The following is a 43873-nucleotide window of genomic DNA, read 5'->3' as shown; positions in this document are numbered from 1 at the left end:
TGCGTAATTGAGCCGTCAGCGCCGAACGCCCTGCTGAATCCGCACTCTCACCGAGGTGAGACGAGCTGCGGCGTCGGGTATTTCAGCAGCCTGCTAAGCTACACGTGCCAACAATGTAGCGTACGCGCGCAAACCCTTGGCACACGGAGCATGCTATTAGTTCCGGCGTCCGCCTGCAGGACACAGCCTAACTCTGACATGATTCAGCATGGCGCTGAACATTTCTGCTTGACCATGGACCGAACCATGCAAAGCGTTGAGCGCTCTCACCCGATTAGCGCACCACGACTTCAACGCGCCGATTGCGGGGTTCGTTCACGCCATTCGCGGTGGGCACGAGCAGGTTGGTTTCGCCGTGCGAGCTGATCTCCACGGACAAGGCGTTGGTGAGGTAGGGCTTGAGAATGCGCGCGACGTGGTCCGCCCGCCCCTGAGCCAGTTGAACATTGCGCCGCGCCTCGCCGGCTGTGTCCGTGTGGCCGGTGATCGAGACGTCGGGTGCCTGCCGGCGCTGCAGCTCTTCTTGCACCTGTTGAAGCAGGGATTCCGAGCCTTTTGTGATCTTGGAGTCGCTGGTGTCGAAATGGAAGATGAAGGTGCGAGGTAGCAGCGGCTGCGCGTCTATGGCCGCCTGCGCGTCCCGGCGCAGCACGACAGGATCGACCAAGTAAGGCGTAAGTGGCCCGTGCAGCAACGTTGCCTGTTGCGCCTGACGAAGTTCCACAGTTCCTTGGGCGCTGGTGTAAAGCACACGGCCAACGCTGCCATCTGCCTCTTCAAGCAGAACCAAGTAAGAAGACGGTCTGGGTGGCGCTGGTGGCGGTGCCGAGCACCCGCCCAGCACGATGCAACACGCGCACGATGCCCAGAACAGGCGAGGTCTTTCCGACGGCCTCATTCCTGCACAACCACGACGAACCGAGTGCCCCGTACGCCAATGATGCCACTTGGCGTTTTGATCTCGACTGCCTGCGGGTTCAACTTGGCGATCGTGCCGGAGAGGTAGTGCAGAGTACCCTGGGCGATGCGAACGCCAAGCTTCAGCAGCCCTTGCGTCGGCTCGAACGCGTAGTCTTCCAGCGTGAAGGTCGTTGCGGGTCCGAAAGACAAAACGGTGTTGTCCTTCATGACCGCCCCAAGGCTCCCATCACCGCCTGTGCGAATCACATCACCGGCGCTAAGCGCCATGCCAGGCATGGCCGCGGCGGTGCTTGTTCCGGACGTCACGGTCGCCTGCCCCATCACGTTCTTGATGTAGCCAGCAGGCGCGGCCTGGGCTGCGCCTGCCATCACTGCAGCCAAAACGGAAAAGACCAGCCAACATCGCATGTTCACATTCTCCGCAAATGTCAGTAACCATTGGTTCGAAAAAAGAAGGATAGCGGCAATTTCGCGACCGCGGTGTACCGGCGCACTTGTCTGCCGGAATGTGCCAGTAAATCGATCAAAACTTCACAGCGAGCAGGCTATTTATGCAACCGTGCAACACATGCTGCGTGCTGGGGGGCGGCCAGCCAGGCAGGAGGCAACTTCCCAAGGGGGCTCTAAAGGCGTGAGGGTGATGCCCATCGAATTGCGCGCAGTGCACTTGGCTGACCAGGGCAGAGGTGCGCTGCTCGGTCAGCTGGCTACCTACGCGCAGGAATTCACTCGGCACGGCGACCAGCGCGGTCATAACGCAGGATGCAGGTCACGAACGCGACTCACGTCCTCGAGCAGCGAGGCGACGTGCAAGATGGTCGACTCCGCCAGCCAACTGCCCGCCAACTGCACGTTGATAGGCATGCCCTCTTTGCTCGTACCGAATCGCATCGAGATGCCTGGCAGTGCCGTGACGTTCAGGGGGACGGTCGCGCCCTGTAGGAAGGTCGCATCGACCTTCTGCCCGTCGATCACGAACTCGGTGACACCGTGCTTGTGGGTGGGAATCGGAAGGATGTGCGTAAGCAAGACGTCGAAGCTCTTGAAATACTCAGCGTAGCCGTCACGGATGCGCTCCGCACCGTGTTCGGCGTCGATGAAGGCCTTCATCGAGGTATCGGGCAGACTCAGCATGGTCTTGGCCATCTTGTAGATTTCGTCGTCATTGCGGCCGGCCGTGGCCTCCGCGAACGCAGCCTTCATTTCCATCACGTGGAGACGGTTGCCAGTGGGATCGTCGCCTGTGTTTCCCTCATTCGATGGATGCGCACCTGTACCGAAGCTGCCAAACTCACCCGTCCTGCCAGAGTGGGCGTGAATCATCCGGGTTGCCCTTGATTCAGAAGCCGACCAATGACGCCCGCCGCAAGCTCGCCCACCCTGCCATGCCAAGACTAACCCTTGAAATCGTGGGCCGAGGGACTCGCGCTCGAGACGACTCCGCAGGGCGCGTTGAATACGAACCCATGGTTTTGCCCGGGCTGCCCGGTCTCCGTTCTCCGCCCGTGCGCGGGCTGGAACGCGGGTGATCTACGATCGGCACAGCGCACCTGGAAACTTGCATGCTCGGCGAGGCTGACAATGTTCTACGGTGACGAACGCTCCCACCCCTGATAGAACCTACGAAATCCTCGCCGGCATCCTGGAGCTGCGCGGACCAGCGGCGGGGCTGGCCTATCTGAACGATGGCGTCCCCCATCGGTACACGGCGATTTATCGTTTGGACTGCGGAAACCTGCGCAGCGTCCATCTGCATGACAAGCGAGGGGAAATCATGCAGAGCTTTCTTGCGGAGGTGCCGCTCGGCGACAGCTTCTGCCAGTTCGTGCTGCGCGATGGGATTTCGCGCTGACGATTCCGCCTTGGACGCGCGCCTCGATGGTCATCCTTACTAGGGAAGGATGGTCAGCTATCACGGAGTTCCGTTGTTGCGCGACGACTGCGGGCTTTGGGGCACGATGTGCCATTTCGACACCAAGGACATGCCGCTGTCCGATGAGATGTTCGACCTCAAGCACCGCGCCGCGCGCTTGATGCCAAGATTCTTGACGATGGTGGTCTAGACGGCGCTGGCGGTCGCCTGCGAGTGTTCCTGCTATGCCTCGCACACAGCAATCCGAGCAGGTGCCGTCCGGTCAGTTCAGCAGCCGGATGGCCGCCCCAAGCGACTGCCGCTTTTTCCAGTAGCCCCGCCACGGGTCCTCCTGCTGAAAGCTCAGGTATTCGCGGGCCGTGGCGATCGTCCATTGCGCGCCGCCTTTGAGTTCGGGCAGTTGTTCCCAAGCCACTGGCATCGAGACGCCCAGGCCCGGCCGCGAGCGTGCCGAGAAGGCGCAGGCCGTCGTCTGCCCATGCCCGTTGCGCAGGTAGTCGATGAAGATCTTGCCGATGCGGTTGCTGCCGCCCATCACGGCGACGAACTTTGAAGGGATGACCTTGGCCATGTGGCGCACGACGGCTTGCGAGAACGCCTTGACGGCGGTGTAGTCCAGCCTGGGCGTCAGCGGGACGACCACGTGCAGGCCCTTCCCGCCGCTGGTCTTGAGCCAACTCTCCAGACCGAGCTCGGTCAGCAACGCGCGGGTCAGGATCGCCGCTTCCTGCAGCATCGGCCAGGTCACCCCGTCGCCGGGATCGAGGTCCAGAATAAACCGGTCAGGCTGGTCGATGCGCTTTGCGACGGAGTTCCAGGTGTGGAACTCGACCACGTTCATCTGCGCCGCCATGACCAGCGACTCTGCGGAGTCGACGGCCAGCAACGCCGCATGGCCTGGCCATAGCGCCGCGTCCAACTCCTGCATGCCAGGCATCTTGGTGTCCGGGTGCTTCTGATAAAACAGCTCTCCCGTGATGCCAGTCGGCGCACGCACCAGCGAAGCTGGCCGGTTCTTGAGATGGGGGAGCATCCACTCGGCGATGCTGCCGTAGTAGCGCACCAGGTCGATCTTGCGCAGCCCCGTGGAGGGGTCGATCACCCGCTCGGGATGGCTGATCTTGACCGTGCTGGTCGCGGTCTTGGCGGGGATTGATCGGGCGGGGGCAGCGCCCTGCGACGTCTTGGCACGCTCGCGCACGATGTGGCCCGCTGGCTTGTCGGTGCGGATGCCGCGGAATACGGCATGCCGCACGCGCCGGTCGGGCGTCCACTCCGCGAACGCGACTTCGACCACAGTGACCGGCTTTACCCAGCGCTCGGTGCCTGCCGCGCGCTTGGACCATCGGCCCGGCTTAGTGTCGGTCGGGTCGACAGCCGGCGTGGCGACTTCGATCTTCGTGAGCAGGTCGTGCAATTGACGGCCCGTGGACGCTCCCCACCCTGTGCCGACCGACCCAGCAAAACGGAACGCACCATCTTCGTGGTATCCAAGGAGCAGTCCACCGACCTCCTTGGCGTTGCCTGACCGGTTGGTGAAGCCGACCACCACAAACTCCTGGCGGTGCTGGCACTTGAGCTTCATCCAGGCTTCGGTGCGACCAGATGCATAGGGCGCGTCTGCGCGTTTGACCATGACGCCTTCCAGGCCCATCTGGCATGCGGCACTGAGCAGCGTGGCGGGCAGGGCGTCGAAGGATTGGCTGAAGCGCACAAGTTCGTTGTCGCGCGCGCTGAAGATCTGCTGCAGCAAGGCCCTGCGGTTGGCCAGCGGCACAGCGCGCAAGTCCATGCCGCCGGAGAAGGGCAGGTCGAATGCGAACATCACGATGTCGGCCGTGCGCGCGTTGTCGATGGCGTTCTGCAAGCGGTTAAAGTCCGGCACACCGGCGTCATTCAGCACCACGATCTCCGTGTCCAGCCACGCCCGGTCCAGGCCGAGCGTGCCGACCGCGTCGGCAAGCGGCTGGAGCTTGGCTGTCCAGTCGTGGCCATTGCGCGTGAACAGCCGCACGCCACCGCGGTCGATACGCGCCAGCAGGCGGTAGCCATCGAACTTGGTTTCGATGATCCAGTCGCCGGGAGGCACCGAGGAGACCAGCGTCGCCAGTTGCGGCGCCAGTTTGGCTGGCAAGGGCGCCTTGACGGCTCCCTCCAGCAAGGCGGCCGTGGCCGTTGGGACCGCGCGCCGAGGGCGCGCGGCCTCGCGAGGCTCGCGGTCTTCGATCAGGCCGAGGGGTCGGTCAACCACGCTGTCGGGCAAGGCCGTGATGACGTCGTACTCGGTACTGGGGCGCGCCCAGGCGTCGCCGCGCTTCTTGAACAGAAGCCACTGGTCCTGCTTCTTTTGGCCGGGTTTCGAGATGCGCACCAGTTCCCATAGACCGGCCAGCTTCTGGCCGTGCAGCTTGAACAGGATCTTCCCGTTGGCCAGTCCCTCGCGTGGATTGCCGACCGGCTCCCAGGTGCCGCGGTCCCAGATGAGCACAGTACCGCCGCCGTACTCCTTTTTGGGAATGGTGCCCTCGAACGTGTTGTAGCTGACTGGGTGGTCCTCCACATGGATCGCCATCTGCTGCACGGCAGGGTCGTAGGAGGGGCCCTTGGGCACGGCCCAGCTGAGCATCACGCCGTCCAGTTCCAGCCGGAAGTCGTAGTGAAGTCGAGATGCCCAGTGCTTCTGGATGACGAACTGCAATGGTCCGGCGGATGCAGCCCCTTTGGCGGCACGCTTGGCTGCGACGACGCCGGCAGGCTCAGCCGTCTTGCTGAAGTTGCGCTTGGCGTTGTAGCGGGACAGGGGGGCGTCGCTGGACTGCACAGCGGGTGCGACGCCAGCGGGCGCGGCGATCGAGGATCTACGGGCGCTGGCGGCTGGCCGCTTGCGCGGTGTCTTGGCCGGCTGGATCTCGGCCCATACGGGCGCGTGGTCGCTGGCGTTGTCATGCGCTCGCTCGTCGCGATCGACACCCGCATCGATCAACGCGAGCGGCTTGCTCACCAGGATGTGGTCGATGCGCAGACCAGCGTTGCGCTCCCAGCGTTTGCGCCGGTAGTCCCAGAAGGTGAACTGCTGCGCTTGCGGATGGGTGTGGGCCAGCGCATCAGTCCAGCCCTGCGCCAGGATGGCCGCGTACGCCTCGCGCGGCTCAGGCTGGAGCAGGGCGTTGTCGCGCCATGTGTCTGGCTTGTAGATGTCGGCATCCGTGGGCACGACGTTCCAGTCGCCGGCCAGTACCACAGGATTGCCGGACGCCCAGAGCTCCGCGGCCCGCACTCGCATGCGCTCGAACCAGCGCAGCTTGTAGTCGAACTTGGGGCCTGGCTGCGGATTGCCGTTGGGCAGGTAAAGGCAGGCGTACAGCACCCCATGGATGGCTGCCTCGATGTAGCGCGCTTCCTTGTCCTTTGGGTCGCCGGGCAGGGCCGTGATCACGGGAACCGGCTCGTGCCCCCGGCTGAGCAGAGCGACGCCATTCCATGCGCGCTGACCCGCCACGACCGACTGGTAACCGGCTTCTCGCAGCGCCTCGGCTGGAAATTGTGCGGTGGGTGTCTTCAGCTCTTGCAGGGCCACCACGTCGGGCTGGGTGCGCTCCAACCAATCAAGGAGCCGATCGAGCCGCTTGACGACGTTGTTGATGTTCCAGGTGGCAACCCGCACGACGTCAGCTGTTCTGACCCTTCAAGTGCGTCTCTACCGCCTTGGCATCATTGCCAACTGCCGCAACCGCCGACTTCAGTTGCTCTGGCGTCACGCCGAATTTCTTGGACCAGTCGCGCACTTCGTAGTCATCGCTGAGGCTGATGCGGGTGCGGTCCTGACCGCCGGTCTGGGTCTTGTCATCGGACATGGTGTGCTCCTGTGTGGGCTTCGATTGGGAATGGCGCGGATTGCCGCGCGGTCGTCACGCTGCCTTCTTCTGCGGTGCGGTCTTCTTGGCTGCGGCCTTCTTGGCCGGGGCCTTCTTCGCTGCCGCCTTGGCGGGCGCTTTGCTGTCGGACTTAGCCCCGCCCTTGAGGCTGCGTTGCAGCAGCGCCGTCAAGTCGATCACGTTTGCGCTCTCCGGTGCTTCCTCCTCCGGCTGGATCACGGTCTCGGTCTTGCCAGCCTTGACCTTTTTGTCCACGAGCTTCATGACCTGGTGCCGAAACTCATCCTTGAAATCCTCCGGGTCCCATTTGCCGGACATCTCCGAGATCAGTTGCTTGGCCATCTTGAGCTCGGCAGCGCTGATGCTCTTGCGGCCGGCCGCGGGCAGATCCAAGCTGTCCAATGTCTTGACCTCATCACCCCATCGCAGCAGGTTCAGAACCAGCGCGGCACCGGACGGAACCAGCACCGCAAGATGTTGCTTGGTTGCGATGACGACTTTGGCCAGCGCAATCTTGCCGGTGTCGGCAAGGGCCTCGCGGAGCAGGGCATAGACCTTGTCGGCCTTGTTGATCGGCGCGACGTAGTAGGGGCGTTCCAGAAAGATGAACGGCAGCTCCGCCGCATCGATGAAGCGCTCGATCTCGATCGTCTGCGTCGTCTTCGGGAACACCGCCTCGATCTCGTCGGGGCTGATGATGACGTACTTGCCGTCGTCGTACTGCACACCCTTGACGATGTTTTCCTTGGTGATTTCCTTGCCGGTTTTCTTGTTGATGCGCTTGTAGCCGACTGGGTCCATGCTCCGCTTGTCGAGCCAGTCAAAGTCGACGCCCTGTTCGGTGGCTGCAGTGTGCAGCCCCACGGGAATGTGGACGAGACCGAACGTGATGGCACCCTTCCAAAGAGTGCGACTGCCAGTGGCCATGCTGAACTTTCGAAGGCGCGGGAAGGCCGCGACGCGATAGTCCAGTGCCCTGCCAGCTCGGTCTGTAGGCCATTGCGGGCGCTGGGCGTAGGCGCCTGATCGGTACGGAGCAAAACGCACGCAGATCGGCTAGCCTAGGGCATGAGCAGCACCCTTCGACCCATCGCCGTGCACGTGGAAGAGCCCAAGCCGAAGCAGTTTCGGTGGGTGCTGCTTGAGCGGGCGGGCGCGAGGTGGTCCGACATCGAGAAGTCGAACAGGCCTGTCCGCTCGTACCAGCGGGCGATGGCCGATGGCCTGTTGGCCCTGCAGGCCATGGTGGACGATCTGGACGTGGGGCCGCGCCGGGCTGAACCCACCGAGGAGTCACACGTAACCACTGAAGTAGCACAGCCGGCAGCCCTTGCAGGGGCAAGCGCCCCGAAAAGGTACTTCGGGTTCGGGCCGGCACGTTGAATCGTGCCGTTGGGTCCTGCGGGGCGTTGCCTGGGACCACTTTCACTTTGCACGAGGCAGGCCTTGCAGAAGGCAAGAAGATCGTCGAGCTCCGTGGACTTGTCGAACACCCTGTGGGCACCAAGTTTTAAACATTGCTCCCGCGTGGGAGCCGTAGCGCAGTTCCACAGGACAGCGACAAGTTGCTGCGACGGGGCAAGCGAGGGCATTTGAGAACGCCTATGCCCGAGCCTCGCGATCATGGCCGAAAGACAGCTCGCTTATAGTTTGTTCGATGCATTCGACTGCAACCCGAGATGCGCTTTTGCGCTGCCGCGCCATCGTCTCTGACGCAGACGTGACTGACGAGCTGCGGGTGCTGGCGCGCAACCTCTTGGATCACCTGCTGGAAATGCACGACGCGCAGCGCATGCGGGTCCCTGTTCTCCTTCTTGCGCTGGACTCGTTGGAGCTCGTGCCAGGACTGGAAGATCAGGTTTCAGCGCTTCGCGCCGTCGCTCTACGCGAACATGCCGATTGATGCGTCTCTGGATTGCAGCCCGGCCTCTTCGAAGGCACTGATCGGCTGTCATCGGGACCCTGCTTTCCCTATGGCACAAGCCACTTGCGAGGTCATTTCCAATCGGTGCTGCAAAAGGTGGACAGTCGGTCCTGAGCTGAACGGCTTTGACGGCTTCGCCCATCGGAATTCGACCACGTCAGGACGGTCGACTCCTTGTCGCTCAGCGGAGTCGAGGCACACATCCTGAGCCGCCCTAGATGCTCATAGCCAACTGCGCGCGCTTGACGGGTAGGGCGTCATGTCCCAGACGTCGAGGCGGTCATGTCGCAGGGCCTTGCCGTTTGGCGTCAAGTCCAAAGCCATGCTCAAGCCTGCGGCCATGCGCTTTGCAGCATCGGACTTAGGCCCTGTCGCTCGTACCGGCTCCGCGGAACCAAGGTGATGGTGTTGCATGCGTCCATGTTGGCGTCACAGTTTTGCGCTCCCGTCGGTGCACTGAAGGCAACGTCAGAGCGCGCCGCATCGGAGCGGGGTTATCGCAACGCTACGATGACCACGAGGGGTTCGCCCGAAGGCCACTAGTATTCGTCCGGCCAAGTTATCTGTACGCCGGAGGCGTCAGCGTTCAGACCATGGGCTGCCAGCGGTAAGGCCGCAGATCCCTCATCGCCGAAGTCGGCAGTCGGCAGTCGTTCCAACGCCTCCTTTGGATACGATAGAGTTCCAGCCCGTTGAGCCGAGCCGTGCAGCAGGCTCATGATGACCGCAGTTCTCTTGCCCGCGCGTGCGGCCAATCGGTCGCCAGGCCGTGGCAGCATGTTCAATAAGAATGCGGCTTCCTGTGCCCCTTTTCCATGCATCTACTCGCGGGCGCTTAGCAACCCCGAGACTGTGGCCCCTCCTCTATAAAGCAGGCATCTGAGTGCCAGCGCGCACGCGGCGCAGCTCCGAGGAGAGGCACCGCACCCGCGCACGGTCAACAGCGACTGGCTCAACCGCATCCGGATGCGACGAAGCCTTGTTGCTGTCGGAGGGCGCTGTTCGCTGGTCACGTGTCTCGACGCGGTAAGAGTCGGCGCCACAAATCAACAGCGCTTCGGCAAGTCTCGCCCTCAACATCCAAACGTTCATCGTCGAACCTGCCATCCACTCGGACGCGTAGCGGCTCGTGTTGATCAGACCATCGGCGGTGGCGGCGATTCGGATTTGCTTCATGGTGGCATGAGGTTATCTACGAGGGCCGTGTTGAGAACGGCAATATTCACACACATGGTGGCGACACATGACCAGGTGAATGCCTCCAAAACTGTGAACCACGTCAAGCCTGCCGTCTGTGCTTGCGCTTCCGCAGTGCTGCCATCCCGGCGAAAGCCATGCCGAACAAGGCGATGGATGCCGGCTCAGGAACCTCGATCGCTTGACTCGTGATGACCAAGTTAAAGTTCACCGCTGTGTTCTTGAATTCCTCGGTCGTGAACCCAAAACAGCCTGCAGTGGCGCTGGCAGCTGCGCAGACATTGGGGCTCAGTGCGGTCAGCGTGGGCGCGGCGAAGAAGCTCACAAAGTACCGGAAGCCCTCGAACTCAAAGCTCTCGTTCAGCGCACCTGCCAACACAAAGATGTCATCACAACCGCGAACCGAAGTCGTCACGGCGCAAGTGCCTGGCTGGTTTGGCGTTTCCGCGAAGTTGATGGTGTAGCTGGTGGCGTATGAACCGTACGCTGCCCCCGAGCCGGTCGGACGCAGGCTCAACGTGGCATCGATTTGCGTGCTGCGCAGGGACACGCTGTTCGAGCCCAAGGCGCCGCTGTTGACGTGCGTGTAGGTATTCGCCAGCTGCGACGCCCCGTCCGTGGTCAGCGTGCCCGTGCTCGGCGTGCTCGAGATCTTCAGCGCGCTGCGGTTGACGTCGACGCTGCCTCCAACGACGCCCCACGAGATCTCCATCGGGCCGGCGAGGCCGTTGCTGCTTGCGCGACCACCGTTGAAATAGGTTTGTGCGGGATCAAAAGCGCTGTTGACGATGTAGTCCCACTGCGTCACGGGCGCAGCCGAAACGTTGGAAAGAGCCAATGCGACGGAAGCAGCGATCAGGACGCGGGAAAATTTGAATGGCATGCGAGGTTTTGAGATGTGCTAGCGGACAAGCGCTACCGACTTGATAAAGCATTGAGCACAGACCATGCCGTTACAAAAATGTTGCTATGAATCAATGCTGTTATGCGTTTCTTCCTGCGCCTGTTACCAAAACTGACAAACCGACCGACGCCAGACAACGCCTACGTCCGTAGGCGAAGAACTACCTGCAGCGTGTCGCTCGTTCGATGACCCGCGTGATGCGGGCTCCCGGCGGCAGCCGCTACGCGGAATGTTCAAGCTGAAGCGGATCCCGGAAAGGTAGCAGCGGGAACCACCACGACATGCGACACAAGGCCGGGGGACGACATGCAATGACGCACGTGGGGGGCCTTGCCGAGGCATGCCTGCACGCGAGCAGGGTGCCGGAAAGCAGGATGTTGGTGCTTTGCTAGCAGGCGTTCCCTATGGCCCGCATATGGACACACATGGTGTGCGTCCGTTCCAGTTCGGGACTGCGACACTGCCATCCGAGGCCAGACAAGTGCAGGTGTGGCGGACCGACCGGCCTGTATCGACGAGTGTCAACACTTTTCAATGCCTGAGAACTCTTGATCGATCGCGCCTTCAGCGCGTCATCCCGCGCGTCTGCGCGCTGCGCGCAGTAATTTTTCTTCTTCCTTGACCTTTGTGTCGGCCATCACGCGCAGCAGGGTGATGGCCCCCAACAGGACCAGTCTTGGGAGCGCCTCGGCACTTGCGGCCACCAAGCGCTGGCGCAGATCCGACGGCTGCAACAGCGTCGACGCGGTCGGGGTTTGCCCGGAGGACTGATCTGTGCCGACCGTGCTCTTGGTCGGGATCTCTGCCGGCTGCGCTGCGCGCTTGCTTTGCGCCGACCCGTGGCTCTGGGCGTAAACCTTGGTGAACTCTGCACCCAGCAAGAAAATCTGTGCGGCGTAGTAGACCCACGCCAGCAGGATCACCAAGGCGCCAGCGCCTGCGAAGGACTCGGACAAGCCACTTTTGCCCAGGTACATGCCGATGCCGAACTTGCCGGCCTCGAACAGCGCAGCAGTCACGACCGCACCAACCCAGACGTCGCGCCAGGCGACTTTGGCCGTAGGCATGAGCTTGAAAATCATCGCAAAGAGCAGCGTCATCACGGCGAGAGACACCACGGTGTTCAAGATTTGCAGTACGGCCTCCTGACCGGGCAACAAGCCGCCCAGGTAGCTCCCGAATGCCGCAAGACCGGCGCTGACGGCCAGCGACACCATCAGCAGGAAGGCCAACCCGAGGATCAAGCCCATGGAGAACAGACGGGCCCGCAGGATGCCCCACACCCCGCTGGGCTTCTGGGATTCGGGCACATGCCAGATCCGATCGAGGGCGCTCTGCAGTTCGGCGAACACGCTGGTGGCGCCGACGAGGAGAACGACCACGCTCAAGGCGCTGGCCCACCAGCCGTTGTCGCTGAGGCTGGCGCTCTCGATCATGCCTTCGATGGCCTGTGCCGTGTCCGGTCCCATCAAAGTGGAGAGCTGGCTGGAGATTTGGCCACGAACGGCCTCAGCGCCGAACGCGAACCCGGCGATGGCGATCACCAAGACCAGCAAGGGCGCCAGCGAGAACATCGTGTAGTACGAAATCGCCGCGCCCATGCTGGGCGCGAAATCGTCTGACCATGCGTTGACGGTCTTCTTGCAGACATCCAACCATTGCGACATCTTCATGGCGGCACTCCTCATCGAATGCGCCGATTGGGCATCGGGGAGCTCTGGGCGGGTCGAGGCCTACGGCGCAAGACCGTGTCAGCCACCACCTGCATGCACGACCATCGGTAGCCGAAAAGGTCAGCGGTGTGGGTGCTCGGTTGAGCGCACCGCGTTGGCGTGCAAGAGGAGAGTTGACCCAGCGTCCTGTCGGGCAGCACTACGCCGATATGTCAGGAGCGAGGCCCAAGCGTTGGCGGTCTTCCCAACGACGTTCGTTGGCGAAGTAGCGATCACAAGCTGCGCTGGTGGTCGGGCGGTTGCGCTAACCAACCGCGAACCGTACATGGCGGCCATTGGAACCCGCCACCACGCCGTTCATCGCGCCAGCGATGCATCGAAGGCCTCGGCAAGGGCGATGCTGTTCCCGTCGGGATCCTTGACCATCACCGTTCGGACGCGCTCGCTGTTGGTCCGGTTGCCGACATCCACGCCCATCTCCTCCAACGTGCGGACATGTGCGTCGATGTCGCTGACCGCGAGCGTGAAGGAGCAGTGGCCGGCGCGCTCTGCGCCCAGGTAGACCTGGAGTCCGCCGCCGCGAGGGAACGTCCATTCCTCGACTTCAGGCATCGGCCGATTGCCGCGTGCCCCAAGCAGCTTTGCGTACCAAGCTGCCGACTTGTCGAGGTCTTTGACCGCGACGCTCGCCCACGCGTTCTCGATTGCCATGCTGGTCTCCTTTGGGTGGAACAGGGGTCTTCGACATATTCATTGGGCGACCGCGGAATCCATCGCGGCGCCGTCGCTGCGTGGTCTGTTCACGTGTGCCTCTCTCGATCGAGAAGGCACTGAACAATGGGGCTGCGTGCTGCACGCGCAATGGCTGAAGCGCGGTCGCCATCATGGTGACACGTGGCAGCAGCTGTACTGCAGCTGCTCCTGGAAATCTGGACGTCCCCCCGGGGTCAGGTCGAACAGGTTCCAGAACGTGTCGAGGGTGCCGGTCGCGCGGTGGTCCTGGCCCGGCTCGGACGGTGCATCGACCATCTCCGAGCTCCAGGCCAAGCGCACCGTGCCATCGGCATGGCGCTGGAACGCCAGCATCATCGGCTTTTGCTGTCCGTCCTCGCCGATCGCGCCGTGGTCGGCCTTGAAGCGCGTGCCCATCGACGACACCAGTTCGAGATGACGCCAGCCGCGGTCTCGGGCGGTCTTCGCCAGGTTCTCCGGGGTTGTGTCGGCAGCGACGACGAAGCGCCCGCCAGCAGCAGCAAATGCCTTGGCAGCTGGATCAAGTTGATCCAGCAGCGTGGTGCACGAAGGGCAGGGCTGCTCATCACGCGGCAATGCGGACGTCTCACCCTCGGCGGCGACATCGCGCGTGTCCTGTCGATGGCGTGGGTACATGTAGCAGTAGATCAGCATTGCGTTGCTCTCGCCGAACAGCGTCGATAGCCGGACCGTCTCGCCGGACCCGGACCGCTGTAGTACGTAGTCTTCGGGCACCGGCGGCCCGGGCGGCAGGCGACGCCGCTCTTCGGCGACGGCTTCGGTCTGTCTGCGCAGCGCGATCTCGCTGTCGAGCAGGCGGTCGCGGGCCCTGCGGTATTCAGCGCTCTCGCGCGCGGCGGTGGCGGTGTTCATGGTGACTCCTTGGGGACGGCGTCAAGGCGCATGTCGGCAGAGGAATGCGCTTGCATTTCGGTCCGCTGGTCGGCTTCGGCCTGGCGATGGCCAGGCCGATCGAACATCGTGCGCTGCCAGACTGCGAGCGACGGATAGGCGTCCAGCAGGTCCAAGCGGACCGCCAGCTCCAGCACCGAGGCCATGAGCAAGTCGGCGACGGTGAAGTCGTCGCCCACAAACCAAGGTCGGTCACCGAGCGCGCGTGCCAGATCACCCAGGCGCTCGTGCGCCGCCGCGACGACAACGGGCCGTCTGCGTTGGCGGACGACGTCATCGTCTGTCAGGCACTCCACCTCGGCCACGGCAAAGAGCGATGGCTCGACCGTGTTCAATGCCGCGAACGACCATTGCAGCGCCTGCAGGCGCTCGGGCGTTCTGTCAGCCGCGATGCAGCGCTCGGCGCGCGATGCCACATAGATCACGATGGCTCCGCTCTCGAACAGGGGCGGCTGGCCATCCTCCTCCAGCACGGGCAGTTGGCCGAACGGCTGCTTGGCACGGTGCGCGGCCGACTTCAAGCCGGGCGCGTCGAGCAGCACGACACGGTAAGGCCAGCCGACCTCGTTCAGGATCCAGCGCACCCGCATGTCGCGCACCATGCCCTCCGGAAATGGTGGCGCCCACTTCATGCCCGTGACCGTGATCACCGCAGCCGCTCCGCCTTGCGTTGCAGCTTGTCGAGCGCACCGTTCCATCCCTGCTCGTGGCTCTCGCGTGCGGCATCGTCCTTCAGTCGTGCATGGACGAAAGTGAGCTCCGTGCGACCTGCGTCGATTGCCTTGAAGGTCGCCTCGACACGCGATGCCGGTCCTGCCTCGTTCTCCCATGACCAACTCATGGCCAGCCGATGCGGCGGGTCGAACACCTCGAAGGTTCCGGAACAGCCGTGCTCGGTGCCGTCCAGCATGCGGAAGCGCACGTGGAAGCGGCCGCCCAGACGGGCATCCACCTCGGCCAACGTCACCGGCCCGTCGTCCGGCCCCCACCATAGGGCGATCTTGTCGGGCTCGACGAAGGCGGCGAACACTGCATCCGGCGGCGCCTCGATGATCCGCACGATGGTCAGACTGGTCATGAAGACTCCTTCGTGGGTGGGGACAGCACAGGCGACCTTGCGGTCGGGATCGTTTCCGCGAGACGGTCCAGGCGGCTCGTCCAGAACTTCTCAGTGCGTTCCAGCCAAGCCATCGCTTCCGCCATGGCAGCTGGCGCCAAAGTGACCATGACGGTGCGACCGGTCTTCTTGCGGCACACCAGGTGCGCGCGCTCCAACACGCCGAGGTGCTTGAGCACGGTGGGCAGCGCGATCGGCAGTGGCGCCGCCAGTTCGCTCACGGTGAGCGACCGCGAGTGCGCCAGGTGCTGCAGCATCGCCCGCCGCGACGGGTCTCCCAATGCGCGGTAGGTGGTGTCGAGCGGATCCGCTTGCATTACTTTACTCTACGGTAAAGTATTCCGCACCGCAAGTGGAGGTCGGCTCCTATCATCACCCTTGGTAGGCATAGGGCGATGCGAGCCTGATTGCGTCAGGCTGTGCGCACAGGGGCGCCACGCTGCCGTGCGATTGCGAGGTCACTTCAGAACAGCGCCTTCTGGGACGTCGTCAACGCCGCGAAGCTGTCGCCCAGGGGCTGCAGGATGGCGTCCGCGATCGGCTGCAGCTGCTTGGTCAGGTAGTGCTCGTAGTCGATGCGGGATGCCTGGGCTTCCAGCGGTTCGGGTCCACTGCGGGTCATCACATACCGGATCCAGCCGCCATGCTGGTACAGCCGCGGGCGGCCCAAGCTGGCGTTGTGCTCATCGGCGAGCCGCGCCGCGCGGACCTGCGGTGGGACGTTGGTGTGGTAGGCGTCGAGCCGGTGCCGCAGCCGCTTGCGGTACACCAGCAAATCGTCCATCCGCCCCGCCAACGTCGATTGCGCGTAGTCGCGCACATAGTCCCGGTACGGTTCGCCGCGGAAGATGCGCGACAGCAGGGCGTCCTGGAACTGGCGCGCCAGCGGGGTCCAGTCGCTGCGGGCCATCTCCAGGCCGCGGAACACCATCGCCTCGCGGCCGGCGGCATCGACGCTCAGGCCCGCATAGCGCTTCTTGCTGCCCACGTCCGAGCCGCGGATGGTGGGCATGAAGAACTTGGCGTAGTGGGTGTCGAATTCGATCTCCAGGAAGTTCTCCAGGTCGTGCTCCACGCGCAGCCGCTCGGTCCACCAGGCGTTGATGTCGCGGACCAGATCGGCCGCGACGGCATGCGCTTCCGCGTTGCTGTGCGGGCGCCGCAGCCAGACGAAGATGGAGTCGGTGTCGCCGTAGATGGCCTGGTAGCCGCGCCGCTCCACGAAGTCACGCGTCAGCTTCATCATCGCGTGGCCGCGCAGCGTGACGGCCGACACCAGCTGGGGGTTGAAGAAGCGGCATTCGGATGCGCCCAGCACGCCGGAGAAGGAATTCATCAGCAGCTTCAGGGCCTGCGACAGCGGCTCGTTCTTGGCTTGCTTGGCCGCGTCCCGCGCGTGCCACAACGTGGTCACGATGTCGGGCAGCGCGTGACGGTCGCGCGAGAACAGGGTGCCCTGCGGCCCCTCTACGAGACCCGTGGGGTCGGCCGCGGCCATGCCCTCGACCAGGCCCACCGGATCGACCAGGAAGGTGCGGATGATGGACGGGTACAGGCTTTTGTAGTCCAGCACCACGACGGAGTCGTAGAAGCCGGGCCGGGAGTCCATCACGTAGCCCCCGGGGTAGGCCTTGGCGGCGATGTCGCCGACGTTGGGCGCCACGTAGCCCAGCCGGTGCATGCGCGGCAGGTAGTGGTGGCTGAAGGCCGCGATGGAGCCGCCGAAGTGGTCGGCCTGCAGGCCCGTGGTCTGTGCCCGCTCGAGCACGAACTGCAGCAGCTTGGCCTTCTCGAAGATGCGTAGCACCAGCGCGCACTCGCGGATGTTATAGACCGCCAGGGCCGGTTGATCCTCGCGGTAGCGGCGCTCGATCTCGGCCATCTTGTCGTAGGCGTCGCCGATGTCCTTGCCTTCGCCCAGCAACTCTTGCGAGACGGCTTCGAGGCTGAAGGACGGGAAGCTCCACATCGCGGCGCGCAGCGCGTCGATGCCGTCGATGACCACCCGGCCGGGCATGGGGGCGAACAGGTAGCCCTGCTTGCCGGGATGGGTGCGCCACGCGATGGGCCGGCCCTCCCGGCCCAGCAACAGGGGCTTGCCGCAAGCGTCGGCCGTCTTTTGCAGCACGCGCAGGTCGAACTGGACCACGTTCCAGCCGACGATGACATCAGGGTCGTGGTCCGCGAACCAGGCGTTGAGCTGGTCGACCATGGCCAGGCGACTCGGGCAGTAGACCAGGCGGAAGTCGATCGGGCACGTCTCGGCGACCGGCGCCGCGCCCAGCATGAAGACCACGCGGTCGTCCGCGCTGTCCAGCGCGATGGAGTACAGGTCCTCGGTCGCGCTGGTCTCGATGTCCAGCGACACGAGCCGGACCGGCGGGCGGTAGTCCGGCGCAGGCTTGAGCCGGCCATCGACGATGGTCGAACCGTGGCGCACGCCACCTTCGACCACGACACTGGCCGTGATGAAGCGCTCCATCAGGTAGCGGTCGTGCGGGCGGATGTCGGCTTCGTAGAGCGGACTCTGCTGGGGTTGGAGCGCACGGGCCAGTCGGCCGAGGTCGCGGAACTGGCGGGCGTAGACGCCGACGACAGGTTCGTGGCTAAAGGTCTTCAGCGCCAGCTCGCGGAGTTCCAGGCCACGCGCGGCACGCAACGGGGCCTCGACCGCCGGGCGGTGGCGGGACGGCAGGAAGGCGACCGAAGTCAAGCCCGTCAGGACCAGCTTCCTGGGGCCTTGGTCGGTCGCGAGCCAATAGACGATCTCGGTGCCGTCCACCGTGTCGCGCCAATCGCGCGTGAGGATGAAGCCCTGAAGATCGGGGGCGTCCACGCGGGTGGAGGGAGGTGGAAGGTCGGACACGGGCGGCGGCGGAAGGGGGCCGATTGTGACGCCTGAGGAAGGTCAGGTGGAACCGCGGAGGACTTGCAGCGAATACTGATTGTTTGTACAGTAAAGCGGTTCCCGCACGGAGACTCCGATGTCACACCGCTACCGTTATCTGTTCCGTCCCACCCGGCCCGCGCCGGCCTTGCTGCGCCGGCTTTGGGCCTGGTTGTGAAGTCCAGGCCGTCCCGCTGACGCCTACGCCATCACGTAGCCACGATGAACGCGCCGCTGCTGCCTGACATCCTGCGCCGTGTGGAGCCCAGCCCGAAGCAGGACCTGTCGCTCGCGGCCGAGGGCGTGCAGCGTTATGTCTGGTAGAGCCAATGCGGCGCGATGCTCATCGAAGTCGTCGGCAAGCAGGTCTTCGTCAATGGTCAGCCGGTCGAGCCGTTCAGAGGCCCGAGATAAGCATCCACCGCGAAGAGTCTTCACGCGCCAGCGGACCGATCTGTGGACGCCCGTTCCACGCGCCCGCCGCCAGACTTGCGCTGCGTTCCGGGCACTGTTGGCCCCATGACGCGGGTATTGATTGAGCGGCTGTCGCACTCAGGGTCTGTCGCCGTTCGCTGGACCCCGTGTGACACATCGACCCCGGGCGCCGGTGCAACAGTCCCGATCGCTGTTCGACGGCGCGCCGGTTGGTCCTAGCGCGCGCGAACCCGCGCCAGCGCAGCAAGCGTCGCCAGCATGAGCGACAGCTCGACGCCGTAAGTCCACCAGGGTCGCGCCATTGCGTCCAGCGATCTGCCGATGCGGATGCCGTTGTGGAGCCAGGGCAAGAGGATGAGGCTGGACAGGAGTGCGGCCAGCGCGAACAGCGCGCCATCGAGGAAACGTGCCCCACCGAGCTTGAAGGCGGCCAGGGCCGCCACGAAGGCTGGCACGCCAAGGCCAAGTGCGCCCACCACCATCAGGTCCCACAGCATGCGGCCGACGTGCTGGCTTCCGATCGACTTGAACCAGCCAAGGTAGACCGACGGAGCCGCGAGGGCTGTTGAAAATCCGAGCGTCACGGTCGCAACGCATGCGAGTCCGAAGCCCATCGCGATGGGCCAGAACATTCCTTGCAGAACAGGGCGAATCATGCGTGTGAGCTTACCCGGTGCGCGTGGCAGCCTTCTGCGACCGCGGGTCCGCGCGTCGTTGCCGTCACCTTGCGAGGCGGCGAGGACCGCTTGTCACGTTGAACATCTGTTTGCAGCGCAGGGGCTCTTGCGTGTCCAGGAAATCCTGGCGAGGGGGAGGGTGAGCGATGGAGTTCGCCTGCCAACAGACCTGCGCGCGCGGCTTGCATCAGCGCTCACTTGAATGCGTCTGCAGATTGCGAAGCACGACGGTCTCCACGGGAAGGCATCTTCAGTAGCGGCGCGAACGCCGGCCGCTTCTACGCGCTGACCACCAGACGGTATCCGTCCGCGGTCCGGCGTCGGGCGATGCCCTCGAACACCATCGCGGCGGCGTCGGTACTGGCCAGGGCGTTGTGGACTTGCCGACCCAACGAAGTGCCGATGGTGCCCCAGCACGTGAGCGTCGCGCATGCGCCCCAGAGATCTGGCAGACGGCGGAACTCGTAGTAGCGCTGCCGCTCGCCGTGCTCCCAGCGGGCGTAGTCCGGGCAGTCTGGTGGTGGGCTGGCAGCATCCAAGGCTGGGGTTTCGCTCATGGGGTGGTGGTGGGGCGCGGTGGGCGGCGATGGTAACGGAGCCGATGGCTTGTTGGCAGCCGCTGGCGTGCCCGACCGTTCACGTGATCGCCGAGGAGCCGCGGGCGCGCGGGAGCCGTTGCGGACGGGGGCAATGGACCCAGCATGGGGCCTCGATCTGATGCCGCCAGGAGTCGTGATGACGCAGACCCGCCACCCCAGCCAGCCCACGCTGCCGATCCACCGCATCGTGCAGGGCAAGAACCCCCGCGACTATTTCGATCCTGACGAGATGGCCGAGCTGGAGCAGGGCATCCGCGCGGTCGGCGTGCTCGAACCCCTCGTCGTGCGGCCGGTCCTGGGCACGCCGGACTACGCCATCATCGCGGGCGAGCGCCGCTGGCGTGCCGCCCGCAACGTATTCGGCGACGACTACGCCGTGCCCGTCGTGATCAAGGAAGTCGGCGACGAGACGGCCGAGGCGATGGCGCTGATCGAGAATTACCACCGCGCCGCCATGTCGCCGGCCGAGGAAGCCCATGCGGCCCAGCGCCAACTGCTGCGCCAGCGCGGCGACAAGGCCGAGACGGCGCGCCTCATGGGCTGGTCGCTGGCGGTGCTGGAGCGGCGGCTGGGCTTGCTGGCCTGCTCGCCCGCCGTGCTGCAGGCACTGACGAGTCGCCGCATCCAGCTCGGCCATGCCGAACTGCTGGCCGGCGTGTTACCCGACAAGCAGGACGGCGTGCTCGCGGGCCTGCTGGCCCAACAGGTGCCGGTGGCGGTGCTCAAGGCGCAACTCGGCCGCTACGCACGGCGCCTTGCCGATGCCGTCTTCGACACCACCGGCTGCGCCGACTGCGCGCACAACTCGGCCCGGCAGGCCGGGCTGTTCGCGGAGTCGCTGGGCGAGGGCTACTGCCAGCATCCGCGGCACTACGAGGAACTCACGCAAGCGGCCGTACACGCGCGTGCGGAGACGCTACGCGAGGAGTTTCCGAACGTGCGGATCGTGGAGGCCAGCGAGGGCTTCGTGCCGCTACCCGTGGCGCCGGACGGCGCGCTCGGTGTCGGCGCACCGCAGTACACGGCCTGCCAAGGCTGCCAGTCGTTCGGCTCCGCGGTGTCGGCCATGGCGGGCAGCGTGGGTGAGGTCACGCGCTCGCTGTGCTTCGATGCCGCCTGCCACAGCCAGAAGGTGGCGGTGTGGCGCAAGGCGCAGCGCAGGTCGGCCAGCGGGGACCGCGCGGCCGACACCGCCAGCGCTCCCACGGCGCGATCTGCCAGAGCCGCAGGTACCAGGACCGTCACGAACCAGACGCCGCCGCGCGTGGTGGCATACCGGCTGGCCGCGTGGCGCCAGTGGGTGGCCCGGGCGTTGATGGCCCAACCCGTTCGCAACCAGCGCGTGCTGATCGCACTGGCCTGCTCCGGCCACGCTGGCGATGTGCGTGCCACCGAGTACGGCCAGGCCCTGCGCAAGACCGCACCGGACGCGGGCTGCAGCGCCGGCCGGGAACTGGCCGCGCATCTGGAAGAAGCCGACCGCCTCGATGCCGCGCATCTGGAGCGGTTGGTGCAGGCCGTCGCGGCGTCGGCCGCGTTCGGCGTCAGCGAACGCGACCTGCTGGCGCTGCTGCAGTACCTGGAGGTGGATGAGCGCAGGTACTTCCAGTGGGACGACAAGTTCCTCGCCCTGTTCACGATGAGCGAACTGGAAAGCCTCGCGGCCGAGGTCGGGCTTCGGCAGGCCATGGGCGTGCGCTTCAAGGCGGCACGCGCGGGCCGCAAGCCAGCCTTCATCGCGGCGTTGCTGGGCGTTGGCGGATTCGCGTACCAGGGGACGGTGCCGGCCGCGATGCGCTATCCGCGTGCGGGCGATGCGGCATCCGAGCCCCGCGAGCCAGATGCCGCGCCGTCCGATGCCAAGGACGCCACCGACTCCGCCGAGCCTGCCGACGCAGTCCCGGACACACCTCGACGCGGCGCTGTCGAGTCCTAGCATGGTTGCGGCCCTGTGGCCCCCGCCTCCAAGGAGCACACCGATGACGACGTTCGAAGAACTCTACGCGCTGGCGACGGGCGCCACGCTGACCATGGTCCTCAGCGCGGACGTGCCCTCGGGGCGGTTGACCGTGCACGTGATTCCCAGGCCGCGCCAGGACGGCGGCGAGCCGGCCCTGGCCCAAGCCCTGAGCCTGACGGCCACGCCGCAGGAGTTCGACGCCGGCTTCGTCCAGGCCCTGCGCGGCTACCGCGTCGTGCGCCAGAGTCTGGAGCAGCAGGCCGAGGCCACGCGGGAAGTGATCGACGCGGCACGGACGGCGTCGGTGCAGAGGGCCGGCGATGCCGCGTCCAAGGCCACGGCGGCGAAGCCGGTCCGAAGCACCAAGCCGCTGCCAGACCGCGCCACGGCCGCCGCGGACGACGAGGACACGGACGACGACATGCCGCTGCCGCGCGCGGCGGTGGCCCCCGCCGCACCGGACGGCGGTTCGCTCGACCTGTTCGGCTGATGCGGCAGGGCCTGCTTGCACCGAGCCGCCGCGCGCGCACACTGGTCTGCAGCGCGGTCACCAGCGCCACCGACCGACCACCGAAGGAGCCCACCATGTCCATCGACATCTGTCCCATCCAGCGGACCTTCCGCTACAACGGCATCACCTTGCCCGACATTCCGGGCCTGGAGCCGCGCGAAGTGCGCGACCTCTACAGCGCGCAATACCCCGAACTGCTCAGCGCCGAAGTCGAAGCCGGCGAGGTCCGCAACGGCGTGCAGGAGTTCACGTTCCGCAAGGCCGTGGGCGTCAAGGGCGGAACGCCGCGCGCGGGCGAGCGGCTCGCCGCACTGCGCCGGCAGGTGCAGGATGCAGGGCAGGGCAGCGATGCCGGCCACGCGCGGCTGGGCCAGGCCGTCGCAAGGCGTTCCTGGCAGGGCTGCTACAGGGTGTGGGGGCAACTGACGGCTGCGGATGCGCCGCGGGCCGAATCCGGTGGGCCGGGCGTTGCCATCCCCTCTGACTTGCTCGCACCGCTGCCATGAGCGCCGCGCCGGGCCGCCCCAGGCAAGCGCGCACCGCAGGCGAAGCCGAAGGTACCCCAGTGAGCGCGGCGCGCACGTCACGCGACCGCCGCTCGGCGCCGGCCCTGTGCTTGCCGCGCCTGTCCGAGGCTATCCCGTACAGCGTGGTGCCGGCCTCGCAGGCCGCGACCAACGCAAGGGTCGCGCGCTTCCTGCTCGACGCGGAGATGTTTGATGACGAGGACCTCCCGTCTGCGTGGGACGACCCGCTGCGGGCCTGCGAGCAGGCGCTGGCCGCCCGCCTGCGCCGCGAGATCGGCCCGCTGTACTGCCTGCAGCCGGGCTTCGCGCTCCAACTGCTGGACGCGGCCGGCGAACCCTTGGGCGGCCTGCGCTGTTCCGCGCCGGCCGACGCGCCGCCGCCGGCGGTCCATTCCGTCGAGATGTTCTGGGGCGAAGTGCAGGAGCAGGAATGGTCCATCGGCCAGGGCCTGGAGGCGCTGGAGGCTGCGTTGCCCGGCCTGGGCCGCATCGTGCTGCAGGTGCTGCGCGAACGCTGTGCCCGGGTCTATCCGCTGTTCACCCCGGACATCGCCTGCGAAGCGGCCAGCTATGTCTACTGGTGTGGCGAGGAGGATGAGGAGGAAGCGCTCGACGCCCACTGCGGCGACGATGCGCAGGCGCGCGAGGCCATGCGCAGCGAGATGCTGACCCGCGCCGATCTGGACGCGGCCTATCCGGCCTGGGCGCAGGCCCGGCAGGGCACGGTGGCTGAGCGCCCGGTTCCGCGCTGCAGCCTGCACAGGGCGTCACGCATGCTGGCCGATCCCCGGCTGCGCCAGATCGTGGCCGACGCGCGGCGCTTGAGCCGGCTGCGTTGCGACGACAGCTTCCGTCCCACCGAGGATGGCGAGTACATCGGCTTTGGCGCCGTGCTGTCCTGGCAAGAAGGCGATCTGACGGTGCGCATCTACGACGACCTGCTGCAGATCGCGCACGAAAGCGAGTTCTGTGACCGCATGGGCGAGCAACGCGTCGCGCTTGACGATCCCGGGGCCTTGGGGGCCTGGCTGTGCGCCATGCGCCCGCGCTTTGCGGCCATCGTGCTGATCGACCGCTTGATCCATGCGCTCGCGGCCTGAGACTGTCTCTGGAGGTCGCCACCATGCCCACAGCGCAGTTCCACATCGCCACGCCCTCGGACGGCGCACTCCGGCTCGACAGCGCCGTGCTGGTCTACCGGGGTGCGTCGGGGACCGCCCTGGCCACCGTGCACCCGGTGCACCGGATCGACGGTGCGTCCGTGGTCGGCGCCGGCCAACCGCTGACCCCGCACAAAGCCATCGCGCTGGCGCGTGCCCTGCTGCCCAAGGCCGCGCAGGGCGGATTCCTGTCCGCCAATCTGCTGTACGCGGATGGCGACCTGATGCTCTGGTGGGAACCACCGCATCGCCAGCATGTGGCCTTCCGCGTGGATGCCACGCATGCCGGCCTGCTGGGCGGTGCCGAGCGCGGCGAGACGGTGCCTCATCCCGGACTGGTGTTCGCGGCCTCCAGCCGGGTCTGGCGCGTCTGGGCGGTCCGGGGCTGCCAGCGCCCGACGCCGCTGATAGCGCTGCACCAGGCGCCATACTTCAACGTCAACGGCGAGGGCGCCATCTGCCAGGGCAGCGTGCCCCGGCCGCAGGGCACGACCGTGGAGCGGATCGCCGCCTGGAACGACGCGTTTTTCCGCTCCTACTTCACACATCCCAACGTGGCCGGCACCTTAGTGCGTTACGCCGGTGGCGCCTACGCGCTGTGGCGCGACCTGCTGGACGGCAAAAGGGCGCGCTTTCCGGCGCGGGCGTTGGTGCCGCTTCAGACCACACTGGGTGCGCTGCTGGGCCAGGGAGAACGGCCATGACGGACCCCCGCGACCTGGCGCTGCAGGCCAGTTGCCCGGTGCTGGCGGCGCCGCGCTTCGGTCCGCTGCCGGACATGGTGAACGGCCAGCGCGTGATCGTGGCGGCCAACGGTGTGTTCGTGCAGGTGCGGCTGGACTGGCTGGACTGCGTGCAGCGGCTGGCCCCGCCTCTTGGCGTGCCGCTGCCCTTCGGCGCATTGCAGGAGCGGCTCCAGTTCAGCTTCGGCGTGCTCCCCATCCGGCTGATCGAGGACTTCATCGCGGCCGGCCGCCAGGGCCTGCCGAACGAAGTGGCCGGCGTGCTGGTCTACCAGCGCCGCACGCGCAGTCTGCGGCTGGCCTTGTGCGCGCCGCTGGCCGCGTCGCCGGGCCGCATCGCGTACCGGCGCCCCGTGCTGCAGGAGGGCGAGACGGTGGCCGTTGATCTGCACACCCACGGCTGTGATCGGCCGTTCTGGTCGGCCGAGGACGACCGTGACGACCAGGGCATCCAGGTGGCCGGCGTCTTCGGCGGGCTGCACCGGTCCGTGCCGCAGGCCGAGTTCCGGCTGGTGCTGAACGGCTGCTACCGGGCACTGCCGCATCCCTGGCCGCGCGGCGCGCAGGCGCAAATGACCGAGACAGTGGCGGTGCGCACCGCGGTACCCCCCAGCCGACTGCGGCGGATGCTGGCGCGCTGGACGCCGGGAGGATGGCCATGGAACACCTGATCGAGCCCGAGCTGCTCGACCGCCGCGTCGGCGTGCACCTGGTTGGCGTGGGCGGCAACGGCGCGCAGATGGCCGGATGCCTCGCGCGGCTGGACATCGCGATGCGCGCGCTCGGACACCCGCACGGCCTGCACGTGACGGCCTTCGATGCCGACCTGGTCAGCGAGGCCAATGTGGGCCGGCAGCTCTATAGCGCGGCCGACATCGGCCGCCACAAGGCGCTGGTCACCGTGCACCGGCTGAACCAGTTCTACGGGCTGGACTGGGACGCGCAGCCCTGGCGCTACGAGGAGGCCTTGGAGCGGTCCCTGCTGCGCAGCAGCTGCGATCTGCTGATCGGCTGCGTGGACAGCCGCGCAGCCCGCGCCACGCTGCACGCCTTGGCATTCGACGGACCGCTGGGCTGCCGCTACTGGCTGGACCTCGGCAACACCGAGTCGACGGCGCAGGTCGTGCTCGGCGAACCCCGCCATCGCGCACGCACAGCAACGGCTACCCGGCTGCCGTGCGTGACGGAACTGTTCCCGGAACTGCTGGACGAAACCGGGCCGGAAGACCTGCAGCCGTCCTGCTCGGTCCGCATGTCGCTCGCGTCGCAGGGCCTGTTCGTGAACGACCTGGCCGTGCGCTTCGCGGTGCAGTTGCTATACGAGCTGTTCTCCACAGGGCGCCTGCACGCACATGGCGTGGTCGTGAATCTGGCCTCAAAGCGCAGCGGCCCCATCGACATCGGTCCGGAGACTTGGCGTCGGTTTGGGTATGCCGCGCAGGGCGAGTGACGGGTGCGTCCGTCCATGACGGCCAGTGAATGCGAGTGGCTTCCACTCGACACTCCCGCCCTCCCGGAGACCGCTTCACTGCGCTCCGATAGACTGAGTGCCCCGTTCACTCCGAGTCTGTCTATGAAGAAACGCCGCACCGCTACACTCTCTGCCATGGCCGAGCCCATCCAGACACTCAAGGAGATCGACGAGGAAATCGCCCGACTCCAAGAGCGTGCCGCCAGCATCGTCAACGCAGAGAAAGCGGGCGTCATCGCGCGCATCCAGGAGGCGATCGGCTACTACGGCCTGACGGCAGCCGACCTGGGCTTGGCTCCCGCCGCCAAGTCCGCGAAGACTGGCAAAAAACCCGGCAAGGCGGTGAAAGCCGCCAAGCCCGCGGGTACGCCGCTGCCTGCTGCCGCGTCGGCGTCGGCGTCGGCGGATGTGGCCGCGAAGCAGCCGCGCGCTGGCGCAGGCAAGGTCAAGTACAAGGACGACGCGGGCAACACCTGGTCCGGCTTCGGACCGAAGCCACGCTGGCTGGCCGAGGCCATTGCGGCGGGCAAGACGCTGGAAGACATGGCCGCATGAGCACGGCGACGAAGCAGCGCGTCACAGGAGGCACACCATGATGGACACCGACGAGCGCCTCGTCGCCCTGGCGTCGATGTCGCAGGCGACGGACCAGTTCTACCGCGCGGCCGTGGGCATCGGCAACCACCCGTTCATCGAGTTCGCAGGACTTATGCGCGAGTACATCAACGCCTGCTGGCGTGCCCACGAGGATGGCATCGATTTCTCCGAATGCAACCGGCACACGGGCATGGCCCTGCCCATGGAACCGGTCATGTCCGACTACGTCAACGAGAAGCTGGCGTGCATCTACGCGGGCAGCAAGGTGCTCGACGCTCGGGCCGCGCATCAGACCGACCACCGCTCGGTGCACGGAGCGTGTGCGCCCACGCGTCTGGTGTGAGCGTCGCATCGCAGGCTTGCGTTGAGCTTCATCCACACGGTGGCTCTGCCGAGCGATCGCTCGGGCGGTTGCGGGCCAGCGTGACCGAACCGATGTAGGCACCCGAGGCGCGCAGCCTCGCGTGCCCTGCACGTTCGGCCACCGCCTTGCGCGCGGCACGGTCCTGAACCGGCGGCAGGACGGGTCCGCCGCGCACCGGGGAGGGCACGCCACCAATCTGCTCGTAGAGATCGTTGACGTGCCCATGCCGCAGGCCGTGCCCGGTGGTGCCGGCAGCGCGCCGTGTGATGCCGAATTTCTCCAGCACGTACATGAGCCGGCGCAGGTTCTGCCGCAGCGTGCGGGCAGGATCGCCCATCGAAGCATCCTGGCCGGTGACCAAGGTCCGAGCCTGCGCCAGCGCCAGGCGCTGCGCGTCCGCGTCGATCGCGATCCACCGGACCCGGCCGCCCTTGCCTTTGACCCACAGGTAGTCGTCCGCGTTGAGTCCCACGTCTGGCAAGCCGGTCTGCGCGAAGGGGACGACATGCGCATGGGGCCGCAGCATCACCGACTCCTTGTCGCGCAGGCCGAATACGTGCATCAGCCGCATGCAGGCCGCGATGCGCGGATCAAAAGCAGCCACCTGCTGCAGCACCTGCTCGACGTCCAGGCCCTGGGCGCGCCAGCTCTTGTCGCGCTGGGCGTACTCATGCCGCTCGTACTCTTCCAGTCGCAGGCCGTAGTGTGCTGGGGGACGCACGAGGCCGGGCTTGTCCAGCCAACTGGCCAGGCCACGCAGAAAGCTCAGGTAGGTCTGGATGGTGGCCGGCGCCAGCCGCTCGCGCTGCCAGACCTGCACCATGGCTTGCACATGCTTCTGCCCCAGGTTGCGCGGATCGGGTGGCCGGCGGAAGCCGGCCTTGTCCACCAGGTCTCGGAAGAACCGCCGCAGGAAGCGCGCCCGTTCGTGCCGGGTCTTGTGCGATACCGTCTTGCCCAGCGCGGTGTGCTGCATGTTGAACAGGCGCAGCAAGACGTCCAGCACCTGCAAGGGGTCGGCCTTGCCGGGACGGTAGCGCGCCAGGATCTGCTGCGGGGTCAGGGTCGACCAAGGCTGCGGACGCGGTGGGTCGGTTCCTGCGATGCGGCGAAGGCGGTTGGGGGATGCAGTGTGTGGCATGGCCAAGGTGTCCTTTCAGGCGTCGCCGCACGGCGGCGTCTCCAACAGCGGAATCCATTGCGACAACCGCAGCGGCGTTCCGTCATCCGCTGCGGCCGGTGGTCTGGTTGCCGTCGTCGGCGCGCGACCACCTGCGCGCCGCCTTCCCCAGGATTCGCCCGTGCTACGGCAGCGGCACAGGCTCGGTCGTTCTTAAAAATGAAACATGTGATCCGGCTCCGCCGCGCATTTTCTGCGCCGGCAAAGGGGGGTGACGCGTGGCCGCTTGGAGTGGCCGGCGCGTCGGCGCGGAGATCAGGTCTCGCGCCCTCGGTGGATCAGTCCTTGGTTCGTAGCGTCATCCACTCGGTGGGGTCCACCCCTTGACCGAATGTCCAGGGCAGGTCGAGCGTTTGAGCGGGAGCAGGTGGGGAGCCCCAACGGGGCCAACACAACCACCTGGTGCGTGCGCGCACGCGTGCTCGGAGTGATGACGGAATCGGGAACGTGCATCGGGTGGACGTTCGCGACGATTTCGGTCCTGCACGCGCTTCGAGAGCGCTCAGCCTTGCGGCTGTCGGGGTGCGGGACAGGTGCTCTACGACAGGTCTTCGGAGCGGCCGCCTTGGAGGCGACCACCACACCGGCTCGGGGCCGGGGCTTGAAGGCAGGTAACGACTGCGACGCCTTTCGCTCCGCGATGGAGCTGGGCCTGGGAGGCCCTGAGGAGCCTGTAGTGGATGACAAACGAGGGCTTGACGTCAAGCACCCAGACCGCGTGAGACCGCATGGACGCGCGCCCGCGTGTGGCATTTGACGGGGCGGAACGGCGTGCTTGGGGGCATTTATTGCTCCGAACCGCGCGCGGGCCAGTCTGCACGCGGGCTTGACGGGGGAAGGGGCGGCCTCTGGATCCAAGCCGGTGTGCTCACGTCCGTCCGGAGGAACGCGCCAAGCTGGGTGCCATGCCGCCAGCGGTGCTTGACAGGCGATGTTCGGGTGCGACCTTGATATCGCTCCGCCATCAGGACGGATGGCTGCGACTGCGGTGCAACTCACGCGATCAACCGCAATCACCGCAGCGATGTCCTGGTGTCACGGGCCGCGAAAACTCTGAATTTGGTACCTATTTCTGGTGGCGCCGGTCTGACGTGGCGGCCATGCTGGGCACCTCGTTCTTGTCCAGGGAGAAATGCCATGAATCTGATCGTCCGGGCGGTGGATGTCGGCTCCGGCAACACCAAGTACGTCACCAGCGTGGCCGGCAGCGAAATCCGCTGTGCGAGCTTCCCGTCGATGGCCTACCCGACAAGCGGCGAGGCCGCGCACTGGCCGTCCAGCGAGCGCCGACGAACCGTCTGCATTCCCATCGGCCCGCTCTTCTACGAGGTCGGCCCGGACGTTGGCCTGGCAGCCGACCAGTTCCGCGCCAAGCAGCTGCACGACGACTACACCGATTCGCCCGAGTACATGGCCTTGCTGCGCGGTGCGCTGAGCCTAATGCGCGTGCCCCACATCGATCTGCTCATCGTCGGACTGCCAGTCGCTCTGCTGTCGTTGAAGAAGGCAGCGCTGGAGAAGGCGATGGTTGGCCGGCATGTGGTCGGCGGCGGCCGGGTGGTGACCGTGGCGCGCGCCATGGCCGTGGCCCAACCTCAGGGCGCGCTGGTGCACTACGCGGCCGAGCACGAGCGCATGGCGACGATCGGACACGAGCAAAGCCTGGTCATCGACCCAGGTGCCCGGACCTTCGATTGGCTTGTCACCCGTGGCATGCGGCTGGTGCAAAAGCAGTCAAGTTCCATCAACCGTGGAATGTGCGACGTGCTGCGCCTGCTCGCCAGCGAGATCTCCAAGGACATCGGCAGTCCCTACCGCGACTACGACGCCATCGACCTCGCACTGCGCACCGGCAAGGCGCCCCTGATCTACCAGAAGCCCTACGACATCAAGCGCCATCTGCCGTTGGCCGAGAGCGTCGCCCAGCAGGCCGTCTCGACGATGCGCCAGTGGCTGGAGACGCCGGAGAGCCTGCAGAACATCGTGCTCGTCGGCGGCGGCGCCTTCCTGTTCAAGAAGGCTGTGAAGGCGGCGTTCCCCAAGCACCGCATCCATGAGGTGAAGGAGCCGCTGTACGCCAACGTACGCGGCTTCCAGCTCGCCGGGCAGAACCTGGCGGCCAGCACACCACTGGCTTCTACCCCATCCACCCAAGGAGAATCCACATGACGATGCTGCAGACTAGCGCACCAGCGCCGGTGCGCCTGGTGTTCGAACTGGACCGCGCCGACAACCCGCGGCTGTACGACGAACTCATGCTCTTCCAGAAGGGGGCCAAGCGGGTCAACCGGCTGCGCGTGCTGGCGTACGACGGGCTGCTTGCGCAGTACGGTGCGCTGGGCTTGGCCACAGTATTCCCGGCCACAGTGACGGCTGCGCGCAGTGCGGCGTCAGGGGCAGTGGAAATGACGAATGCGGTCTTCGATCCGGGGCTCCAGGAGTAGCGGCCATGGGCAAGAATAGACGTTCGACGGCCGATGTCGTCAGCGCGACCGAACTGGCCGAGATGGAATTTTGCGAGCAACGCGTCTTGCTGGTGCATCGGTTTGGAGACCGCACGACTGGGGGGCAGCGGCAAGCGCGGGAGCGCGGTCTCGCGGCGCACGCGGACTACTACGCACAGGGTCGGGCCGCTTCGGACAGCCGCTGTTTCGTGTCCAGTTGCGTGTTCGGACCGAGGGCACACGAGACCGAGGTCTTGCGTGCGTTCCGAGATGCCGTGCTGATGCCGCATGGCTGGGGCCGTGCAGTGGTGGCGAGCTACTACGCCTGGGCTCCTGGTGTCTGCGCGGTGCTGCAAAACCGTCCCCAGTGCACTGCCTGCGTGCGTGGCGTCTTGCGTCCGATGGTGGCGCTCTGCCGTCTGCACTTGCAGCGGAGGCGACCGTGAGCGGGTGGCTGGCCACGGTCTTGGCGGCTGCGGTCTGCGTGTGGTGCGTGGTGGCGCGTCACTGGCGGCGACGACGTGCCGAGTGGTCGTCCAGACCCCAGGAGTTGGCCGGTGCCGAGTTGGTCTATCGGGAGACGACCTTCCGCTCCGACGCGCCCTTCCGATTGGTGGCACGGGTCGATCGCGTCTATCGCCAGCGCGACGGCACGCTGGTGCTGGTCGAACTGAAGACACGTTGGCATCACCGCGTACAGCCGTCCGACATCGTCCAGTTGTCGGCTCAGAAGATGGCACTGGCAGCGAGCACTGGTTTGCCGGTTGCGCCTTATGGCTATGTCTTCACACAACGGCCTACGGGCCGGGCCGAGCTGCGCCACCACCGCGTTGCGCTGTGGTCGACAGCGGAGTTGGAGGCATTGGCAGCCAGGCGCCGAGCTGTGTTGCAAGAGCAGGTATGGGCGCGGGGCGCGGAATCGGCGCGCACCTGCGAAGGGTGCAGCTTCAGATCGGGATGTAGCCAAGGCCAGCACGGTCGTGGTCAGGTTTGATGTTGCAACATCCGGCGATACCATCGTGCCAAGCTAGCTCCACAGCAACCTCGTCCGGCGCAAAGACACTCATGCAGGCCTTTTGAAGGCGCGGAGATCGACCGAGCGCACGCTGCCGGCGGTCAGCGCGCTGCTTGCGGTGTCGCCCCGAAGCGTCGCAGCGCTGAGGTCGTGCGATACATCGAAAAGCCTGACTCGATGATGACCGAGACCTGTGCCCGCTCAAAGAATAGCCCATGGGGGATGATGCGGCCACTCGGCTGTCCGCAGTGGCCCGCTGAGTACCGTGCGTCAGCTCTGTCCGGACTGTGGACTTACACCACGAGATGGGACACGATCGAAGCCAGACCCAAACAGCGCGTGGGCCTATATGGAAGCCGCTGCCGCAGAGAGGAATGGAGCAAAGCTTCTGGCTTTGATTAAACGTAAGCGCTGCGGCTGGATGAGCCAAGCTGACGCTGTTTTCGTAGTTGGGTGAGTAGTGGGGTTTTGGCCATAATCCTCTCTAAGTTATTGATTTTATTGGAATTATGGAGCGGGTGAAGGGAATCGAACCCTCGTCAGTTGCTTGGGAAGCAACAGCTCTGCCATTGAGCTACACCCGCAGCGGCGCGGATTCTAGCCTGCGGTCGCGGCCCCGGGCGACGCCTGCCAGCGCACCGACCACACCCAGCGCAGCCAAGCCAGCCGCGCGCCGCCCAGTGCCAGGCAGACCAGATCGACAGCGCCGATGCGCCAGTGGCCAGCCGCCCAAGGTCTGCGCTCCCGCACATCTCTGCCGCTTCTTCACGGCCCACGGCAGCAACCCGGTGGCCACCATCGTGTCGACCATGGCGGGTTTCAGCCCCCCACCAGCTCGCAGAACCGCGCCAGGTCCACGTTGCCGCCGCTGACCAGCACGCCCACGCGCCGGCCCTGGATCTGCGCCTTCATCTGCCGCGCCGCGGCGAAGCCCAGGCAGCCGGTCGGCTCGATCACGAGCTTCATGCGCGTGGCCGCGAAGGCCATGCACGCGACGAGCTCGGCGTCGCTGGCGGTCAGGATGTCGTCCACGTCGCGCTGGATGATGGGGAAGGTGTGTTGACCGAGGTACTGCGTCTGCGCGCCGTCGGCGATGGTCTTGGGTGTGTCGATGCGCACGATGGCGCCGGAGCGCAAGGACTGCTGCCCATCGTTGCCCGCCTCGGGCTCCACGCCATAGAGCTTGCAGGCAGGCGACAGCGCGCGCGTGGCCAGCGCCGAGCCCGACAGCAGCCCGCCGCCGCCCAGCGGCACGAAGAATGCGTCGAGCGGGCCCACTTCCTCGAACAGCTCCTTGGCGGCCGTGCCCTGGCCGGCGATCACGTCGGGGTGGTCGTAGGGCGGGATCAGCGTGTAGCCGTGGCGCTGGGCCAGGTCGCGGCCGATCTGCTCGCGGTCTTCGGTGAAGCGGTCGTACATGACCACCTGGGCGCCATAGCCCTTGGTGGCCTGGACCTTGGCGGTGGGCGCGTCGTGCGGCATGACGATGGTGGCCGGCATGCCCAGCAGCCGTGCGGCCAGCGCCGTGCCCTGGGCGTGGTTGCCTGACGAGAACGCGACCACGCCGGCGCGCCGCTGCTCGGGCGTGAACCTGGCCAGTGCGTTGAACGCGCCACGGAACTTGAACGCGCCCATGCGCTGCAGGTTCTCGCACTTGAAGAAGACTTCGGCGCCGAGCGCTTCGTTCACGGTGCGCGAGGTGATGACGGGCGTCTTGTGCGCGTGGCCTTGCAGGCGCTCGGCGGCGGCCTGCACGTCGGCGAAGGTGGGGAGGGTCAGGGTGGTCATGCGGTGCTTCCTTTTCTCGGAGGGTTTACCAGGGCCAGGCGATGGACGTGCCGAGCCCGCCGGCCAGCGCGCGCGCATGCACGCTGCGCGCGACCGTGAGGTCCTGCAAGGCCAGGCCGGTCATGTCGAACACGGTGATGGCGTCGGCCGCGCGGGCGGTGCCGGGCTGTCCGGTCAGCAGGTCGCCGATCTCGTCGCAGGGCTGGCCGGGTGCCCACTGTGCCTCGCCGATGCGGCGTGCCTGCGCGCGGTCGTCCACGACCAGGCGGGCGCGCGGCAGCAGGCCCTCGGGCAGCTCGCGCTTGCCCTGCGTGTCGGCGCCCACGGCGTTGAGGTGCGTGCCGGGGCGCACGGCCGCGGCGCTGAACAGCGGGCCGGCGCCGGGCGTTGCCGTGATCACGATGTCGCTCCCGGCCACGGCCGCATCGGCGTCGGGCGCGTGGGCGATGTCGCAGCGATCGGCGAAGCGTTGCGCGAACGCTGGGTCGGCGCTGCCGCTGTGCGTCACGTAGCGCACGCGTCGCAGCGTGGGCAACAGGCGCAGCGCGAATTCCAGCTGCACCCGGGCCTGCACGCCGGTGCCGAAGATGCAGACGCTGGCGCTGCCCGGCCGCGCGAGCTGCTGCAGGCCGATGCCGCCGGCCGCCCCGGTGCGCGCCGTGGTGATGGCGTTGCCGTCCAGGATGCAGAGCGGCCGGCCCGTGGCCGGGTCGAACAGTGCAATCGTGGCCTGGTGCGGCTCGGCGCCCAGATCCGGGTTCGTACGGTTGGCCGGCCAGAACCCCGCGGCCTTGAAGCCCAGCAACTGCTGCGCTGCCACGTCACCCGACTTGATGCCGAACACGCCCCCGGTGTGCAGCTTCTCGCGCACCACGGGGAACACGCGGCCCTGGGCCTGGCTGTGCAGCACGAAGGCCTCGCGCACGGCGGCCAGCACGGCGTCGGGCTGCAGGAGGGCCTGCACGGCGGGGCCGTCCAGCAGCAGCAGGCGCGCGTCACTTGGCATAGCTGTACACCGATGCGCGCGACACGCCCAGGTGGGCGGCCACGGTGTCCATGGCGCGGCGCAGGTCGAGCAGGCCGGCGGCCTTGAGCTCGGCCATGAGCGCGCGGCGGTCCTGCGCCTTCAGCGCGCGCGGCGTGCTGGCCAGCCGCGCGGCGAACTGGTCGATGCGCTCGCGGATGCGGTCGGCGCCGGCCGGGTCCAGCGACTCGCGCGGCGCGGCCTGCGCGTCCACCTGCACGAATTGCGTCATGGCGGTCTGGAAGCCGTGGAACAGTGTCAGGTCCACATTCATGCACAGCGCGGCGATGTAGCGGCCGGCAGAGTCCTTGATGCCGACCGACGTGCTCTTGGCCTGGCGGCCGTCGGGGAACCGGTTGGCGTAATTGGCCACGACCTGCGGGTAGTCCGGGTCCAGGATGCGGGCCAGGCCCAGCTCGGTGGCGGGCAGGCCGGCGCTGCGGCCCGACAGCGGGTTGTGGATGGCCAGCACGGCGTGCTTCGGGTCCAGCAGATCGTGGACCACGACCTCGCAGAACGGCGCGAAGGTCTCGCCCAGGCCCTGGGCGATCTGCTGCAGCTGGTCGAGCAGCAGCCGCTGCTCGGGGGTCTTGCGTTTGGGCATCTGGATATTTTGTCCAGAGTTGAATAAACTGTCAAACATGAACCCACTCGCCGAACTCGAAACCCCCGTGCTGCTGCTGGACGAAGCGCGCATGGACCGCAACATCGCCCGCATGCAGTCGCGCATGGACGCCTTGGGCGTGCGCTTTCGCCCGCATGCCAAGACCAGCAAGTGCCCCGCGGTCGTGCAGCGCCAGCTCGCGGCTGGCGCGCGCGGCATCACCGTGTCCACGCTCAAGGAGGCCGAGCGCTTCTTCGCCGCGGGCGTGCAGGACATCCTGTATGCCGTGGCCATCGTGCCGGGCAAGTTCGACCATGCGCTGCGGCTGTGCCGGCAGGGCCTGCAGCTCACGCTGCTCGTGGAGTCGGTCGCGGCGGCGCAGCAGCTTTCGCAGTTCGGCGCCGCGCACGGCCAGGTGTTCGACGTGCTGATCGAGGTGGACACCGACGGCCACCGCTCGGGCATCGCACCGGGCGATCCGCTGCTGCTGGACATCGCCGCCGCCTTGCAGGGCGGCGCACGGTGCAAAGGCGTGATGACGCACGCGGGCAGCTCCTATGACCTGCGCACGCCCGAGGCATTGCAGGCCATGGCCGAGCAGGAGCGCGCCGGCTGCGTGGCCGCGGCCCAGGGCCTGCGCGCGGCGGGCCATGCCTGCGAGGTGGTGAGCGTGGGCTCGACGCCGACCGCGTTGAGCGCGCGCGACTTGGCTGGCGTGACGGAAGTGCGGGCCGGCGTCTATGTGTTCTTCGACCTCGTGATGGCCGGCGTGGGTGTGTGCACGCCGGGCGACATCGCGCTGTCGGTGCTGTGCACGGTGATCGGCCACCGGCCCGAGGCGGGCTGGGTCATCACCGACGGCGGCTGGATGGCCATGAGCCGCGACCGCGGCACGGCGCGGCAGGACCACGACCATGGCTACGGCCTGGTGTGCGATGCAGACGGAGCGCCCATCGCCGGGCTGCGCTTCGACAGTGCGAACCAGGAACACGGCGTGCTGCAGTGGACCGGGTACGACAGCCTGCCGCTGGCCGAACGCTTCCCGCTCGGCGCACAGCTGCGCATCGTGCCGAACCACGCCTGCGCCACCGGCGCGCAGCACCCGGCCTATGTGGTGCTTCCGGCCGCGGGCGGCTCGGCGCCGCTGCAACGCTGGGAGCGTTTCAGCGGCTGGTGAGCCCGAGCCGGCGCCCCATGCGCATGAGGATGGCGCGGTCCAGGCCCAGCGCGGGCGGCCGCGTCCCAGTTGCCGTGGTGGGCGGCCAAGGCGGCCTCGATGGCCTGGCGCTCGAAGGCCTCGACCGCGGCGCGCAGGGGCATGGCCGTGGCGAACGCGGCCGTGCGGGCTGCTTCGGCGGCGGGCTGCGCGGCTGGCGCGGCTGCAAGGCCCAGGTCCTGTGGCTCCAGCGTGAGCACGCGGCTGCGCTGGCCCTGACGGCCCAGCGCCCGCAGCGCGGCGCGGCCCACCACATGCTCCAGCTCGCGCACGTTGCCCGGCCAGTCGTGGGCCAGCAGCACGGCCTGGGCGTCCGGTGCCAGCCGCAGGTTGACCAGCCCCAGCCGCGCGCGGTTCTCGTCGAGGAAGGCGCCGGCCAGCAGCAACACGTCGCGCCCGCGCTCGCGCAGCGGCGGCACGCGCAACGGGTAGGCGCCGAGCCGGTGGTACAGGTCGGCGCGGAAGCGGCCGGCGCGCACCTCGGCCGCCAGGTCGCGGCTGGTCGCGGCGACCAGGCGCACATCGACATGGTGTTCGCGGTCCGAGCCCAGGCGCTGCAGTTGGCCCTCCTGCAGCACGCGCAGCAGCTTGGCCTGCACGGCCAGCGGCAGCTCGCCCACCTCGTCCAGGAACAGCGTGCCGCCGTCGGCCAGGTCGAACTTGCCCTGCCGCTCGGCCACGGCGCCCGAGAACGCGCCGCGCACATGGCCGAACAGCTCGCTCTCGACCAGGTTCTCGGGCAGCGCCGCGCAGTTCAGGCTGACCAGCACGCGGCCCGCGCGCAGCGACGCCGCATGGATGGCCTGCACCACCAGCTCCTTGCCGACACCGGTCTCGCCGTGCACCAGCACGGTCAGATCGCTCGGGCCAACGAGCGCGATCTCGCGCAGCAGCGCCCGGTGCGCCGCGCTGCGGCCGGCCAGGGGGCGCCGCGCCTGGCCGCTGGCATGGCGGTAGCTCTCGGCGCGGCGGTGCTCGCCCTCGGCGCGCAGGGCCAGCTCGTCGATGCGCTGCGCGGCGCTGACGGTGGCCGCGGCCAGGCTGGCGAAGGCCTGCAGCGTGGCCAGGTCGCGGTCGCGAAAGCGGGCCACCTCCAGCGCGTCCAGCGTGAGCAGGCCCCAGGTGCGCTCGTCCACGCGCAGCGCGCAGCCCATGCAGTCGTGCACGGGCAGATGGCCCTGCACGTGCTCCACGAGGCCGTCGTAGGGGTCGGGCAGGCCGCAGTCGGGCGCAAAGCGCAGCGGCCCGGGCGCGGCCAGCAGCGCCCGCAGCCGCGGGTGCTCGGCCACGCGAAAGCGCCGGCCCAGCGTGTCGGCGCTGAGACCGTCCACGGCCAGCGGCAGCAGCCACTCGCCGTCCAGCCGCAACAGGGCCACGGCGTCCGCCGGCACCAGGGTGCGCACGGCGTCCAGCAGGCGCCTGTAGCGCTCGGCGGCCGGCAGTTCGCGCGCCAGGTCGGCGACCAGGGGCAGGGCGGTGTGCAACAGCTTGTCGGTGGTCATATCGACTTGGTTGTCATCGCCACCGACGCCGTCATCGACGCCTGGGCCGCCGCCTATGGCCAGCTGGCCGACCTGCTGATCGGCGCCGAGCGCGCCTTGTACGACGCCAAGGCCGAGGCTCCCGGCGGCTGGCGCGGCGCGCGCGCCTTCCGCGTGGCGCGCAAGGTGGCCGAGAGCGCCGAGATCAGCTCGTTCCACCTGGAGCCGGCCGACGGCGGCGCCGTGCTCGGCTCCACCCCCGGCCAGTACCTGGGCATGCGCCTCGTGGTCGACGGCCAGGAGATCCGCCGCAACTACTCGCTGTCGGCCGCACCCGATGGCCGCAGCTACCGCATCAGCGTCAAGCGCGAGGCCGGCGGCGGCGTCGGCATCACGCCCACGTTGGCCACGCTGGCGGCCGAGCCCGGGCGGCCCGTGCACTTCATCCACTGCGCGCGCAACGCCCGTGTGCACGCCTTTCGCGAACACCTGGACGGGCTGGCGCGGCGCCATACGCAGCTGCAGGTGTTCTATTGCCACGACGAGGCGGGCGCCGAAGGCGAAGCCGCGCCGCACGCGGTCGGCCGGCTCACGCGGCAGCAGCTACAGGCCTGGCTGCCGCAGGGCGGCGACGTCGACGCCTATTTCCTCGGCTCCAAGGCCCTTCATGGCGCAGCTGCGGCGCGACCTGGCGGCCATCGGCGTGCCGGCGGGGCAAAGCCGCTACGAGTTCTTCGGGCCGGCGTCAGCGCTCGACTGACGCGACCCATTCGGCCAGGATCACGCGGTTGCGCCCGTCGTGCTTGGCCTGGTAGAGCGCCCCGTCCGCGCACTGCAGCATCTGGTCGAGCTGCTCGATGGCCGGCAGCGCCACGCAGGCGCCGATGCTGGCCGTGGCCGTGACCAGGCGGCCGTCGCCGATGTCGACCGCCGTCTCGGCGCATGCCTGGCGCATGCGTTCGGCGATCTCCAGCGTCTGCTGCCGCGTGCAGTAGGGCAGCAGCACGGCGAATTCCTCGCCGCCCAGCCGGCCCAGCAGCGGCGGGCCCTCGGGCAGGTGGCGGCGCAGGCAGTTGGCGATGTGCACGATGACCAGGTCGCCGGCCGCATGGCCGTAGCTGTCGTTGACCGACTTGAAGTGGTCGATGTCCAGGATCAGCAGGCCCGCCGGCGCACGCGCGATGCGCGCCTGGCGCAGCGCCTGGCCGGCATGGTCGGAGAAGGCGCGCCGGTTCATGGTGCCGGTGAGCGGGTCGTGTTCGGCCATGTGCCGCAGGCGCCGGGTCAGCGCCGTGTGCGTGGCCATCGCGCTCGCGACCGCGATCGGCGACAGCGCGATCAGCGTCACGCCCAGGCGCACGGACATCAGCATCTGCGGCGTGTCCACCTGCACCGACATGTCCAGCTGGCCCTTGGAGATCGCCAGCAGCATCCAGGTGGTGGTCAGCAGGGTCAGCACCGAAGTTCCGAACAGGCCATAGGCCATGCCGCACCACAGCAGGGCCGGCACCGGGAACGCGATGGCGCCGGGGCCGCCCACCACCAGGGCCAGGCCCAGCGAGACCGCCAGGCTGGCCAGTGGCAGTGCGCGCCGCAGGTGGCGGCCATGGCCGGCGCGCCACTGGCGTGGCACGGGCCGGGCCAGCCGGCGCACGGGGATGGTGAGCACGGCGGGCAGGATGGCGATGTAGTTCACGACCTCGCTGACGAACCAGGCCATGCCCGACTCGATCGCCGGGCTGTTGAAGACCAGCGGCCCGATGAGGGTGCCGCCCAGGCCGGATGCGCCGGCGGACAGGAAGATCACCCAGACCAGCATCAGCACCGAGGCCGGCTTGGCCAGGCGACGGTCGTCCGGCCCCAGCCGCGCCAGAAGCAGGTAGCCCGTGACCACGCTCAAGAAATTGCCCAGGGTCAGCAAGACCAGCGCGGCCAGGCCGTCGCCGGCGATCCAGCCGCCGACCATGTAGCCGGCGGCGCCGCCGATCCAGCCGGAGGCCGTGTCCAGCCGCGGGAAGCGCAGCAGCACGCCCAGCAGCAGCGCGTTGGCCGGCCAGAACACCGCCAGTTGCCCGGCCAGCCGCGTCCACACGCCGAACAGCGACGCCAGCGTGACCACGCAGGCGACGAGCAGGCCGGCCTGCAACCAATGGAAGGGCGCCGTGGATGCCCCGGCGCCCGCCAGCACGCCGTCATCTTGCGGCGGCTGGCTGCGCGGCTTGTGGATCTGCATCGTCTTTCCCTGCGGGTGCGTGGGTACAAGCTCGGGCGCCAGGCGCGACGGGATGCGTGGCAGCGGCAAGGGCGGCTGCGTCGAACGCGCAAATTGTTGCAGAGAACGCTGTCTCACAAGCGACTGATTCGATCGATTGGTTCGTAACGGGGCGTGTCAGGGCCGCAGGTAGGCCCAGCCTTCCGACTGGCGCGTGACGATGGTCGTCACGCCAGCGGGCACGTAGCCGATGCCGCCGGCCATGTCGTCGCGCACGAGCTTGAGCGCCTTCATGGTGTTCTCGCACGCCAGCACCCGGGTGCCGGCCTTGCCGGCGTCGGCGATGCGCGAGGCGACCGGCGACTCGAGCTTGAGCATGGCGATGCCCGGGCCATAGGCCACGATTTCGACCTCGACATTGGCCGCCCCCACGTCTTCCTGCAGGTTGCGCACGTTGTTCAGCGCCAGGTTCCAGCGGGCCGGGTCGTTGTCGCTGACCTGCACCACCACGCGCAGCTTGCGCGGCGCGGCCGGCTGGGCCAGCAGCGGCCCGGCAGCCAGCGTGAGCGCGGCCAGCGCGGCCGCCTGCATGAAGACACGTCTGTGCATGGCTGAACTCCCTCGGCTTTTCAAAAGCCGCCGAGGGTACACCTGCGCACGGTGGGTGCCGCCCGCGCCCAGGCTGTGGTGCGCGCGGCGAAATGCGCACAATGGCCGCACAACATCCTGGAGACCGCCATGGCCCCGCTCAACATCCTCGTCGCCCAGGGCGGCGGCCCCACCGCCGTCATCAACCAGTCGCTCGCCGGCGTGGTGCTGCAAGCCAGGCGTCATGCTGGCGTGGGTGCCATCTACGGCGCGCGCCACGGCGTCAAGGGCATCGTGCGCGACGACCTCGTGGACCTGGGCGCCGAGAGCGCCGAGCTGCTGGAGCAAGTGGCCGCCACGCCGGCCGCGGCGCTGGGCTCCACGCGCGACAAGCCGGATGCAGCCTACTGCGCGGCCATCTTCGAGGTGCTGCGCGCGCGAGCCATCGGCCAGTTCTATTACATCGGCGGCAACGACTCGTCGGACACGGTGCGCATCGTGAGCGAGGCGGCCCAGGCGCAGAACTACCCGCTGACCTGCATCCACATCCCCAAGACCATCGACAACGACCTGATGGGCAGCGACCACACGCCGGGCTACCCATCGGCGGCGCGCTTCGTGGCCCAGGCCTTCGCCGGGGCCGACCTGGACAACGCGGCGCTGCCGGGCGTCTACGTGGGCGTGGTCATGGGCCGGCATGCGGGCTTCCTGACGGCTGCCGCAGCCGCCGCGCGCCAGCACCCGGACGACGGCCCGCACCTGATCTACCTGCCCGAGCGCGAGTTCGACACCGAACGCTTCCTGGCCGAGGTGCAGGCCACGGTGCAGCGCCTGGGCCGCTGCGTGGTGGCCGTGTCCGAAGGCATCCACGATGCCAGTGGCCAGCCCATGCTGGCGCAGCTGGGCAAGGCCCTGGCGCGCGACGACCATGGCAACGTGCAGCTGTCGGGCACCGGTGCGCTGGCCGATCTGCTGTGCGACCACATCAAGACGCGGCTGGGCCTGTCACGCGTGCGCGGCGATACGCTGGGCTACCTGCAGCGCTCGTTCGTGGGTTGTGTGTCCGACCTGGACCAGCGCGTGGCGCGCGCCGTGGGCGAGCAGGCCGTGCGCTACGCCATGCAGGGCCACCAGGCCGGCTCGGTGGCGGTGCGGCGTGGGGCCGACCAGAGCCTGGACTACCCCTTGATCCCGCTGTCCACCGTGGCCGCGCGCACGCGCACCATGGACGAGGCTTTCATCGCCGCCAGCGGCAGCGATGTGACGCCGGCCTTCCTGGCGTACCTGCGGCCTCTGCTGGGCAGCCAGCTGCCGCTGGCGCAACGCCTGCGCGCGGCCTCGGTGCCCAAGGCCGGCACCGCCTGATCAGGCCAGCTCGACCAGCGCGTCGACCACCACGGCGCCTTCGCCGGCCGTGCCCAGCATGACCGGGTTCAGGTCGATCGAGGCGATGCGGCCTGCAGCGCCGACCATGAGCCGGCCGACGCGCACGGCGATGTCGGCCAGGGCGCAGGTGTCCAGCGGTGCGTCGCCGCGCGTGCCGGCCAGGAGGGGCGCGATGCGCAGGCCCTGCAGTGCCTGCAGCACCTCGCCCTGATCGAAGGGCGGCACCAGCAGCGCCACGTCGCGCATGGCCTCCACGTACTTGCCGCCGTCGCCCACCACGACGACGGGGCCGAACACCGCGTCGACGTGCGCGCCGACCATGCATTCGTGGCGGCTCTCGTGCATGCGCGCGACCAGAACGCCGTCCTGCGCCGCACCCATGGCCGCGAGCTTGGCCCATTGCCGGTCGAAGCAGGCGGCCACGGCGTCGGCGCTATCCAGGTGCAGCGCGACCAGGCCGTGCTCGGACTTGTGCGGCACGTCGCGCGAGCAGGCCTTGACCGCGACCGGGCCGCCCAGCAAGGCGAAGGCGGCACGCGCCTCGTCGGCGCTGCGGCACAGCCGGTGCGGCACGACGGCGATGCCCTGGGCGGCCAGCAGCGCGAGGCTTTGCGCTTCGTTGAGCAGGCCGGCGCCGGCGGGCAGTGTGGGCGGCGGCGCGGGGTCCCAGCGCGGCAGCGGGCGGGCCAGCAATTCGCGGTGCAAAGCGACCTGCGCCAGCACCGACAAGGCTTCGTGCTCGTTCGCATAGGTCGCGACGCCGGCTTTGCGGAACGGGCCGGCCACGACCTCCTGCCAGGCCGCGACCGCGACCGGCTTGCCGCTGCTGGCCGCGAACGAGGCCGTGTCGCGCGCGAATGCGTCCACGTCGTAGCCGGCGCCGGCCACGGGGATGTGGATGAACACCAGGTCGGCGGCCGGGTCCTGCGCGATCACGGGCAGCACGTCGCTGAAGAGGCCGCTGTTGGACAGCAGCGCGGCCGTGATGTCGATCGGGTTGCTGGTCGTCGCAAAGCCTGGCAGGCGCGCGGCCAGTGCGGCCTGCGTGCTGTCGGCCAGGGTCGCCAGCGGCAGGCCGAGCTGCTCAGACGCGTCGGCCGCCATCACGCAGCTGGCGCCCGAGTTGCTGACCACCACCAGGCGCCGGCCCTGCGGCCGCCAGCCCTGCAGGTAGCCCTGGGCCGCGGTGGCCAGCGCATGCGGGTCGCGCACACGCCAGATGCCGTGGCGGCGCAGGAAGGCCTCGACCACGCGGTCCTCGTTGGCCAGCGAGCCGGTGTGCGACGAGGCCGCCTTCTGCCCGCTGGCCGAGTGGCCGGCCTTGATGGCGACGATGGGCAGGTCGCGGCTTTTCGCATAAGCCGCGGTCTCGGCCAGCAGCGCGGGGTTGGCGATGTTCTCCAGGTACAGCAGCAGCAGCTTCACGTGCGGGTCATGCGCCACGGCCCAGGCCAGGTCGGCCACGCCCACGTCGGCCTCGTTGCCGGTGGCGTGCACATGGCGCACGCCCAGGCCACGGCCGCGCAGCAGGCCATAGGCCATGGCGCTGATGCCGCCGCTCTGGCTCACGATGCCGATGGGCCCGTCCAGCGGCGGCACCTCGGTGAACAGCGTGGAGAAGCTGGCGATGGCGCCCGTGCCGAAGTTGGCCAGGCCCTGCGTGTTGGGGCCGACCAGGCGCATGCCGGCGGCGCGCGCGGTGGCGAGCATGCGGTCCTGCACGGCGCGGCCTTGCGGGCCGGTTTCGCCGAAGCCCGAGGCGATCACGACCGCGCAGCGCACGCCGCGCGCAGCGCAGTCTGCAACGGCCGCGACGGTCTGCTCGCCGCCGACGATGACGAGCGCCATCTCAGGC

General features: G+C 67.7%; 43 protein-coding genes, 1 tRNA gene and 2 pseudogenes (1 of these 46 cut by a window edge). 20 read left to right on the top strand and 26 right to left on the bottom strand.

Features of this window, described 5'->3' with window-relative positions; translation table 11 throughout:
* Positions 1-274 precede the first annotated feature (274 nt).
* The 3 genes from ASF43_RS30015 to ASF43_RS19835 all read right to left on the bottom strand — a co-directional run bounded on the left by ASF43_RS30015 (position 275) and on the right by ASF43_RS19835 (position 2244).
* Entirely contained in the window at positions 275-751 is a 477-nt protein-coding gene (locus tag ASF43_RS30015; RefSeq protein ID WP_162241833.1) for an OmpA family protein, read from the bottom strand.
* A 143-nt stretch (positions 752-894) separates the two neighbouring features.
* Positions 895-1329, bottom strand: coding sequence for a FecR domain-containing protein (locus ASF43_RS19840; RefSeq protein WP_082497996.1), 435 nt, complete (start codon positions 1327-1329; stop codon positions 895-897).
* 342 nt (positions 1330-1671) lie between these two features.
* Complete coding sequence (locus ASF43_RS19835; RefSeq protein ID WP_082497995.1) at positions 1672-2244, bottom strand: amidase family protein; 573 nt, start codon at positions 2242-2244, stop codon at positions 1672-1674.
* 268 nt (positions 2245-2512) lie between these two features.
* Between ASF43_RS19835 and ASF43_RS30905 the strand changes: the two genes are divergently transcribed.
* Positions 2513-2773 carry a hypothetical protein gene (locus ASF43_RS30905; RefSeq protein ID WP_156373432.1) on the top strand — a complete coding sequence of 87 codons (261 nt, stop codon included), beginning with the start codon at positions 2513-2515 and terminating at the stop codon, positions 2771-2773.
* A 73-nt stretch (positions 2774-2846) separates the two neighbouring features.
* Positions 2847-2984: a hypothetical protein gene (locus ASF43_RS30900; RefSeq protein ID WP_156373431.1), complete on the top strand. Its 138-nt coding sequence runs from the start codon at positions 2847-2849 to the stop codon at positions 2982-2984.
* Between the two features lie 72 nt (positions 2985-3056).
* On the opposite strand, the gene ligD is transcribed toward ASF43_RS30900, so the two are convergent.
* The 3 genes from ligD to ASF43_RS19820 are packed head-to-tail and all read right to left on the bottom strand — an operon-like array spanning position 3057 to position 7596.
* Complete coding sequence (gene ligD / locus ASF43_RS19830; RefSeq protein WP_056184520.1) at positions 3057-6458, bottom strand: DNA ligase D; 3402 nt, start codon at positions 6456-6458, stop codon at positions 3057-3059.
* 4 nt (positions 6459-6462) lie between these two features.
* The gene (locus tag ASF43_RS19825) at positions 6463-6648 is read right to left on the bottom strand and encodes a DUF3606 domain-containing protein (protein ID WP_056184518.1); all 186 of its coding nucleotides are present in this window, start codon (positions 6646-6648) and stop codon (positions 6463-6465) included.
* Between the two features lie 54 nt (positions 6649-6702).
* Positions 6703-7596 carry a Ku protein gene (locus tag ASF43_RS19820; RefSeq protein ID WP_056184515.1) on the bottom strand — a complete coding sequence of 298 codons (894 nt, stop codon included), beginning with the start codon at positions 7594-7596 and terminating at the stop codon, positions 6703-6705.
* 141 nt (positions 7597-7737) lie between these two features.
* Between ASF43_RS19820 and ASF43_RS19815 the strand changes: the two genes are divergently transcribed.
* Positions 7738-8052 (top strand): hypothetical protein, encoded by a 315-nt coding sequence (locus ASF43_RS19815; protein ID WP_056184513.1) that lies wholly within the window; start codon positions 7738-7740, stop codon positions 8050-8052.
* Between the two features lie 337 nt (positions 8053-8389).
* Entirely contained in the window at positions 8390-8572 is a 183-nt protein-coding gene (locus ASF43_RS19810) for a hypothetical protein (protein ID WP_156373430.1), read from the top strand.
* Between the two features lie 885 nt (positions 8573-9457).
* Here ASF43_RS19810 and ASF43_RS30895 read toward each other — a convergent pair.
* The 11 genes from ASF43_RS30895 to ASF43_RS19760 all read right to left on the bottom strand — a co-directional run bounded on the left by ASF43_RS30895 (position 9458) and on the right by ASF43_RS19760 (position 19705).
* Positions 9458-9769, bottom strand: a complete 312-nt coding sequence (locus ASF43_RS30895; RefSeq protein WP_156373429.1) for a hypothetical protein — start codon at positions 9767-9769, stop codon at positions 9458-9460.
* Between the two features lie 103 nt (positions 9770-9872).
* Positions 9873-10673 carry a THxN family PEP-CTERM protein gene (locus tag ASF43_RS19805; RefSeq protein WP_082497994.1) on the bottom strand — a complete coding sequence of 267 codons (801 nt, stop codon included), beginning with the start codon at positions 10671-10673 and terminating at the stop codon, positions 9873-9875.
* Positions 10674-11266: 593 nt separating this feature from the next.
* Positions 11267-12367 (bottom strand): YihY/virulence factor BrkB family protein, encoded by a 1101-nt coding sequence (locus ASF43_RS19800; RefSeq protein ID WP_056184646.1) that lies wholly within the window; start codon positions 12365-12367, stop codon positions 11267-11269.
* Between the two features lie 357 nt (positions 12368-12724).
* Positions 12725-13078, bottom strand: a complete 354-nt coding sequence (locus tag ASF43_RS19795; RefSeq protein ID WP_056184508.1) for a VOC family protein — start codon at positions 13076-13078, stop codon at positions 12725-12727.
* A gap of 171 nt (positions 13079-13249) precedes the next feature.
* Positions 13250-13993, bottom strand: a complete 744-nt coding sequence (locus ASF43_RS19790) for a DUF899 family protein (protein WP_056184506.1) — start codon at positions 13991-13993, stop codon at positions 13250-13252.
* Positions 13990-14682: a glutathione S-transferase family protein gene (locus tag ASF43_RS19785; protein WP_056184505.1), complete on the bottom strand. Its 693-nt coding sequence runs from the start codon at positions 14680-14682 to the stop codon at positions 13990-13992. Before ASF43_RS19785 ends, ASF43_RS19790 begins: the two co-directional genes overlap by 4 nt.
* Positions 14679-15110 carry an SRPBCC domain-containing protein gene (locus ASF43_RS19780; protein ID WP_056184503.1) on the bottom strand — a complete coding sequence of 144 codons (432 nt, stop codon included), beginning with the start codon at positions 15108-15110 and terminating at the stop codon, positions 14679-14681. The genes ASF43_RS19785 and ASF43_RS19780 overlap by 4 nt, the downstream gene beginning before the upstream one ends.
* Entirely contained in the window at positions 15107-15466 is a 360-nt protein-coding gene (locus ASF43_RS19775) for a helix-turn-helix transcriptional regulator (protein ID WP_056184501.1), read from the bottom strand. Before ASF43_RS19775 ends, ASF43_RS19780 begins: the two co-directional genes overlap by 4 nt.
* A gap of 146 nt (positions 15467-15612) precedes the next feature.
* Positions 15613-18015 carry a DNA polymerase II gene (locus tag ASF43_RS19770; protein ID WP_369803300.1) on the bottom strand — a complete coding sequence of 801 codons (2403 nt, stop codon included), beginning with the start codon at positions 18013-18015 and terminating at the stop codon, positions 15613-15615.
* Between the two features lie 671 nt (positions 18016-18686).
* Entirely contained in the window at positions 18687-19103 is a 417-nt protein-coding gene (locus ASF43_RS19765) for a hypothetical protein (protein ID WP_056184497.1), read from the bottom strand.
* A gap of 323 nt (positions 19104-19426) precedes the next feature.
* The gene (locus ASF43_RS19760; RefSeq protein ID WP_056184495.1) at positions 19427-19705 is read right to left on the bottom strand and encodes a WGR domain-containing protein; all 279 of its coding nucleotides are present in this window, start codon (positions 19703-19705) and stop codon (positions 19427-19429) included.
* A gap of 178 nt (positions 19706-19883) precedes the next feature.
* On the opposite strand from ASF43_RS19760, the gene ASF43_RS19755 reads away from it, so the two are divergent.
* The 9 genes from ASF43_RS19755 (at position 19884) to ASF43_RS19715 (ending at position 27059) form a co-directional block, all read left to right on the top strand.
* Complete coding sequence (locus tag ASF43_RS19755; protein ID WP_056184494.1) at positions 19884-21683, top strand: PRTRC system ParB family protein; 1800 nt, start codon at positions 19884-19886, stop codon at positions 21681-21683.
* Positions 21684-21726: 43 nt separating this feature from the next.
* A complete protein-coding gene (locus ASF43_RS19750) occupies positions 21727-22197 on the top strand; it encodes a PRTRC system protein E (protein ID WP_056184492.1) in 471 nt (156 codons plus the stop codon).
* A gap of 95 nt (positions 22198-22292) precedes the next feature.
* Positions 22293-22724 carry a PRTRC system protein C gene (locus ASF43_RS19745; protein ID WP_056184645.1) on the top strand — a complete coding sequence of 144 codons (432 nt, stop codon included), beginning with the start codon at positions 22293-22295 and terminating at the stop codon, positions 22722-22724.
* 59 nt (positions 22725-22783) lie between these two features.
* Positions 22784-23845: a PRTRC system protein F gene (locus ASF43_RS19740; protein WP_056184490.1), complete on the top strand. Its 1062-nt coding sequence runs from the start codon at positions 22784-22786 to the stop codon at positions 23843-23845.
* A gap of 23 nt (positions 23846-23868) precedes the next feature.
* Positions 23869-24609 (top strand): PRTRC system protein B, encoded by a 741-nt coding sequence (locus ASF43_RS19735; protein ID WP_056184489.1) that lies wholly within the window; start codon positions 23869-23871, stop codon positions 24607-24609.
* Complete coding sequence (locus tag ASF43_RS19730; protein WP_056184486.1) at positions 24606-25319, top strand: PRTRC system protein A; 714 nt, start codon at positions 24606-24608, stop codon at positions 25317-25319. Before ASF43_RS19735 ends, ASF43_RS19730 begins: the two co-directional genes overlap by 4 nt.
* Positions 25307-26098: a PRTRC system ThiF family protein gene (locus tag ASF43_RS19725; protein ID WP_056184643.1), complete on the top strand. Its 792-nt coding sequence runs from the start codon at positions 25307-25309 to the stop codon at positions 26096-26098. Before ASF43_RS19730 ends, ASF43_RS19725 begins: the two co-directional genes overlap by 13 nt.
* Positions 26099-26254: 156 nt before the next feature.
* A complete protein-coding gene (locus tag ASF43_RS19720) occupies positions 26255-26674 on the top strand; it encodes an H-NS family nucleoid-associated regulatory protein (protein WP_056184484.1) in 420 nt (139 codons plus the stop codon).
* 37 nt (positions 26675-26711) lie between these two features.
* Positions 26712-27059 (top strand): hypothetical protein, encoded by a 348-nt coding sequence (locus ASF43_RS19715; RefSeq protein WP_056184482.1) that lies wholly within the window; start codon positions 26712-26714, stop codon positions 27057-27059.
* 28 nt (positions 27060-27087) lie between these two features.
* On the opposite strand, the gene ASF43_RS19710 is transcribed toward ASF43_RS19715, so the two are convergent.
* On the bottom strand, positions 27088-28086 hold the full coding sequence (locus ASF43_RS19710; RefSeq protein ID WP_235578313.1) for a phage integrase N-terminal domain-containing protein: 999 nt from the start codon (positions 28084-28086) through the stop codon (positions 27088-27090).
* A 1311-nt stretch (positions 28087-29397) separates the two neighbouring features.
* Between ASF43_RS19710 and ASF43_RS19705 the strand changes: the two genes are divergently transcribed.
* Genes ASF43_RS19705 through ASF43_RS30005 form a run of 4 tightly spaced genes read left to right on the top strand, consistent with a single transcriptional unit; the run spans position 29398 to position 31698 of the window.
* Positions 29398-30429, top strand: coding sequence for a PRTRC system protein D (locus ASF43_RS19705; RefSeq protein ID WP_056184478.1), 1032 nt, complete (start codon positions 29398-29400; stop codon positions 30427-30429).
* Positions 30426-30704: a hypothetical protein gene (locus ASF43_RS19700; protein WP_056184475.1), complete on the top strand. Its 279-nt coding sequence runs from the start codon at positions 30426-30428 to the stop codon at positions 30702-30704. Before ASF43_RS19705 ends, ASF43_RS19700 begins: the two co-directional genes overlap by 4 nt.
* A gap of 5 nt (positions 30705-30709) precedes the next feature.
* A complete protein-coding gene (locus ASF43_RS32120) occupies positions 30710-31150 on the top strand; it encodes a CFI-box-CTERM domain-containing protein (protein WP_082497991.1) in 441 nt (146 codons plus the stop codon).
* Positions 31147-31698 (top strand): PD-(D/E)XK nuclease family protein, encoded by a 552-nt coding sequence (locus ASF43_RS30005; protein ID WP_082497990.1) that lies wholly within the window; start codon positions 31147-31149, stop codon positions 31696-31698. Before ASF43_RS32120 ends, ASF43_RS30005 begins: the two co-directional genes overlap by 4 nt.
* 531 nt (positions 31699-32229) lie before the next feature.
* Here ASF43_RS30005 and ASF43_RS19695 read toward each other — a convergent pair.
* The 4 genes from ASF43_RS19695 to ASF43_RS19680 form a co-directional block, all read right to left on the bottom strand.
* Positions 32230-32303 (bottom strand) — tRNA-Gly (locus ASF43_RS19695).
* A 235-nt stretch (positions 32304-32538) separates the two neighbouring features.
* Positions 32539-33507, bottom strand: a complete 969-nt coding sequence (locus ASF43_RS19690) for a threo-3-hydroxy-L-aspartate ammonia-lyase (RefSeq protein WP_056184473.1) — start codon at positions 33505-33507, stop codon at positions 32539-32541.
* 25 nt (positions 33508-33532) lie between these two features.
* On the bottom strand, positions 33533-34513 hold the full coding sequence (locus ASF43_RS19685; protein WP_056184471.1) for an ornithine cyclodeaminase family protein: 981 nt from the start codon (positions 34511-34513) through the stop codon (positions 33533-33535).
* Positions 34503-35135 (bottom strand): transcriptional regulator, encoded by a 633-nt coding sequence (locus tag ASF43_RS19680; RefSeq protein ID WP_056184469.1) that lies wholly within the window; start codon positions 35133-35135, stop codon positions 34503-34505. The genes ASF43_RS19685 and ASF43_RS19680 overlap by 11 nt, the downstream gene beginning before the upstream one ends.
* A gap of 37 nt (positions 35136-35172) precedes the next feature.
* Here ASF43_RS19680 and ASF43_RS19675 point away from each other — a divergent pair, with 37 nt between their 5' ends.
* Positions 35173-36312, top strand: coding sequence for an alanine racemase (locus ASF43_RS19675; RefSeq protein WP_056184467.1), 1140 nt, complete (start codon positions 35173-35175; stop codon positions 36310-36312).
* On the opposite strand, the pseudogene norR reads toward ASF43_RS19675, so the two are convergent.
* Positions 36299-37853: pseudogene (norR, locus tag ASF43_RS19670) on the bottom strand (nitric oxide reductase transcriptional regulator NorR). The gene ASF43_RS19675 and the pseudogene norR sit on opposite strands and share 14 nt — an antisense overlap.
* A gap of 15 nt (positions 37854-37868) precedes the next feature.
* Between norR and ASF43_RS30000 the strand changes: the two are divergent.
* Positions 37869-38592: pseudogene (locus ASF43_RS30000) on the top strand (FAD-binding oxidoreductase); the annotation flags it as partial.
* Here ASF43_RS30000 and ASF43_RS19660 read toward each other — a convergent pair.
* Both ASF43_RS19660 and ASF43_RS19655 read right to left on the bottom strand, forming a co-directional pair.
* Positions 38578-40065 (bottom strand): GGDEF domain-containing protein, encoded by a 1488-nt coding sequence (locus ASF43_RS19660; RefSeq protein ID WP_156373427.1) that lies wholly within the window; start codon positions 40063-40065, stop codon positions 38578-38580. The pseudogene ASF43_RS30000 and the gene ASF43_RS19660 sit on opposite strands and share 15 nt — an antisense overlap.
* A 156-nt stretch (positions 40066-40221) precedes the next feature.
* A complete protein-coding gene (locus tag ASF43_RS19655; RefSeq protein WP_056184461.1) occupies positions 40222-40653 on the bottom strand; it encodes a DsrE family protein in 432 nt (143 codons plus the stop codon).
* A gap of 129 nt (positions 40654-40782) precedes the next feature.
* Between ASF43_RS19655 and ASF43_RS19650 the strand changes: the two genes are divergently transcribed.
* Complete coding sequence (locus tag ASF43_RS19650; RefSeq protein WP_056184642.1) at positions 40783-41997, top strand: 6-phosphofructokinase; 1215 nt, start codon at positions 40783-40785, stop codon at positions 41995-41997.
* On the opposite strand, the gene ASF43_RS19645 is transcribed toward ASF43_RS19650, so the two are convergent.
* A protein-coding gene (locus ASF43_RS19645; protein WP_056184459.1) for an acetate--CoA ligase family protein crosses the window boundary here: on the bottom strand, positions 41998-43873 show its 3' portion. 203 nt of this gene lie beyond the right edge of the window; only the last 1876 of its 2079 coding nucleotides appear in the window; its start codon lies beyond the right edge, outside the window; it ends in the stop codon at positions 41998-42000.

The organism is Pseudorhodoferax sp. Leaf267 (genome assembly GCF_001422405.1).
Lineage (GTDB): Bacteria > Pseudomonadota > Gammaproteobacteria > Burkholderiales > Burkholderiaceae_C > Pseudorhodoferax.
Note: the sequence above shows the minus strand (reverse complement) of the source record. Positions and strands in the feature narration are given on the sequence as shown.

Bases quoted from the DNA above. Each gene is read 5' to 3' on its own strand.
- ASF43_RS30895 (WP_156373429.1), bottom strand. From the start codon at position 9,769: ATGAAGCAAATCCGAATCGCCGCCACCGCCGATGGTCTGATCAACACG.
- ASF43_RS19780 (WP_056184503.1), bottom strand. From the start codon at position 15,110: ATGACCAGTCTGACCATCGTGCGGATCATCGAGGCGCCGCCGGATGCA.
- ASF43_RS19690 (WP_056184473.1), bottom strand. From the start codon at position 33,507: ATGACCACCCTGACCCTCCCCACCTTCGCCGACGTGCAGGCCGCCGCC.
- ASF43_RS19840 (WP_082497996.1), bottom strand. From the start codon at position 1,329: ATGCGATGTTGGCTGGTCTTTTCCGTTTTGGCTGCAGTGATGGCAGGC.
- ASF43_RS19750 (WP_056184492.1), top strand. From the start codon at position 21,727: ATGACGACGTTCGAAGAACTCTACGCGCTGGCGACGGGCGCCACGCTG.
- ASF43_RS19655 (WP_056184461.1), bottom strand. From the start codon at position 40,653: ATGCACAGACGTGTCTTCATGCAGGCGGCCGCGCTGGCCGCGCTCACG.
- ASF43_RS19685 (WP_056184471.1), bottom strand. From the start codon at position 34,513: ATGCCAAGTGACGCGCGCCTGCTGCTGCTGGACGGCCCCGCCGTGCAG.
- ASF43_RS19835 (WP_082497995.1), bottom strand. From the start codon at position 2,244: ATGATTCACGCCCACTCTGGCAGGACGGGTGAGTTTGGCAGCTTCGGT.
- ASF43_RS19680 (WP_056184469.1), bottom strand. From the start codon at position 35,135: ATGCCCAAACGCAAGACCCCCGAGCAGCGGCTGCTGCTCGACCAGCTG.
- ASF43_RS19735 (WP_056184489.1), top strand. From the start codon at position 23,869: ATGCCCACAGCGCAGTTCCACATCGCCACGCCCTCGGACGGCGCACTC.
- ASF43_RS19755 (WP_056184494.1), top strand. From the start codon at position 19,884: ATGACGCAGACCCGCCACCCCAGCCAGCCCACGCTGCCGATCCACCGC.
- ASF43_RS19795 (WP_056184508.1), bottom strand. From the start codon at position 13,078: ATGGCAATCGAGAACGCGTGGGCGAGCGTCGCGGTCAAAGACCTCGAC.
- ASF43_RS19805 (WP_082497994.1), bottom strand. From the start codon at position 10,673: ATGCCATTCAAATTTTCCCGCGTCCTGATCGCTGCTTCCGTCGCATTG.
- ASF43_RS19725 (WP_056184643.1), top strand. From the start codon at position 25,307: ATGGAACACCTGATCGAGCCCGAGCTGCTCGACCGCCGCGTCGGCGTG.
- ASF43_RS19700 (WP_056184475.1), top strand. From the start codon at position 30,426: ATGACGATGCTGCAGACTAGCGCACCAGCGCCGGTGCGCCTGGTGTTC.
- ASF43_RS19760 (WP_056184495.1), bottom strand. From the start codon at position 19,705: ATGAGCGAAACCCCAGCCTTGGATGCTGCCAGCCCACCACCAGACTGC.
- ASF43_RS19715 (WP_056184482.1), top strand. From the start codon at position 26,712: ATGATGGACACCGACGAGCGCCTCGTCGCCCTGGCGTCGATGTCGCAG.
- ASF43_RS19775 (WP_056184501.1), bottom strand. From the start codon at position 15,466: ATGCAAGCGGATCCGCTCGACACCACCTACCGCGCATTGGGAGACCCG.
- ASF43_RS19745 (WP_056184645.1), top strand. From the start codon at position 22,293: ATGTCCATCGACATCTGTCCCATCCAGCGGACCTTCCGCTACAACGGC.
- ASF43_RS19815 (WP_056184513.1), top strand. From the start codon at position 7,738: ATGAGCAGCACCCTTCGACCCATCGCCGTGCACGTGGAAGAGCCCAAG.
- ASF43_RS19825 (WP_056184518.1), bottom strand. From the start codon at position 6,648: ATGTCCGATGACAAGACCCAGACCGGCGGTCAGGACCGCACCCGCATC.
- ASF43_RS19820 (WP_056184515.1), bottom strand. From the start codon at position 7,596: ATGGCCACTGGCAGTCGCACTCTTTGGAAGGGTGCCATCACGTTCGGT.
- ASF43_RS19800 (WP_056184646.1), bottom strand. From the start codon at position 12,367: ATGAAGATGTCGCAATGGTTGGATGTCTGCAAGAAGACCGTCAACGCA.
- ASF43_RS19660 (WP_156373427.1), bottom strand. From the start codon at position 40,065: ATGCAGATCCACAAGCCGCGCAGCCAGCCGCCGCAAGATGACGGCGTG.
- ASF43_RS19790 (WP_056184506.1), bottom strand. From the start codon at position 13,993: ATGAACACCGCCACCGCCGCGCGCGAGAGCGCTGAATACCGCAGGGCC.
- ASF43_RS19765 (WP_056184497.1), bottom strand. From the start codon at position 19,103: ATGTTCTGGCCCATCGCGATGGGCTTCGGACTCGCATGCGTTGCGACC.
- ASF43_RS19720 (WP_056184484.1), top strand. From the start codon at position 26,255: ATGGCCGAGCCCATCCAGACACTCAAGGAGATCGACGAGGAAATCGCC.
- ASF43_RS19650 (WP_056184642.1), top strand. From the start codon at position 40,783: ATGGCCCCGCTCAACATCCTCGTCGCCCAGGGCGGCGGCCCCACCGCC.
- ASF43_RS19730 (WP_056184486.1), top strand. From the start codon at position 24,606: ATGACGGACCCCCGCGACCTGGCGCTGCAGGCCAGTTGCCCGGTGCTG.
- ASF43_RS19675 (WP_056184467.1), top strand. From the start codon at position 35,173: ATGAACCCACTCGCCGAACTCGAAACCCCCGTGCTGCTGCTGGACGAA.
- ASF43_RS32120 (WP_082497991.1), top strand. From the start codon at position 30,710: ATGGGCAAGAATAGACGTTCGACGGCCGATGTCGTCAGCGCGACCGAA.
- ASF43_RS19705 (WP_056184478.1), top strand. From the start codon at position 29,398: ATGAATCTGATCGTCCGGGCGGTGGATGTCGGCTCCGGCAACACCAAG.